Here is a 53,469-nt window from a genome sequence, read left to right on the forward strand (position 1 = left end):
CCCCCTATCTAAGCCCCGATGCCCGCCCAACCGCCCCCTCCCGACGACGACGCGCCGATCTGCGACGGGATCGCACACGCTTGGCGGATCCTACCGGGCAACTGGCAAGAGCAGTACGCCGTGGCGCGCTGCTGCGGCATCCGCGCCATTTCGCGCTTCAACGGACCCTGGGCGCTGGTCGAGGAAGACGATCCGCCCGCGTCAGCCGGTTAGCATCGCGCCCCAGGCGTCGAAGATCTCGCGCCGGCGGCCGAGCTGCTGCGATCGGTTGTACGCGCCCTCAACCTTGGCCGCTGAACCGTCCTCGGCCTTCAGCGTGTGGCCGAGCGCCTGGTCGATGCCGCCGCGCTCGAGCGGCATGGTCTCGTTCATGATCGTCGAGAAAGTGGCCCGCCAGCCGTGCGGGACGTGGCGGCCGGCGAACGATGTCCGCGCGTAGAGCGCGCCGATCGCCGCCTCACCGAGTGGTATGGCCCCGCTGGCACCCGGAAAGATCAGGTCGTTACATTCTGTGCCACGAGATGAGGCGCCGCGCAGCACCGCCACGGCAGCCGGCGACAACGGCACGACATGGTCGTGCGCGGCGTCGTTCTTCTTCGCCGCAGCGAGCTTCATCCGCGCGGCCGGCACGCGCCAGATCGGCGTCGCCCCGTCCAGATCCTTGATCTCGCTCCACCGCGCGCCGCGCGCCGCCGCCCATCGCATGGCGGTGAGCGCCAGGAACCGTGACGCAAGCTTCGCTGCCGGCGATGCCTCGAGCTGGTCGACTTCGGCCATCAGCGCGCGGGCGTCGCCCGTCGTCATCAGCGCGGCATGGTGACGGACGGCGGCCGGCTTCTTCAGCCCCTGCGCAACCTTCTCGGCTGGATCATTCTCGCACCAGCCTTCACCGATCGCCAGCTCGAACACGGCCGAGATACGCTGCCGCAGTCGCCGCGCCGTCTCTCGGGCGCCACGACGCTCTACCGCGCGCAGCAGTTCGAGCACGCCGGCCGGCGCGATCGCGCTGAGCGGTTGCGCGCCAATCGCCGGGAACACGTCGCGCTCGAGGCTGACTAGGACGTCGGCCGCATGAACCGGCGTCCAGCCCTCGAGCTGGACGGCGTGCCAGGCACGCGCGGCCGCCTCGAAGGTCTCGACGCGCGCCGACCGGGTGCGCGGATCCTCGCCGCGGGCGAGTTGCTCGCGCGCCGCGTCGGCACGAGCCCGGGCCGCGATCAAGTCGACCTCAGGATAGCTGCCAAGCGTCAGCAGCTGCTCCTTGCCGACGTAGCGGAAGCGCCAACGAAAGCTCTTAAGGCCGGTCGGAGCGACGTAGAGGTGCAGCCCGGCGCCGTCGGCGAGCTTATAGGCGGCCGCTCGCGGCCGCGCGGCCTTGACCGCGGCGTTTTTGAGCATCGATATGTCCCCGGGGGTGAGAATGGAGTCGCTTGAGGTCAGCCGGGAAGCGGCAGAAAGAGCGCGGCGCGATCTGCAGCCTCTGCTGAACACCTGGATTGGCAGGCTGAACGAATATCCTGGCTTTGGCGCATGGAAACGCGAGGCGCTTGGCGCGTCTTTAGATCGACTAGATATCGGAGTGGAAAGTTCAGTCCCTCACGGCGACTTTTACTTCGATGCCGAAACGGAGCGGCAGCACCGCATCGTAAGCTCGTACTATGCCTTGTGGGCGGCTCAGAACGACATACGGGACTCTGGTTACTACTTCCGACGATTCCCATTCAGCGGCCTGCCGGTCACCAAGGCGTCACACCTCCGCATGTGCTGCGAGCTCTATTTCAACCGTATCCATCACTTTCGGGAGCGTTGGAGAGCATTTCTGAAGGTGATGAAGCGCAGCGGAAGAATGAAAGCGCTGCAAGAGGAGCATTTTATTGAGGCGTTGGCAGACCGGTTCTCCAACGAAATCGCGGCGCGCAACCGTGTGCATCACGAGGCTGCCTTTGACGATCCCGATATCTCAGCACTTACCATCGCAGGAATGCTAGCGAGGGATAATGACGAAAAGGGATGGGGTTTGGCAGGATCTTGGACCTACCGCCGCGCCTGTAAGGTATGGGTGAGGCGAGTTGAAGCGGCGGCAATGGATGCTGACTTGTTTATTGGCGTTGCGGCGACCCTCATGCTGGCATCTGCTGATTTTCTTAAAGTTGATTGAGAGCCACGGCGGAGAACCCCTCCGCCGCGGTCACGCTTTTCTGCCTTTTGTCGTAGCTGTCGTACCCGCATCCATCGAGGCGATACCCACCCGCGAATGTCCGCTATTGGGAGGTAAGCGGACATAAACTTAAGCGAATTCATCCCGCTTCTGCTTCGGCCGTAGCCGCCGCACTCTTCCGGCGGCGGCGTGCCAAAGCCGAGTTTCGAACCGCTTGCGTTCTTGCATTGCTTCGCCGTCACCCGCTTTGGCTCCTAGGCCAAGCCAGTGCCGGTAGCCGGTCATGTCGTCTTGATTAAAGCAGCTCAACGCCATGTGCTGGGCTGCGCGAATGTCGCCTCTTTTGTGTGCCCGCCGATATAGTCCAGCCGCGCTAAAGGCGTCCGCGGGCTTTCCAAACGGAGCAGCGCCTCTATCGTTGGAGAACCAATCGGCAAGCTCGATCATTGCCCCTGCGTGCCCACGTAGAGCGAGGTGCCACATAATCGGCAGCCACTTACCAAGGTGACGCTCATATCGGATCGCCAAGCCCTTCAGGTAGAGCCGATCCGTAGGCGTGTCGTCGTTTATGCGTTCCACGGCGCGACCTTCGCACATGGTTTTGCTGTCCGCTATTGGGCGTTTGCTGCCGGTCCGCTTTCGGCGGCCGCCGACACGAGCGTGGAAGGCTAGATTGGCGTAGAGACAGCCGCTTAAGGTGATAGCGGTGCTTGCCGAAGCCGCTCAGAATAGCCCTTTAGTTGAAGTGCCTTACGCGGAGACAGCGACCGTCCTACAGTCGCGATTATCGCGTGGCCCTCTTTCAATCGGCCTTGCAAGAAAAGACACCGAGCCTGTTCAACCAGAGCGCGTTCGCGAACAGGCAAGTTACCGTAAGGATCGAAGAACGAGTCTACTCGCGAGCCATCCTCCACACCTGTCCAGCCAAAGCGGACTTCTGCTGGCGTCTGTGCCGCCAACTTGCGGTAGCGCTGCGTTGCCTCGGCAAGGGTGATCCTTCCTGCGAGCAGTTCGAAGCGGGTGCGTAACAACGAGCTTGCCGGCCCAGGCGCGCCGGCTTCAAGGCGATCGAGAACCGAGCCGAGCCATGCCACATTGATGTTGCCGGTTTCAGCCTGAACTCCCAAGATGTTGAAAGCCGCGATCGCCGCCAGATGCGTTAACGTCGTTGCCGCATTCACTTCAGCTACTGTCGGTCGAGGGTTTTCCGAAGCGCGCACCAGCTCGATCGTCGGATCCAGCGAAAGGATCGCCTCAAGATCGGGCTTATGGAAATAGCCGATCACGACCAGCACGGTCTTGCCCGGCCTAGCCGCAGCAGCGGCACGGATCCGCTGTGCCTGCATGAAAGTGCGATAGAGGTATAGCCTGCGCGGCAGATCCTGATCTGCGCGAGGCGACGGTTTGGCGGCCCAGGCGGTGACCTTTGATGTCTCCGTGGCGTCTTCGGCCGCGAAGAAGTCGCGTTTCAACGCACTCGGATCTGGGAAGCTAAGGAAACCCTGAAATCCGGATGCTCGGCGCACCTCCAAAGGTGTATCCAGATCGAGGCCGAAGCCGAGTATCTGATCCTCGACCGATGGCATCCAGTCGATGGGACACAGCGCCGTGTGAGATGTCTCGGCATAGGGAAGAATAATCCCCTGAACCTCGTAGGTATACTCGTAGTAGCTACCACGCGCCGCTTGCTCTGGCGGTCGCTCGATACAGATCGCATCGGGCCGGGTCTGCTGCAGGTAAGCGGCGAGAAAACCGGGCTGGTCCGATTGAGAGACGAGTTGCGCCCCATGATCTACCCCAAGAATTATCACACGTGTTCGTGGAGCTTGTTCAGCATGCGCAACTTGGGAAACCAAGCCTGACAGCAGCAAAAGACACACAGCCACAAACCGCATCAATCTCGATCCTTGATAGTTCTAGGATCGGCTTATGTGTCAGCGAACCAGCGGCTTGTCACCCGCCGCTGCGAACCGGACTTGCCGGAGGGTGTGGTGGTGATGACGATGAAGATACTAGTCCTCACCGGCCATGTTTTCGCGGCATTCTGATGCCGTTTTCCCACCAATGACCGAGCCAATACCCATGGTAAATGTCCGAGATTGGGCAGCGCCCCGAGTGGTTCTGAACGTCCGCTATTGGGCGTAAGCGGCCAGTCCGCTCCCGCGGCGAACACGACGGAGATACCCTCCCCGTTGGCCACGCATTTCTGGCCGATATAAATCGCTATTGTACCCAGCCTGATCAAAGCAGTACCCGCGACCCTCCGTCGGCCTAGCTATGCCGAGCGCGAGGCACTTTTGGTCAATGAGGCCTACTAGGCCTGTCCGAACGGCCTAGGACATCAATCGCTTGCTGGACATAAGCGGCGGACAGGATTTCGTCTTCAAGATCTAGCTTTTTCAGCACCAATCTTAGAAGATCGAAACTGCTTAGTCCGGTTGCTTCGTTCATGAGCGTTTCACCTTAAGTAGTGAAGCGCCCCAAGGCTTCCTTCGCTGCGGAGCCTCGCATCATGCAACGATAGCGCCGTGGCGATATCATCCCAGCTCATTCAATGAAAGCGGTAGATACGAACGGGATCAGCCGGACAGCAAAGCTTCCATCTTTGCATCGGCGTCATCCGTGAGGCGAAGGAAATCGCCCTTAACCACGACGACTGCGTCTTGCTCAAGGACCTTGATCCAACGCTCCAGTACCTCTGTTCGGACGCGCAACGTCTTGCCCACGGAGGCCGGATCGGTCTCGCCCCCGTTCCGGGCAGCGAGAAACAGGTAAAGTAGCAAGTCCCAGGCGTGCTCATCAAAAAGTTGAGCAGGAAAGTATTCTGACCGACGGTCACGCACAGAAAGAACCTGTTGGGCTCGCGCCACCGCCTTGTCGGACATGCAATGCTCCTTCGAAGCGTTAACTATTCAAGAGCTCATTCGTTCAACGAATAGACACCGCCGATAACGTAAAAGGATCAGGGCCGCGGACCTGCCACATCGAACCCGTGTGAGAAGGCGTAAGCGGTTTGATGTCCAGCGTGCACGGCGGAGACATCCTCCGCTACGGCCGTCCAAACGCTTGAGGTAAGGTATTAGAATAGGCATTATAATGCCCAACTTATACCCGCATGCGCCCAAGCGCCACTTTTAGCCGATGGTTTCGCCTGTCGTAATGTTATGGATGCGAAAGCTATATCCTGCGCCGAAGCATTTTAGAAAGTCGGTCAGGTCATTCGTGACGATCACCAAGTCTGGTCTAAAAGTGCAGTGTGCGGTAATCTGGTCGGCCATTTGCATAAGGTATGCATCGACATAGTCTATCTTGTGCTTTGACATCCATGCGACGTCCGCTCCTAAATAGCGGTGTACCGCCGCCTCAGGTGAGCCGTGAGGCGCTGGAAGAAGGCGGACCCCAGTACCGGGGGTGAGCAACCAACGGAGCAGCCATTCTGCACGGTCGTGACGCTTTTGTTTGCCGATGAGAAGGCTACAGGCCTCAGCGATCACTGGCGGCGCGACGGCCAGATGGAAGTCCTCCTGCTCCTCAAGGAAATACTGAGCGTAATCGTGCAGGTCGTCGTTTGGGTCAGCGAAAGCTACAAGTATGTTTGTGTCGACAAGCGCGAGGTTACGTGGGAGGTCTAGCTCCGCACCGTCGAGCACAAACAAGGGCATTTCAGATGATCAGATCTATGCCTGCGGCCTGCGCCGTACTTATGATAAGTGCGTCGATTTCCATCCCGACTGGCTCCGCGATCTCTCCTGTATCCCCCAAATCTAGTCTCTGCCGCGCGAGATCTGCAAGCTCCTGTATGACATCCGGATTGTCGAGCACCGCCGTTAAAACCGGCAGACTGCTAAGCACTCCTGGCTCAAACTTGAAGAAATCGCCACGAAAGGTTGGAGCCTGTTGTTCAGCAAAGCGGCTGATTACGGGGCTGTTCAAGTAAGCTAGCAGCGGCAACGTGAGATCTGGATCCGCCGGCACGACCGCGGTTCCGCCGACGAGAAAGGTTGTTCCTGCCACATCGGCTGCAAAAGCAGTTGCAGGCGCCAAGTCGCGTATTAGAAGCTTCGGGCGCCGCAACCATTTTTCGTCACGTGGGCGAATGAGCTGGTAGTGCTCGGCACCAGTCCCACTAAGGCTGGAGCGCGCGGCGAGAATGTCGCGATATGCCCACAGGTACTCTTGGGTGCGTGGGTACCGCTCTCGAAGTTCAAGCTCGGAAATAGCTCGGTTGCCCCGATACGGGTACAGCAGCCTGCGTACAGGGTTGACCTCCGTGAAGCGGGCAAGCTCAGAGCCGAACACCACCGGCTCAAGCAGATCTGTTTCGATGAACCACTGTTCACCCAGGCCGTTTGTCACTCGCGCTAATGACGACCCATCATCTTCCAGCACTTCCAGAACGAAGATGTCGTTAGCTCCTGTTCGGATGCCTTGCTTGACCGTTGCAATGTCTCCGAGGCGGATTGAGGCGTCGTCAAGGAGGACACGGACCCGCTGTTCACGCACCGATAGCAGCTGCCAAGGTCTAGCCCCTGGATGCCGAGCATCATACGAAACTAGCTGACTCTCGTGGTTTCCGACGTCACCGGCCTCGGCTTCGAGGAGCTCCGAAGTCATAAAGTCGGCATCTAGCGAGCGAACGGTAATAGCCCGGACCGGCAGATGACTCCTTTGGTCTTCGGTCTTTCGAGCTACGATGCACCCAACGTATGCGTCGGCATCGAAGAGCTTTGTGGACCCGAAATCGACAATAACGTCCATGTGACACTGAGACGTCAAAACGTGCCTGAGCGGTTCTGCACTTTTGTTGATGAAAAGCCGGTTCGGGATCACAAGGCCAAGCACGCCCTCCGGGTTGAGGATCTGGATCGCTCGTTCAACGAAGAGTGAGGAAAAGTCGTACCGACCTCGTGCTGTCGCGTACGTAGCTTCGAGCTGCTCTCGGTTGGTCACAAGAGTGGTCGCGAGAAAAGGCGGGTTACCGAGCACTACATCGTACTCGCCCTGGAGATCGCCCCATGTTTCGGAGTTCAGGCCATCAGCCTGTCGGACGAACTGAGACAGGTTCGGCAACGGCAGGGCGTCAGGTTCCTCAATGAGCCTCTGCCACAGGTGGAGACGAGCTGCGGTAACTGCCTTTGCGTCGACATCGATCCCAACTATGTGACCACCTTCGACGATTTCACGTCCCCAAGCTCTATTCGGGTTCTGTCGTTTCAGATGGATGAGCAGCTGATCGACGGCTGCGACAAGGAACGATCCTGAGCCACAAGCGAAATCGATGACGCGTGGTATCGTCCCTTCCTGTTGATGCTCGAAGGCCCTGTTCAGGCAAGTCGTCGCCAAATATGTCGTGAGGAAGCGTGGGGTGTAATACGCGCCTGCTGATTTTCGGATGCTAAGCCGCTCGACACCGCGTTGTGGCTGAGCAAAAAGCTCGCTTTGCGCTGGCAGTGGAGCGGGCTGCATGACTGTCGACAAGTACTTCTCGTATGCCGACCCAAGCACATCAGCACTGATCCACGAAAAATCGTAGCGAACGTCACGGCCGGGTACGCGCGCCGGAAAATAGAGGTCGCGTATGACGCCGCTTAGAATGAAAGGCTCGATCGCTTCGGCGGCGTCGTCAGCAAATAAGTCACTGCCGATGTGTCGTTGAGCGCGACAGAAAATTTGTGTCCATAAATCTCGATCAAACGAGTCAGGAGAGGTTGCCGTGTCGAGGACGCTAGGCATTGACCGGTCGAGCCCACGGTCTTCGACAGTTCGTAGCACAAACAACTGCGCATAGAGCGTCTGCAGTTGCGCATCTATCCGAGAGACAGTTCCTCGAGAGTAGCGCACGGCTTTTTCACGCCACGCGTCCAGCCGCTCGACTAGCGCCTCGTCCACGGGTTTGAGGAACGCGGTCGGCCGCTCGTAGTCGAGTAGACGCCGAGCTGGCTCGCCTTGGCGTACGGCTTCTGGGAAGAAGGCATCAAGCAGCCTGCCTTCTCGAGCGAATGTCGAGCCGTTGATTGGCGGTAGGCGGTACCAACGCTCGTCCCGAAGCCAGCGAGCGCTAAGAACATGGATGCCAGCGCTGTCCGCTACCATCCCCCAATGAGAAGAGGCATGGTAGCCGTACAAAGATACGGCGTCGAGCTCCTCTCGGGTGGCTTGTCCTTCGAAATGGGAAAAGACGATCGCACTTTCGCCGTCGAGGTGCGCGTTCTGGATCGAGATCGGGCGGCCCGACGCCCCGGTGATCTCGCGACTAATCAGCTGGTCGCCTGACCACCCCATTGCGGCGGCCAAGTGCTCCGGCGCTTCTATCTGAAATTGCCTAAATTGCACGCCACGGTCCCATTCAACTGAGGTGCTGCCCTATCACCTAGTCGGCAGCTTAGAAACGTAGCACGACGGTCATCAACAAGATGCCTTTGGACAATAGATTGGCGGAGGTGCCCTCCGCCCCGGTCACCAAAGGAGCGCCAGAACCGGGTCGACGTCCGCTCATGGGCGCGATTTCGGTGCAATTACCCGAGGCATGTGCTATCTAGCTGGCACCGCACGGCACGTCCTGAGCGATGTGCGGCTGAGAGCCCGCTGCTCCCGCTCTGATAGGGAGGCGAGTCGTGGATCTCAACTATTTGCTCGGCCGCGAACAGCAAGCTTTGTACATGGCGGCCACGTCACTTTCGTCGAGCGCTCGTATGGCGCATCGGGCGTTTGCGAAAGCTTATGGGGTGATAATTGCGGACAGTGGCTTTCCCCACCGGAACAACAGCGCTCAACGTGACCCAGTAGCTCCGCAATCATCTGCGGCGGAGAACCAAGACCGAATTGATGATTGGGAAAGCGAAGGCGGCAGCGTCAGACCCAAGCCGACGACGCATGTCGGGTCAGTCGTTCAGCAACAAGCAAAACGTGCTGAGGAACCCAAATCATGAGCATCTTGCCTCGGATTGGCCGATCGCACCTCGACGCAGCTGCAGAAGAAGGTCGCAATGCCGCCCAGGAGCCATCCGCCGACGAAGATGCTTGCCCCTACCTCAGTAACGATCAACCGATGACACGCCACGCTTGGCTACGGGGCTTTCGAGAAGCCTGGAGCGCCCGCTTAAAACGATAACTAGGTGACGTCGCTTCGGCTGAAATTGGCGCCATCGCTCTGGCTACGGTAAAACGACGTAACTGCAGGCTTTCAACGCTGCACCGCCGGCTGATCGACGGCAGGATGCGAGGGCTTGTGCGTGTCACCGGCCATGCGCCGAACAAGCAAGAGAAGTGCGTCACGAGCGGGTTGGTCGAGGCGAGTGGCGAGGTCGAGCAGCTCTGCCGCCCAGCCTTCCACGGCGAGTTCCTGGCGGACCCCGGTGAGGATATAAGCGGCATCGACGCCGTTGACCGCTAGACGCTGCAGGTAGGCAGAGTCAGGCGAGCGCGTCGCTTGCTCATAGGTATATTGGGTGTTGCGAGACACGCCGCCCAAAGCTGCAAATTCGGCCTGGTTAAGACCGCGCAGCTCGCGCGTGCGTCGCAGACGAGCAGCTAATTCACCGTCCACGATACATCCGCATTGACTCTGCCTCGTTCGCGATGCACAAATGCCTCATCAGTATCCACAACGAGGCATGACAGATGCCGCACGATTCGCAATCGCCGGAAAGCAGCGGCAGCGCCGCGCCTGCGCAGGTTCGCCGTGCGGCGGTGCACGCCGACATGCGCAGCCGCGGGCAGACGATCGCGAGCTGGGCGGACGAACACGGCTACTCCCGCCGCACCGTCTATCACGTGCTCTCGGGTCGTCTGCAGGGCCACTTCGGCATCAGCCACAACATCGCCATCCGCCTTGGCCTCAAGGCCGGCGAGCTCGACCCCGCTGCCGAGCCGGGCGCTTGCATCGGAGACGCGGTGTGATGAACATACTCACCCCCGATCAGCAAGCATTTCACCCCACTACGGCGCAGCGGCGGCTTGATCGCTATCGGGCGTTGCAGGCTGGGCTTGATGCAACTGCGGTTCGCGGCATCGCCACAGGCGCCAGCCTGGACTTCGACCGTGCCGACTACGCCCTTGAACGGCTCGTAAAGGCCCAAATCGAATTTGCTGAGGCGCAGCTTCGTGCGACCGAGAGGCACACAGCCGAAGAGGCAATCGACCCGCATGAGGCGCCGACCCGTTCTCATCTGAGCCTGAACGAGGCGCGAGAAGCGTCGGCGCGAAGCGGAAACGAAGCGGAAGATACTTCGGGCGATCTCGATGCACGCAGCGTTCGAATTGCATGCCTCCGCTTCGCGACTGAGCACGCGCGCGGTGATGCCGCGATCGCGACGGCCGAGCGGATGGCGCGGTTCGTGCTGGAAGGTCAGGTTGTATGAGTGGCGCGTCAGCTTTCGCCGGCGTCGGCCGCCTCGGTGCCCACACCGGTCGTGACGAAGGCGAGATAATGCTCGTACGTCGCTTGCACCGCCAGACGAGGGTTGTTCATTCGAGCGATCAGCTTCTGCAGCTTTGTGTCCGCGCCCCCGTTCGCCGCCGCGCGAAGCGCCACTTCCGCCTGCGTCAACGTCGCGGCCACAATCGCGGCTGCATCGCCCTGAACCTTGTGCATGGAATTGCCCTTCGTGCTGGAGTCGATAACCGCACGATAGCCGGAAGGGGTCGGGCGTCCAGCCCGGCCCCGGAAGGCGCGCACCCCTCATCCTCTTTCGGCCGTTGGCAGACCGGCCGGAACCCGCGTTGGGCGACGCGGGACGTGTGTCTGTCGCATTGCATAGTGCTCCCCAGGGAGGGCGGCGCCGGTGCTTTAGCCGCGCCGGCGCCGTCTTTTCCCGCGAGTGCTTGCAAATGTCCCTCGGAAACGAGACATCCGTTTCTCATCGTGCCGCACCGGTGACGCACGCCCGCGCTCCCGGCTCGATCGAACAGGCACTCGACCGGATCGCCGGCGACCCGCTCGTCGGCGGCTGGGCTGCAATGGCGACGATCGTCGAGCGCGGCGAAAGCACGGTGCGCAACTGGGCCAATCCGACCACGCCCGAGTCGATCCCGCTCGATCTGGCGCTGCGCCTCGACCTCGCCTGGCAGAAGGCCGGCCTGGTCGGTGCCCCGATCCGAGACGCGTACAACGGCCTCGCCGATCAGCTGCGCGAAGCCGAGTTCGGCTGTCAGATGGAGCTGCTGCGCGCCGCCGCGGTCTTCGCCCGTGAAAATGGCGAGGCCGAGGAATGGGCGATGCTGGCGGCGCTGCCCGAGGCGACCGTGGCCGACATCGACAAGGCAGTGCAGGAAACCAGCCACGCGGTAGCGCACGGTCAGGGCCTGCTGAGCATCTATCGCCGGCTGCGCCGTTCGCGCTCCCGCGGCCCGCCCTGATCTAACCGGGCCGGCTCGGCCGCAGCGCCCGTCACTGCCGAGTTTTTCCCCTTTCCGCACCTGCCGCCCGCGTCGCCTTCTCGCGCTTCGCGGAGCGGCTTTGTGCTGCCTGGACGCTGCCGATGCCGACGATCGCTGAAGCCCGCACCACCTGGACCGCAACGGTCAGGTTCACGCCGGGTTCGTACCTGAAGACGCGCCGCACGGCGCAGCTGCTCAGCGTGCATGACGTGGCGGCGCGCATCGCGACGCACCCGCACCTGCCCGAGCACGACCTGGTGGCGTGGCTTGAGCGGATCGAGGCGGATGTGGTGCCGGCGTCCATCCACACGATTGACGCGCTGCGCAGCGTCTACCGCTTCGATCGCTCGGTGCTCGACAGCCTGGCCGCGATCGCGCGCGGCGAGCGCGATCCGATCCACACGCCGCGGATCTGCCGCATCTGCGCCTGCAGCTGGCGCTGCTCGTGCAGGCGCGACGGCGAGGAATGTGGCTGGGTCGCTGGGCAGGATCTCTGCACCGCGTGCGAGCAGCGCGCCGTGCCCTCGACGGGGGCAGCAGCGGAGTGACGAAGGTCCGCCTCCGGGTCCGGGTCGCGCTGGTGATGATCGCCTTTGCGCTCGGCGTCGCAATCGCCGCGCGAGCCGGACGCGACCGCGGCGACGTGCCTGCCCTCTTTCTGATCGTCGCGATGCTCGCCGCCGCGACGGCCGACTTCATCATCCACAAACGGGAGCGCCGCTCATGAGCCTGCACCGCCAGCTGGATCTCGCCCAGCCATTTCTTCCCGACCTTCACTCGATCGCGTGCGACTGCGCCAGCTGCGAGGCGGAGCGCGACGAACCGACCTTGCTCCGCTCGCTCGGCGAGAGCGTCGTGCTCGGTGCCGGCGCCGTCATCCTCGGCCAGGTCGTCGGCCACCTGCTCGACGCCGCCGGCATCCTCGCGCTGATGGGGATCGGCTGATGGCCGAGGAACGCTGCACAAGTGTGAACGCCGCTGCGTCTGTCGCAGATGCGATTGCCACGTTGGACGCGCTGAGCCGTACGCGTGCGCTCACCCACGACGAGTCGCTGCGGCTGGAGCGCCTGCTCAACCGTCAGAACGCGTCGGCACCGGCGAAACGGCGACCGCGTATAGGTCGCCGACCACGGCCAGTGCCGCCGTCCATCGAGGAGCGCGTCCGTACCACATTGGCCTCTATGCGCGCCGACTTTATGGCGCCTCGCGCGATCTATCTTGCCCCCGACGACCTGGTCGCGGCCACGGAGCTGGGTTTCCGCGAAGCGATAGACGGCGTGCCGATCAGACCGACGCGCGGTCGCGCCCGATCGTGCATCTACTCGAAGCAGGGCGTCGCACGCTCCCTGGGACAGCGCGGCGCTGGCGCCGTCCCCTACCCCTTCATCGCCAGCTCGTCGCCGACCGGCGCCAAGAGGATCATCCCATGAACGCCGATCGCGGCCGCTTCTTGCGGGCAAATGACGTCATCCGAGAAACCGGATTGAGCCGCACCACGATCTACCGGCGCGAGCGCGAGGGCAACTTCCCGAAGCGCGTGCGCCTGAGCACCAACGCGATGGGCTGGTGGTCGGTCGATATCGACAGGTGGAAAGAGGAGCGGCTCGGCGTCGAGTTGCACTGACCTCAACCCGATGAAGGTTGGGGGTATTTCAGGGGGTATCGCTCAACCGACAATTCTCAAATTCCCCCTGCTATCAGCAGGATGTATCAGATGCGCGCGATCCTACTCAGGGAGCCAGCGGGGCCTGATCCCCGCGCGCATTACGCCAGCGACGATCCACTTCCCCACGCAACGGTTACCCTTCAGGCCGTCACCCTGAACTCGTTTCAGGGTCCACGTCCCCGCACGCGACGACGCTGCTGGCGGCCCGATGGCTGCTGAACCAGGCGCAGCATGGCGTACGCCACCGATCGCTAACACCAACGAAAAAGGGGCAGGCCGTCAGGCCCACCCCTCTTGCGTGCATAAGCGTCAGGAAGGCTTAGGCAGCGTCGAAGCGCCGACCGGCCTCTTCCCAATTCACCAGATCCCACCATGCCTTCAGATAGCCGGGGCGATCGTTCTTGTAGGTGAGGTAATAGGCGTGCTCCCACACGTCGTTGCCCAGGATCGGCGTGCCCTTGTCCTTGGCATCGTCCATCAGCGGATTGTCCTGGTTCGGCGTCGACGTCACCTTCAGCGCGCCCGACGAATCCTTGATTACCCACGCCCAGCCCGAGCCGAACTGGCCCGCGCCCTTGCCGTTAAAATCTTCCTTCAGCTTGTCGAGGCCACCGTAGGCGTCGATCGCGTCCTTCAGCGCGCCGGTCGGCTGGCCGCTCTTCGACGGGCTGGTCATGATCTTCCAGAAGAAGTCATGGTTCCAATAGCCACCGCCATTGTTGCGGATCAGCGGCGGTAGCGAGGACATCATACCCATGATCTCTTCGATCGACTTGCCCGCGAGCTTCGAATCGGCCTCGACGCCTTCGTTCAGCTTGTTGGTGTACGCCGCATGATGCTTGTCATGGTGAAAGGTCATCGTCTCCTTGGAGATGACCGGCTCCAGCGCGTCGTAATCGTACGGCAGCGGCGGAAGTTCGAAAGCCATGGTGGTTTCCTCCTGTGTTGGGGGTTTGCGCAAGGGAACGCGACGCCGTCCAAATGGCTCCACCGCACTCGTTACGCAACCGCTCCGATCAGATCGTGGCGACGCAAGGCATGGCGCAACTGATCATAGCTGAGACCCAAGGCATCGGCGGTTGCACGCTGATTGTAGCGATTGTCCGCAAGCGCACGGGTCAGCAGCTCCTTTTCGAACAATGCCACCCGGCTCTTGAAATCGGACGGGCCAACGTCGCACGCCGCCACTTCGTCACCCTCACTGGTCGCCGCAGGCTGGCTCGGCTGCGGGGCTGCGGCAGAGGGCGCGGGCGCAGGCTGCACCGGCGCGCTGTTGCTGCCGGGGCGATAGGGCGATTGGAACGGGTCGAACTCGATCTGCTCGATCGCCCCATCGCGCTCCCAGCGATACACCGATCGCTCCACCACGTTGCGCAGCTCGCGCACATTGCCCGGCCAGCGATAATCGCGCAGCGCCTCCTGCATCGGCGGCGAAAAGCCGTGCCAGCGATCCCAGCCCATCTCCGCTGCCATGCGCCGCCCGAAATGGTCCGCCAGGATCAGGATGTCGCTCTTGCGCGCGCGCAGCGGCGGCAGCGTCACCACTTCGAACGACAGTCGGTCGAGCAAGTCGGCGCGAAACTCGTGCCGGTCCACCTTGTCCGGCAGATGCTCGTTGGTCGCCGCCACGATGCGCACGTCGACGCGGATCGGGCGCGAGGCACCGATCCGCGTCACCTCGCCATATTCCACCGCGCGCAAGAGCCGCTCCTGCGCGCCCATCGATAGCGTGCCCAGCTCGTCGAGAAACAACGTGCCCCGGTCGGCTTCCTCGAACCGCCCGGCCCGCGCCTTGGTCGCGCCGGTGAACGCACCCGCCTCGTGCCCGAACAGCTCGGCCTCGATCAGCGTCTCGGGCAGCGCGGCGCAGTTCATCACCACCAGCGGCTGGTCCCAGCGCGGGCTCAGACGATGGAGCCGCTCGGCGACCAGTTCCTTGCCCGTTCCGCGCTCACCGATCACCAGCACGGGCCGGTCGAGCGCGGCCGCGCGGCTCGCGCGTTCCAGCGCATCGAGGAACGCCCCCGACTGACCGATTACCTGGCTCGTGCGCTCCGCCATCGCCTTCCAACCCCGTTCGCCCAAGCCTTGGCGCATCTTACCAATGCTTGGCAAGACGTGTCTGAGTCTGGCAAATCACATCGTGGCCGCCACCCTGCACGCGTGACGCCGGATAGACGTTTGAAAACGCGGCATTCCTTGTTTTTCTACGGGTCGACGCCGCTGCCACGGGCCGGAAAAATCAAAATTGGCACGCCCCCTGCAAAGCATCGGGCACAACCGCAAAACGCGGTGAAATCTACCAGGTTCAGACAAAGGAGACCCGCCATGACCCAGTTCGCCACCATCGGCCGCAACCTCGCCGCCATCGCCTTCGCCGTCGTCTTCAGCGCCACCATGGTGCTCGGCGCGGTCGGCCCGGCGGGGGGCGCCGCCCCCATCGTTCACGCGGTCGCGTGAACGGCGCCGCCGGGGCGGGTCTTCCCTCGCTTCGCCCCGGCGGCAAGCCTATAAAAGGGCATCACCAGGAGTTTCGTTGATGGGCATCTTTTCCCGCACCCGCGACATTGTCGCCGCCAACATGGCGGAGCTGATCGAGAAGGCCGAAGATCCTGCCAAGATGATCCGCATGATCATCCTGGAGATGGAAGAGACGCTGGTCGAGGTGCGCGCCTCCGCTGCACGGACGATCGCCGACATCAAGGAGATGCGGCGCCACATGGCCAAGCTTTCCGAGATCGAGGCGAACTGGACCGAAAAGGCCGAGCTCGCTCTTTCCAAGGATCGCGAGGATCTCGCCAAGGCAGCACTGATGGAGCGGCAGAAGGCGACCGACATGGTCGAGCAGCTGCGCGCCGAAGTCGCCGTCCTGGATGATACGCTGCATTCGTCCGAGGAAGACATCGCCAAGCTGCAGAACAAGCTGCGCGAGGCGCGCACCCGGCAGAACAACATCGCCACGCGGCTGGAGAGCGCCAACAACCGCTCCCGCCTACGCGAGATGTGGAATGGCCCGCGCACCCACGATGCCTTCAGCCGCTTCGAGATGCTGGAACGCAAGGTGGACGAAGCCGAAGGCCGCGCCGACGCCATGGGCCTGGGCGCGCTGCCCAAGAGCCTCGACGAGGAAATCGCCGAGCTCAAGGCCGCCGACCGAGTGGATGCCGAACTGGCCGCGCTGAAGGCGCGCCTGAAGAAGGATAACTGAGATGGAGGACATCTTCGTCCCGCTAATCGCCATCACCTCGATCTTCATCGGGCTGCCGTGGCTGATCATGCACTATGTCACCAAGTGGAAGCAGGCACCCGGGTCGATGACGACCGAGGATGAGGCGCTGCTCGACGAGTTGCACTTGCTCGCCAAGCGGCTGGAGGATCGGGTGAACACGGTTGAGCGCATCGTCGCCGCCGACAACCCCGATTTCCGCCCGGGCCTCGCCGATTACCGTTCGGCACCCGACTACCGCCTCGAAGACCGTATCCAGGGGAGGAACTGATGGCCGACAATCGCCGCACCAAATTCTACCTCAACCGCCAGGATCGCAAGTGGAAGGGCGTGTGCGCCGGCATCGCGGATTACACCGGGATCGAGGTGCTCTGGGTTCGGATCGGCATGATCCTTCTCACCCTCGCCGGCGGCTTTCCGTGGACGCTGGTTGCCTATCTGCTGATCGGCTGGATGGCCGAGGATAAGCCCGCGAACCTCTACGGCTCGCCCGAAGACGCCAAATTCTGGCAGGGCGTGCGCACCAATCCCAAGCGCACCACGGCCGAAGTCCGCTCCAAGTTCCGCGAGCTGGACCGGCGCCTTGCCGACATCGAAACCCATTACACCAGCCGCAACACGCAACTGGCTGACGAGATCGAGCGCCTGCGCTGAGCGCCAGGTGCGGGAGAGGAGACACGCGATGATGTTCGGTGGACCGTTCTTCGTGCTGGCGATCGTGATGATCGCCACCGGGGCCTGGCTGATCAACAACTGGATCCGCGCCAAGCACGGCTATTCAATCAGTGACGATTGGGGCCGCAACATCGGCAAGGACACGCCGGAGGCAACCCGCAAGGTCGAACTGCTGACGGGTGAGAACGAACGCCTTACCGGCATGGTCACCCGGCTGGAGGAGCGCATCGCCGTTCTCGAACGCATCGCCACCGATCCCGCCACCCGCACCGCGCATGAGATCGATCAGCTGCGCACCCGCTGACCAAAGGGAGGACCGCTATGACTGCCGCCGAAAAGATCCAGTTGTTCTCCGCTTTTGCCCCGGTGATTGCCACCGTCGGCATCGCCGGAATGCTGGGATGGGTCGCCACCACCTGGATGCGCATCCGCAACGGCTATCCGCTGGATGGTCAGTGGGGCCAGGCACTCTATCCCAAGCGCGACGACGAGACGATCGAGCGAGTAAAGCTGCTGACGACGGAAAACGGCCAGCTGCGCGCCGAACTCGGCGCGATCAAGGACCGGCTCCAGAACGTCGAGCGCATCGTCACCGACAGCGGCCACATGGTCGCGCAGGAAATCGAGCAATTGCGCAACCGCGCGAACTGACCCGAACCCACGAGAAAAAAGAGGATCCGAAATGCCCTGGTCTATCGTCTTCATGGTGCTCGGGATCGTGCTGATCACCTCGCTGGCGCGCGTGTCCAAGGAAAAGTACCGCGCCATGGGGCGCGTCGGCGAGGGCGAGGCACTGCCGCACGATGTGGTCGCCGCCCGCGAGGAAGTCCGCCAGCTGCGCGAGCGGATCGCGGTGCTCGAACGCGTCATCACCGACAATCACGGCAGCGCCGATCTGAGCCGTCAGATCGAAGAGCTGCGCGACCGCTAACCGCCTTTGAACAAGGGAGCAGGCATCATGTCCGACCCGAGCTTCTACCTCATCATGGCCAGCGCCGCCCTTGCCGGGCTGGCGATGCTGATCTCCGCCGGGCTTGCCGGCTGGCGCGGCTGGCTCCGGCTGAAGGAGCAGGAATTGCGCCAGGACGTCGACGCCCGCACGCCGGTGCCGGCCAGCACCAGCGCCCGGATCGAGATCGCGGATCTGCGCGAACGGATCCGCAAGCTGGAGGCGATCGCCGCCGGGGTGGACCTCTGATCCACCCTCTGGTTGCCGCGCCGCGGGCAAGGGGCTAGGCGCAAACGCGATGTCAGAGACCGCACCAGACCTCGCCGATCTTCGCGACGAATATGAGTTTCTCGACCCCGACGATCGCTATCGCCTCCTGATCGATCTCGGCCGCGCGCTGGAGCCGATGCCCGACGCGCTGAAGACCGATGCCACGCTGGTGCGCGGCTGCTCCGCCTCCGTCTGGGTCTATCCGACGCGCAGCGACGACGGCACGCTCCACTTCCTAGCCGACAGCAATGCCGCGATCACCAAGGGGATCATCGCGCTGGTGCTAAAGACGGTGCAGGACCGCGCGCCCGCGGAAATTGCCGCCGCCGACATCGAAAACGCGCTCGCCCCGTTCGACCTCAAGAACCAGCTCAGCTCGAACCGGACGCAGGGCATCCCCAACATGATCGCCCTGATCCGCGAAACCGCCGCCCGTTACCTTTAGAGTTTGATTGAGGCGTTTGGGCACGCTTCCCCGGCGCAGGCCGGCGCCGGTGCGCTACTGCCCCGCCTCCTTCTGCAACCGCCGCGCCAGCGCGCGCTCTGACGACGCCGCATAGGCCCGGCACGCGCTTGGGCGCGTCAGAAACCGCTCGGTCGCGCCATCCTGATCGGCGTGCGCGGTAATCAGAATATCGCATGGCATCGCCCGCATCGCCGCATGGCTGCGCCGAAAGGCCGCCACCACTTTCTGCCCGGCCGGCGAGGTGAAGCGATACCCCTCCGCCGACACCGGATTGAGGCTGGAGGCGAACACCAGAGTCTTGCACGCCGCGCCCTCGCACGACTGCCAGCTCCAGCTCATGCTACCTGCGGTATGCCCCGGCGTCGCCCGCGCGGTGATCGCCGTGCGCCCCAGCCGCAGCACCTCGCCGTCGCGCATCGCCCGCATCTTCGCCAGCCCCGGCGCGACCGCGGGAAAGCTGTGGTCATAGGCACGCTGCGGATCGTCGGCGGCCAGCCGCCCGCTGCGCAGACCCTCGGCCCCGCGCGCACTCGCCACCACCGTCGCGCCCGTATCACGCGCCAGCGCCGCAATCCCGCCGGCATGGTCGAAATGCGGCTCGGTGCTCAGGATATAGCGGATGTCCTTCGGGTCGAAGCCGAGCGTGCGCACGTTCGCAAGGATCGCCGGCACGCCCTGCGGCATGGCGCCGTCGATCAGAATCAGCCCCGCGCCCGTGTCGATGAGCGCCACGCTCAGCCCGCCGAAGCCCACAAGATAAGTATTGCCAAATACCTGCTCCGGCGCGCGCGGTGCCAGCCAGCTCGCCGCGCGCTCGCTTGCGATCGGCCGCAGCAGCGGATCGTCCTTCGGCGCCGCCGCCGCCGTGCCGGCGAGTGCCACCGCCATTATCACTGCGCGTCCCGATACCATGCCCCGATCTCCTTCGCCGCGATTATGGGTCGCAGCGCGGGCGCGGACAAACGGTCTTACCTCGACACAGCCATGAGAAAATCTGATGGGTCGCGCATGGACCGCGCCCAACTGCCGCTCAACGCCCTGCGCGCCTTCGATGCCGCCGCGCGCCACCTCGCCTTTACCCGCGCCGCGATCGAGCTGTGCGTTACGCCAAGCGCGGTCAGCCATCAGGTCAGCCAGCTCGAACGCCGCCTCGGCACCCGCCTGTTCGATCGCCTGCCCCGCGGCCTCGCCCTCACCGACGACGGCCTGGCGCTCGTCCCAGTAGTCGCCGAGGCATTCGACACGGTCGCCGCAACGCTCGATCGGTTCGCCGACGGCCGCTTTCGCCAGGCGCTGAACATCGGGGTGGTCGGCACCTTTGCCACCGGCTGGCTGCTCCCGCGGCTCGATCGGTTCGCCGCGGTGCATCCGCACATCGACCTGCGCGTCTCGATCAACAACAACCGCGTCGATCTCGCCGGCGAGGCGCTGCACTTCGCGATCCGCTTCGGCGATGGCGCGTGGCACGGCACCCATGCCGAGCCGCTGCTCCCCGCCCCGCTCGCGCCGCTTTGCACACCCGCAATTGCCCGCCGCCTGCACGACCCTGCCGATCTCGCCCGCGAGACCCTGCTGCGCTCCTACCGCGCCAACGAATGGGGTGGCTGGTTCGCCGCCGCCGACACGCCAGCGCTCCCGGCGCGCGGTGCCATGTTCGACAGCTCGGCCGTCATGGTCGCCGCGGCTGCTGCCGGGCTCGGCGTGGCGCTCGCGCCACCCGCCATGTTCACGCACGAGCTTGCGACCGAGCGCCTCGTTCAGCCCTTCCCGATCACCGTCCACGCCGGCCGCTACTGGCTGACGCACCTCCTGTCACGCAAGCCGGACCCGGCCATGCAGGCCTTCCGCACATGGCTGCTGGCCGAGGCCGCCGCTTAAGCCTCCACGCCTAAGAGAGGCGCGTCGCCAGCGCCTCCACATCCGCGCCCGCCGGCACCACCAGCCACTCCGCCGGCCGGCGCGTATCCACCACCGTCACCGCATTCTTCGGGCACAGGCCGAGGCATTTCACCTCCACCACGCCCACTGCCGCCTTGCGCCCCTTGCCGAAGCCCGGCGCGCGCCGCAGCACCTTGGCCAGCCGCTCGCCGCCCTTCGGCCCGAACCCGCCGTCCACCTTCTTGGAGCATTTCGCGCACACCAGCACCGCGCCGCGCCACTGCGCCTTGGCCGCCTTCACGCCGGCTTCCAGGTTCGCCGCTCCTCGGCGGTGCGAAGCACCTCATACGCCGCCTGGATCGCCTGAAATCGCTTGGCCGCATCCTTGTCGCCCGGCCGCACATCGGGGTGGTTGCTCTTGGCCATGCGCCGCCACGCCAGCCTTATGTCGTCGAACGTCGCGTCCGTCTCCAGCTCCAGCACCTCCAGCGCGCGCATCTCGTCGCGCGAGCGGCTGCCATCGCCCGATCCCGCCCAGCTCTGGTAGCGCGATTGCTCATACCCCGACGCATCGCGCCGCTCCGCCTGCTCGCGCGCCGCCGCCTCTTCGGCGTCCAGCCCTTCGAAGTAATTCCAGCCGCGATTATATTCGGCGGCATGCGTCTGGCAGAAATACCAGCGTTCGGGGCTGTTGGGAGACTTGGGCGCCGGGCAGTTCCCCGGCTCCTCGCAGCCATGCCGGTCGCACAGCCGCACCTGTGTCGCCTCGCGCGACGCGCCATATTCGCGCCAGCGGGGGAAGCCCCAGTCGTTTGATCGGGAAGAACGCGCCATCGCCTGCCATTTAGCGATTGAGCGGCCAAGGTTAAAGGCAAACACCAGAGGGCCTGTAAGCCGGGTTCTGTCCACCCTTTACGGGATAGGCGACCATTCCTCTTGGCGCGCCGTTGCCGACGCGCTCCAGCAACCAACCCGGGCAGCAGGTGGGAACACACCCCGAGGCTCAAGGCCCCATGCCGCCCCTATTCGGTCTTGCTCCCGGTGGGGTTTGCCATGCCGCCGCCGTTACCGGCCGCGCGGTGCGCTTTTACCGCACCCTTTCACCCTTGCCCGGCCGAAGCCTTCATCCTTGCGGATTGGGCGGTCTGCTCTCTGTGGCACTTTCCCTGGGGTCACCCCCGGCGGGCGTTACCCGCCACCGTTGTTCCATGGAGCCCGGACTTTCCTCGGCGTGGATGATCCACGACGCGGCCGCCCAGCCCTCTGATGTGCCGGCGGCTGTAGCGCGGCGCCGGCGGAATGCAAACCGTCTCCGGTCGAGCGGTTGTTGTTGAAGAGGGGAGCCGACGTTGAAGACTCTCGCAGTCAACGACATGTTCGCGTCGAACGGGAGCTGCGGTTAAGGAGCCTCCACCAAGGCGAGAACGATGTTCTCGCATACGTTCAAGCTAAACGTGATCTTCCTAGGGCCTCCTTCCGTGTCAGGCTCAACGGTTGTCAGCTCAAGACCGTCAAACCGGCACTTCCCTCGCCAATAGGTGTTCTTGGAATAAAAGTTGGCTTCGGTGAAAGAGTTATTCGCTCTCTCATTGAAGTTCATGAACTCATAATTATTACCGTCCCGGCCGATTGTTTTCTTGACACGGCGATCATAGACGAACTCCGTCAAACGTCGAGGAGAAGTTTTCGGGTCGCGGACACTAACGATCACGCGACGGGAACAATTGACGAGCAAAACAACGCCGCTTTCGTTGTTCTTGTTCTTGGCAGGTAGCGCCAACAGGCTGAACTTGTCTCCCGCCACCGCGGCAAGCTTCTGTCTGCAGACTGTGTTTCGTATTCCCTCTGTCGACGTTGCAGCCCCGCCCGAGACGATCGCAGACGCTAAGATAACGGCGAGTCCTGCAAGCATTCGCAAAGCCTGCCACTTCTTCGGTATGGCCGCAACCGAGCGTAATCACACGCCCATGCGCCATCACATCACTGATCGAAGTCGCCCCGATCCGTGCCATGCAATTGCGCCCACAACCGCTGCGTGCCGGCTTCCTGCGCGCGGTTGATGAACTGCGACGCCACCAACCATCCCTTGATCGGTCGCAGCGGCAGCAGCGTGCCGAGCACCATGATCGGCGTCGACGTCAGCAGGTGAACCCACCATGGCGGCGAAAAGGCCACCTCCACCCACACGACGATCGCGATCAGCGGAAGCGCGGCGATGCAGAGCGAGAAAAACGCCGGCCCGTCATCCGGCGATGCGAAGCGATAATCCAGCCCGCAGCATTCGCACCGGTCGGTGATCTTCAGCCACGATTGAAACATCCGCCCCTCACCGCAGCGCGGGCACAGACCTTTCCAGCCACTCCTCATGATCCAGCCGAATGCTTCGCCCTCGGCCAGCGTCGCCGACTTGTGGATCTTCTTGTCAGACATTGCCGGCTCCATCGCGATGCACCTGCCAAACGGCAGCATCCACGCGCCGACATAGTGCTCAGCCTATTGAGCAACGATTGGACGGATTGTCTCACATCGGCGAGCAGCCGGTGGCTAATCGTCTCCCTGCGGCCGCGGCAGCAGCAACGCGAGCAGGATCATGCGGCACTCCGCATCGATCTCGCCGTCGATCAGCTCGGGGCGGAAGCGGCGCTGGAACGCGACGATCGCCGCCATCTTGTCGGTCACGTCATAGCCGAAGCGTTCCAGCGCCAGCAGGAAGGCGGCCTCGCCCCACATCGGATCCATCAGGTTCTTCGTCGGACGGGGCAGCGCCAGCCGCAGCCGCGCCAGTTTGTGCCACGGAAACAGCTCGCCCGGATCGCGCTTGCGCGCCGGCGCGATGTCCGAATGCGCGACGATATTGCCGCGCGTGATCTCGTACCGGTCCTTGATCTGGTGGACCAAGCGGATCACCGCATCGACCTGCGCGTCCGTAAATGGACGATAGCCGAATTCATGCCCCGGATTGACGATCTCGATGCCGATCGAGGCGGAATTGACGTCCTCGATCTCGCGCCAATGCGATTTGCCGGCGTGCCAGGCGCGCTTCTCCTCGGGCACCAGACGGGTGATCGCGCCGTCTTCCTCCACCAGATAATGCGCCGAGACCTGCGCCTCGGGATCACGCAACCGCGCCAGCGCCGATGCCGCATCCTGCATGCCGGTATAATGAAGCACGATCATCGTGATCGGCAGTTTACGCTCGTCGAAATTCGGCGATGGCGCCTCGATTGGCGTCATGAACACTCCTGCAGCCCCGCGGTCGGTTCGCGGGCCTTAGCATTGCAGGGCGACGCCCCGCTATGGCTATGCGGCAGGCTTGGGCGCGACCAGTTCGTACAGCCCGCGAAACCGCTTGCTCGGCGCGAACCGGTCGGACTGGCCGATCACCGTCTCCCCCGCACCCAGCATCAGCAGCCCGCCCGGCCGCAGGCTGTCCGCGATCGCATCCAGCACGCGCGGCCTCAGGTCCGGCGCGAGATAGAACAGGACGTTGCGGCACAGCACGCCATCGAAAATGCGCCCTGGCGGCGTATCGAGCACCACGTTGCTGCGCCGGAAGTTGATGCCGCGCACCAGCGCCGGCCGCGCGATCCAGTCCGATCCGTCCTGGTCGAACCAGCGCAGCATCCGCATGGTCGCAAGCCCGCGCTGGATCTCGAACTGCGAATAGCGCCCGGCGCGTGCGCGATTGATCGCGTGGCCCGACACGTCGGTGGCGATCAGCTCGTGCTCCACCTCCCGCTCGGTCAGCGCCATGCTGAGCGACAGCGGCTCCTGCCCCGTCGAGCAGCCCGCGCACCAGATCCGCGGCCGACCCGTGGCAACGGTGGCAATCGCCTCCGCCGCCGTCTCGATCGCACCGGCATCGCGGAAGAACGAGGTTTCCTGGTTCAGCAGCGCGTCGACGATCTGGTCGGCCAGCGCCGCATTGCCGCCGCCGCGCACCTCGGCCACCAGCGCGTCGATCGAGGCCATGCCCCGCTCGGTGGCGATCGGCTTCAGTGCCGTGTCGATCCGCCACGCCCGGTTTGCCGCGATCCGCTGCCCGGTGCGCTGTTCCAGCAGCGCGGCGAGCGCCGACATGGTGAGCGCGCTCGCCTCGCCCGCGTGCATCTGCCGCTGAGCGATCATGCGAACACCCGCGCGCCGTCGATGATGAAGCTGCCGATCGCCTCGGGCGGCAGCACCGCCTGCGCCAGCCCCTCGGCCGCCACCGCGCCCGGCATGCCCCACACCACGCTGCTCGCCTGGTCCTGCACCACCACCGTCCCGCCGGCCGCGCGCACCCGCCGCGCGCCCGCCAGCCCGTCGCGTCCCATCCCGCTCAGCACCACCGCCAGCAGGCGCTTGCCGAAACACGCGGCAAAGCTTTCGAACATCGGATCGACCGATGGCATGTTGCCGTTCGCCACCGGCGCGCGGCTAAGCCGGATGCCGATCACACCCCCCGCCATTCGGGTTGCCATGAGATGCGCGTCACCCGGCGCCACCGCGATCATGTCGTCGCGCAGCAGCATGCCGTCGGTCGCCAGAACGCAAGATCGCCCCGTTGCGGCGCCTAGCTGCTCGGCGAAAAAGGGCACGAATGCTGCCGGCAGATGCTGCGTGATCACGATCGGGCGGCGAAACGCCGGCGGCAGCGCGGTCAGCAAGGTGTTGATCGCGTGGATGCCGCCCGTCGAGGCGCCGATCGCCACCGCGTCCACCTCGTGCAGCGTATCTGAGGGCGCCGCCAAGGTACGAATCGCCGGCTCGGATCGCTCGCCAAGCCGTACCAGCTTTTCCGCCAGCGCCGCCGCAAAGCTGCCGCTCGACAGGCAATTGCCCGGCTTCACCAGCGTATCCGCCGCGCCCAGCGCCAGCGCCTCCACCGTCGCCGCCGCGCCATCAGCCGCCGCGGAGGAGACCACCAGCACCCGTGCGCCGGCGCCCGCCGCCAGGATATCGGGCAGCCCCGCCAGCCCGTGGATCCCCGGCATCTCCAGGTCGAGCAGGATCACGTCCACGCTTTCGCAGGCGAGAAACTGCAGCGCGCCTGCGATGTTCGTCGCGGCATGCGCGACCGTGCACGCCGCCCCCTCCGCCATGCGCGTCAGCACCGCGCGCGCGACCGCCGAATCGTCGACGATCAGCACGCGAGGGCGCGCGCCCACGGGCGCCGCGATGGAGGCGGAGGCCGGCGCCATGAAGGTCAGGCGACGCCGACGATCTGGAGCTTGCTGGCCAGCGTTTCGCGGTCGAACGGCTTCATGACATATTCGTCGGCACCCGCGTCGATCGCCGCGCGGATATGCGCCACGCCGTTTTCCGTGGTGCAGAACACCACTTTGGGCCGCGGCGCGGCATCGGTGGTGCGCAGCGCGCGCAGGAAATCCATGCCGCTCATCACCGGCATGTTCCAGTCGAGCAGGATCACGTCGGGCATCTTCGAGCGGCAGGCGTCCAGTGCCTCCTGCCCGTCACCCGCCTCGGACACGGTAAAATCGAGCCCTTCCAGAATATGCCGGGCGACCTTCCGGATCACCTTGGAATCGTCGACGACGAGACACGATTTCATCAACTACAACCCCACTTATGGTACGCTCTAATGTGTAGAACGGCCGTTGTTCGAATAACTTAACCCGCAGCGACGATTGTTTCGACCAGCCGCGCGATGTCGATCACCAGCACCGGCTCGCCATCGCGATCGGCCGATCCCGTCGCCACCGCCGCCCAGCGCCAGCCGAGCGACAGCCCCGGCGGCAGCGGTTGCACGTCGAGCGGCGCGACATCCTCCAGCGTATCGACCAGCACCGCATGATGATGCCCGTCGACCACCGTGATGATCGCGCGGCAGGATTCGTCGTCGGGCGCCGGCAGGTCGAGCAGCCGCCAGGTATCCACCACCGTCACCACCCGGCTGCGCAGCGTGGCAAGCCCGCGCACCGCCGGATGCGCGCGCGGCGCGCGCACCACTTTGGTGATGTCCACCACCGATTCCACCGCATCGGCCGGCACCGCAATCGCACGCCCGCCGACATGCGCCAGGAGGTGCAACACCGCGCTCATCGCCCCGCCTTCATGTTCAGCACGCTGGCAAGCGCATCGGTGTCGAGCAGCGGGCGGCCCGTGTCCGGATCGCGCGGCAGGCGCACCACCTGCCCGTCGGCGGCGGCATCGTCCCCCACCGCCAGTGTCACCGCCGCCTGCTCGCCTGCGCCAAGCGTGCGGGCGACGCGATAGCCGGCGGCCGTGATCAGCGGCGTCAGCATTGCCTCCATCCACGCGGTGTCCTCACCCTGCAACAGGCAGATCGGCGCCGCCGCCTCGCCTGCGCGTTCATCGCCCAGCCGCGCCGGATCGATCACCTCGATCGGCTCGCCCTCGAGCACCAGGATGCCGCGCACCGCCGGATCCTGCGACGGCAGCAACTCGTCATGGTACGTCACGATGTCGAGCGCGCGGCGCACCAGATAGCCGGTCGGCGTGTCCGCGCCCGGCAACATCAGCGCCGCCGCCTCGCCCTCGCGCGGCGGCACGCCGTCGCGCACGATCAAGGCCAGCACGCCCTCGCGTGCCGTGCCCCACCAGCGCCCGCCCGCCTGCCGGATCGACGCCGCCACCACCGCCTCGATCCGCTCGACCGCCGCCAGCGGAATCATCCGCCGCTGCCCGTCGAGCGCCTCGAACATCAGCGCCGGCGTGCCTTCCGCCACCGGCTCCTCCACCTCTGGCTCGGCGACCACCACGCGCTCGAACGAGACGCCCGCCGCCGCCGCCACCCCGGCGCAATCGAGCAGCAGCAGCGGCACGCCCGTGTCGGGCAGCATCTGCCCGGCATACAGCCCCGCCGCCATCACGGCGGGCGCCACCGGCTTCACCACCAGTTCCTGCGTATCCTCGACGCTCTCGACACCCAATGCGAAGCTGCCGCCCGGCAGGTTCACGATCATCAGCATGTCGCCCAAGGCATCGCTGGTGCCCAGCACCGCGCCCAGCTGCACCACCGGCAGCCGCCGCCCGCGCACCGTGGCGAGCAGCGCATCGCCCACCGTGTCGATCCGTACCGCGCTGGACCGCGCCGCCACGATCTCCTCCACCGCCTGGCGCGGCACGGCATAGCGATCGTCACCCGCGCTGATGATCACCGCCGACAGGATCGCCAGCGTCAGCGGCACTTCGATGGTCGTTGTCAGGCCCTTGCCGGGCACGTTGCGCAGCTTGATCGTGCCGCCGATCTGCTCGACGTTGGTACGCACCACGTCCATGCCGACACCGCGCCCCGACGTCGCCGTCACCGTGTCGCGCGTCGACAACCCGGGCTCGAACACAAGGTCAAGCCGCGCGCGCTCGGAAAGCGCGTTCAGTTCGGCGGCCCGCGCCGGCTCCTGCTCGATCCGCTTGCTCACCAGCCGCGCGGTGTCGATGCCGCGCCCGTCGTCGGCGATTTCCACGATGATGCGGTTGCCCGATTGCCGCGCCGCGATCGCCAGCCGCCCCGCCTCGGGCTTGCCCGCGCGCCGGCGCTCCTCGGGCGTCTCGATGCCATGATCGATCGCGTTGCGCACGATATGCACCATCGGATCGCGCAGCAGCTCGATCATCTCGCGATCGAGCTCCACGTCCGCGCCGTCGATCGCCAGCGATACCTTCTTGTCCAGCACGCCCGCCGTGTCGCGCACAAGGCGCGGCAAGGCCGAGAACAGCGAATCGATCGCCTGCATGCGCGTGCGCGTCACCGTGTCGCGCAGCTCGGATACGGTCAGCGACAGCCGGTCGATCGCGTTTTCCAGCGTCGGATCGGCGCTGTCGCGCAGGCGCCGCGCCAGCTCGTTGCGCGCCAGCACCATTTCCGACACGCCGTTCATCATCCGGTCGAGCAGGTCCACCGACAGGCGGATGCTGCGCGCCGGGGCACGCGGGGCGGCCACGCCCGGCGCATGCTCCGCCGCGACCAGCATCAGCGGCGCGGCCTCCACCTTCTCGGTCAGCGCGGCGAGCAACAGGTCCTCGCCGCTGTCGTCCAGCGGTGCGCCCGCATCGATCGCTTCGACGATCTCGCCGATCCGGTCGATGATCGCCAGCACCGCGGTCACCAGCCGCGCATCGGGCGCGCGCTCGCCGGCACGCACCGCCTGCAGCACGTCCTCCGCCGCATGGCTCAGCCGCGCGAGCCGCGGCAGATCCAGAAAGCCGCAGCTACCCTTGACGGTGTGGACGAAGCGAAAGATCGCATCCAGCCGACCGCGATCGGCCGGATCGGCTTCCCAGGCGACGATTTCGCCCGACAAAGCGGCCAGCGTCTCGCGGGTTTCCGCGATGAATTCCTGCAGCAGATCGTCCATTGCGCCCCTGCCATGGCGCAGCGCAGGTAAATTCCTGGTTTACCGTGGACGCCCTGATTTACCGTGGACGCCCTTACTTAGCGTGGACGCATCGTTGCGCCGAACAGCAGCACGTTATCCGCCGGCGCGCTCACCATCACGCGCCCGTTTGCCGATTTCACCATCTGGTGCACCAGGAATGCCGCCGCTGCGCGTGGCGTGATCGCCTCCGCCGCTCGGCCGTCCACCAGCGTCCCGCGCAATTCCTCGTCGAGCAGCGTGCGCGGCCCCTCGGCCTTCAGCACGATTTCGATCCCCGCCTCGTTCGTCTCGCTGCCGATATCCAGCGTGCCGCCGCGCACCAGCGAATCGCCCGCGATCATCGCCAGGTTCAGCAGCACCTTGATCGCCGTCTTGGGCAGCTGCGGCTCCTCGACCAGCCAGTTGATCGTCAGCCGCTTGGTCTCGCCGAACAGCCCCTCGATCGCCTGCTGCGCCTCGCGCGTGTCGACTGCCTCGCCAAAGCCACCTGCCGCGCCAAAGGCGAGCCGGAAGAACTTCAGCTTCGCCGCCGAGGTCCGCGCGCTCTCCGCCATCAGTTCCATGCACCGCTCGCGCATCGCCGGATCGGTCTCGTCGGCGAGCAGCTCCAGCCCGTTGTTCAGCGCCCCGATCGGCGACAGCAGATCGTGGCACAGGCGCGAGCACAGGAGGCTAGCGAACTCAACGGGATCGATGGTCATAGCCGCTCCATGACGCACCCGAGTCTAGGGTGCAATGGCGAGCGATACCGGATCAAAGCGGCCATGAACCGCTCCATCGCGCATTGCCCGCCACGCGGTGAGATCGTCGCCCGCAGCGATCAGCCAATAGGCGCCATCGGGCGCCGCCTGCACTGCATCGGTCGGCGACGGCGCGGCGAGGCCGGACGGGTGCGAATGGTAATAACCAATCACCTGCGGCCCACCCGCTCGCGACGCGCGCAACGCACGGAACAAGGGCGCCGGATCAAGCTCGAAGTGGGTGGCCGGGGTGGCGTGCACATTGGCGCATGGCTCGATCGCTTCCACCACGTTATCGCGCCCCAGCAGAAGCCCGCAGATCTCGTCGGAAAAACGCATCGTTTCCGAAACGATTTGGGCCGCCAGCAATCTTGAAATGTGGAGCGTCATATCCATCTAGTACACCTAATGGACCGGGGGGTTTCCATCATTCAAGCGACCATCGCTCCAGCCGCCGACGGCTGGCGCCTGGATCGCGCGCTGGCCGACGCGGTGCCCACCCTGTCGCGCGAGCGGCTGAAGGTGCTGATCAACGCCGGGCATGTCGAGCGTGACGGCGTGCTCGTCCGCGATCCGGCGAAGCGCGCCGCCGCTGGCGACGTCTTCGCGGTCGCCGTTCCTGCCCCGACCCCCGCGCATAATGAGGCCCAGGATATCCCGCTCGTCGTCGCGTTCGAGGACGATCACCTGATCGTGATCGACAAGCCCGCCGGGCTCGTCGTTCACCCGGCCGCCGGCAATCTCGACGGCACATTGGTCAACGCGCTGCTGCACCATTGCGGCGGCTCGCTGTCGGGCATCGGCGGCGTGGCGCGGCCGGGGATCGTCCACAGGATCGACAAGGACACGTCCGGGCTGATGGTGGCGGCCAAGACCGATCGTGCGCACGAGGGGCTCGCCAAGCAATTCGCCGCGCACACGATCGACCGGCGCTACAAGGCGATCGTCAACGGCCGCCCCATGCCGCCGGAGGGCAAGGTGGACGCGCCGCTCGCCCGCTCGCCGCAGAACCGCAAAAAGGTCGCGATCGTCGCCAATGGCAAACGCGCGGTGACGCACTATCGCACCGTGCACCCGCTGCGCGAGGCGTCGCTGGTGGAATGCCGCCTCGAAACCGGCCGCACCCACCAGGTCCGCGTCCACATGGCCTCGATCGGCCACGCCTTGCTGGGCGACCCCGTTTATGGTAGAACAAAACAAGCTCATAAGCGTCAACTTGATGAACTTTCGTTCCGTCGCCAGGCGCTGCACGCCGCCCGGCTGGGGTTCATTCATCCGATAACAAGTGTCGCTTTGTCGTTTGAAAGCGTGATGCCTGCAGACATGCAGGAACTGTTCAGTCAACTCGACGTATAAGGTGAAAGCGCGTCGCCGCCTTGCGGCGCGCGTTTCTCCGGAAAGGGAGACAAGGTAATCATGGCCAGCGGCAACGTCCCTGCGACGATCCCCGCACTCGGCGGCGAGCAGAGCCTCAACCGCTATCTCGCCGAGATCAAGAAATTCCCCATCCTGGCGCCCGAGCAGGAATATATGCTCGCCAAGCGTTTTCAGGAGCATGGCGATCCTGAGGCGGCAGCCCAGCTCGTCACCAGCCACCTGCGTCTCGTCGCGAAGATCGCGATGGGCTATCGCGGATATGGCCTGCCCGTGTCCGAGCTGATCAGCGAGGGCAATATCGGCCTGATGCAGGGCGTGAAGAAGTTCGAGCCCGATCGCGGCTTCCGACTCGCCACTTATGCGATGTGGTGGATCCGCGCCTCGATCCAGGAATTTATCCTGCGCTCGTGGAGCCTCGTGAAGATGGGCACCACCGCCGCGCAGAAGAAGCTGTTCTTCAACCTGCGCCGGATGAAGGCGCGCCTCGACGCCTTCGAGGATGGCGATCTCACGCCCGAAAACGTGCAGAAGATTGCGACCGATCTCGGCGTGACCGAGGCCGACGTGGTCAGCATGAACCGCCGCATGGCGATGGGCGGCGACACCTCGCTCAACGTCTCGATGCGCGAGGATGGCGAGGGCCAGTGGCAGGATTGGCTGCAGGACGATGCGCCGCTGCAGGATCATGTCGTCGCCGAGGCGCAGGAAGCCGACGTGCGCCACGGCATGCTCGTCAACGCGATGGACAGCCTGAACGATCGCGAGAAGCACATCCTCACCGAGCGTCGCCTCACCGACGATCCCAAGACGCTGGAGGAGCTGAGCCAGGTCTATGGCGTCAGCCGCGAACGCGTCCGCCAGATCGAGGTGCGCGCGTTCGAAAAGCTGCAAAAGGCGATGATGAAGATCGCCGGCGAAAAGCGCCTGCTCACCGCCTGATCGGATGGAGCCGGTGCGTCTTCAGGCGCACCGGCTTCCACGGCGATCTTGCTCGCATCGTCACTGCGCGCGTTCTACAGTCGGCCGATGTGGCGCGACGTGAAGCAGCTCTATGCCGATAGCGCGGCCTTCGCGCTGGCGCTGCCGGTCCTCTTCTCCATCCCCGTCCTGCTCGAATTCGCGCAGCATGTGGTGGAGATCGACCTTGGCCTCTACCGGCACGGCCTCGCCGCCGCCGCTGCCTTTGATCAGCGCCGCCTGATCCTCGGCTTCGCCAAGGTGCTGTCGCTTCTGCTGCCCGGCTATTGGTTCACCCGCTACATGGCCTGGAACCGCGATGCAAACCGCGCCAAGCGGATCGAGCGCCCGGCAGCGACGCTCTTCGGCATCCAGTTCGCGTTCAAGGCCGGGTGGCAGTGGTTCGCCCTCTTCGGCCCGCCGCTCGGCGTCATGCTCGGCCTCGCGCCGCGCGCCTCGTCCTACGCCGGGCTGGTCGCGATGATCGCGGCCAGCGTCGTCTCGATCTATCTCACCGCCTGGTTCGTCGCCTGGCCGCTCGGCAATGCGCGGATCGGCCCGTTCCGCTCGGTCGCGATCATGGCCGGCAGCTTCGCCCGAGCCTTCTTCTACGTCGCAGCCGGCACCCTGCCGCTGATGATCGTACATTACGCCCTCGGCTACGGCGCGATCGGTCGGCCCGAATGGCTCGTCTGGATCATGATGGCGGTCGACGCTCTCGTGGTCGGCTTCCTGGCGCTCACCGGCGCCGGCGCCCTCTTCCTCGGTGCGCGATATGCCGCCGGGCGCAAGAACATCGCGATGGACGGCGCCGCGTTGAACGCCGGCTAGCAAGCTGCCATTGGGTCACGGAGCAAGGGAGAGCATCAAACGTGGCGTTCGGCGATATCGCGCAAGGCAATCTGGAGCGTTTCCTCGACGCCAATCGCTTCGCCGACGAATTGTGCATCTTCATCCACATCCCGAAGACCGCCGGCTCCTCGCTTTCGGCCGAGCTCAACCGGATGCGCCCGCCCTATCACAACATCCATCGCCGCTATTTCCACGGCGAGACCGTCACCTTCTCGCGCATCGAGGACGAGATCGCAGCGGTGATCGACAGCGGCGCGCTGGGCGACGCCCGCTCCTGCTCGGGCCATTTCTCCTGGGACCAGGCCGCCCCGCTACGCGCCGCCCGGCCAGACGCCCGCGCCTTCACCTTTCTGCGCGACCCGGTGAAGCGCGTCATCTCCGACTATCGCTACTCGCGCACGCCGACCCACCCGACCTACAAGGAAACGATCGAGCGCTTTCCGACGGTCGAGAGCTACATCGAGGCGAACGAAACGCAGGACAAGATGGCGCGCTTCATGCTCCCCAACGGCGTCCGCACGCCCGATCAGATCGACGCGTTCATCAGCACAAACTACGCCTTCATCGGCCTGCTCGAAATGTATCCGTTGTCCTTCAACATTCTCTCCTTGCTGCTCGGCCACGACCGCATGCCGTCCGAGCACAAGCGCAAGACCGAGGATACGGCCGACAACGCGGTGGAGGAAACACCCGCGCTGCGCGAGATGATCGCCGCCACCAACCAGCGCGACTCGGCGCTGTACGAGCTGGTCAGACTGAAGCTGCTGTCCGTGCGTGAGGACTGGCGCGCCTTTCGCCAGACGGTGCAGCCCGCCGCCTGAGCCCTTCCCTGCCGCGACGCGCGGCGGTATCGCTAACCCGCGAGCCGCACCGGAGCCCGCGCCGACGAGTTGATCATGGGCCTCATTCGTTTCGATCCGTCGTCCGATTACGTCATCTTCTTCGCCACCGTGCTGGTGCTGGCGATCATCGCGATCATCGCGCTCGACCGTGCCTCGCCGCAGCGCAAGCGCGGGCGCCGCCACGTTCGGCGCGGCCATGGCGACCAGAGCGGCGAGCTGATCGACTGAGCACGCCCACCATCGCCGCTCCGCCGCGCGCGCCTGACGAGAGCGGCACGCCGACCAGCGACGCCCGCCGCCTCGTGCAGATCGATGCGGTGCGCGGCGTTGCCGTCATGGGCATCCTGCTGCTCAACATCGTCTCCTTCGCCCTGCCCCGCGCGGCGTACGGCGACCCCACCGTCTATGGCGGCGCGACTGGCGCGAACTGGTGGGCCTGGGCCATCACCTTCGTCGTGGCCGACGGCAAAATGCGCGGCCTCTTCACCATGTTGTTCGGCGCCTCGACCATCCTCATCGCCGATCGCGCGCTGGTGCAGCGGCAATCGCCTGCGCGCCGCCACTACGCCCGAATGGCCAGCCTGCTCGCGATCGGCATGGTGCACGCTTATCTGATCTGGTCGGGCGACATCTTGGTGCTCTACGCGCTGGCAGGCATGATCGTCTTCCTGGCGTGGCGCTGGGAGCCGCCGCGGCTTCTCGCGGTGGCCGTGCTGCTGCTGGCCACGCAGCTCGTCACCGGCGCGCTGGACCATGCCGCCGCCCGCGCGTTCGAGGCGCGCGCTACCGCCACCGCCGCCCCGCCAGCACTCCGCGAGCAATGGGCCGACTACCGCCACAGCCTGGACCAGCTGCGCCGAGATGCGGCGACGGAGGTGCAGACGTTTCGCGGCGGTTGGGCAGAAATTCTGCCGGCACGCATCGCGATCACCGCCGAGACGCAGCGGTTCGGCATTCCCCAGAACATGCCCGACACGATCGCGCTCATGCTGCTCGGCATGGCGCTATACCGCAGCGGCTTCTTCAGCGGCGCATGGGCACCACGCCATTACCGCACCGCGATGATCGTCGGCTACGGCATCTGCCTGCCGCTCTACATTCCCCTCGTCCTGTGGATCGACCGCAGCCACTTCGATCCGATCACGCTGTTGCTGACCGATCGCCTGCACCTCGCGCTGCTTCGCCCATTCGTCACGCTGGCACACGCAGCGCTCATCATCACGCTGGTCGCGCGCGCGCCGGGCGCTCGGTGGCCCGCCCGCCTCGCCGCGGTCGGCCGCGTGGCCTTCAGCAACTATCTCGGCGCCAGCCTCGTCGGCACGTTCCTGTTCTACGGCTACGGCCTCGGCTGGTTCGGCCATCTGTCACGGTGGCAGCTATACCCGGTCGTGCTCGCGCTCTGGGCCGTGATGCTGCTCTGGTCGCCCTGGTGGCTGCGGCGATTCGCCTACGGCCCGCTGGAATGGCTCTGGCGCTCGCTGTCGCGCGGCCACCGGCAACGGATCCGTCGCGCGCCATCCTGAGCCGTCCTGCTGTTGCGAACGACACGCAAATCTACTTGCGAACTCCTCTCACTAGCGCTAACCGTGGTGCGACAAAGAGGAGTGGTTCATGGTCGTGTGCGTGTGCAACGCCATTCGTGAATGTCAGGTCCGCGAAGCCGCGCGCGCTGGATCCACCACCGCGTGCCAGGCGTATCGCTCGCTCGGACGCCAGCCCAAATGCGGGCAGTGCACCCCGTTCGCGCGAGCGATTATCGATGACGAGCGTGCTGCTGCGTAACAGTCGCAGCTTCTGAAAACCGCAGAAATCCGCCATTTTTCGATTGCCGCCCTTGGCTTCGGCACGGTAGAGGCTGGCCAACACGGAGGCATATCACATGAAGGGCGACGCACGCGTCATCGAGTTTCTCAACGAGACGCTGAAGAACGAACTCACCGCGATCAATCAATATTGGTTGCACTATCGGCTGCTTGAGCATTGGGGCGTCAAGAAGCTTGCCGAATACGAGCGGCACGAATCCATCGACGAGATGAAGCACGCCGATTGGCTGGCGGAGCGCATCCTGTTCCTCGATGGCCTGCCCAATTTCCAGCTGCTCGGCCGTCTGCGCATCGGCGAAACCGTCGAGGAAGTGCTGAAGGCCGATCTCGCGATGGAGATCGAGGCAGTGGCGCAGCTCAAGGCGGCGATCACCTATTGCGAGGAAGTGAAGGATTTCGTCAGCCGCGATCTTTTCACGCGCATCCTCATCAGCGAGGAAGAGCATGTCGACACGCTCGAGCGTCAGTTCGAGATGATCGAGCGGATGGGCCTGCCCAATTACATTCAGCTCAACGCAGAGGCGGACAAGCCGCACGGCTGATCCCGCCTGCCGTCGCGTGCCTCGTCGCGCGACGGCCTAGCGCCGCGGCGGCTCAGGCGCGGCCGAAGCCGCCACCCGGCGTCGCCCGCCGCCCGAAGCCAAGCACCGGGCGGCGGTCACGCAACCCCGCGCCCTCGCGCGCTGGGTTCGCTTCGCGCTCCAGCAGCGCCAGTGATTGCGTGAACAACGGCCGCAGTGCGACCACGTCTTCCAATATCGTCTCCGGCGTGTCGCGGCTTTCCATCAGGTCACGCGCCATGAACTCGATCTTTTCCGCCAGATCGGCGAGCGGCAGCGCACCGAACTGACGCGCCTCGCCCTTCAGCGTATGCGCCGGGATCACCAGGCCAGCGGTGTTCAGCGCGCGCTGCGCTTCCTCGATCGCGGTGACGGATTTGACCCCGTCCTCGCGGAAATAGCCAAGAATGCGCGGCATGTCGGCACCAAGCTCACCCTTCGCCTTCGCGAACGATGGCCAATCCACAAGCGTGCTACCTTCGAATGACACCGATGCCGTCCCTTTGCCCTGGCCTGAAACGTCGACGCGCTTCTCGACCGCAAACTACTACCGCAGAGGTAAAGAGAAGGTGATCTTCAATTGCCGAACGGGTTCTTTGGAGCACGTAGCGTCAGGCGGATCGGAACGGCGCCGAAGCCCAGGTCCTTGCGCGCCGAATTAACCAGATATCGCTCGTAACTGGCGGGCAGCTGATCGACGCGCGTGCCGAAAATCACGAAGCTCGGCGGGCGCGACTTCACCTGCGTCACGTAGCGCATCTTGATCCGCTTGCCGCCCGGCGCCGGCGGCGGATTGGCCTCGATCGCCCGCTCGAACCAGCGGTTCAGCTCGCCCGTCGGCACGCGCCGCGACCACGCCTCGCGCGTCTCGAACGCAGCCGAGATAAGCTGGTCGATACCGCGCCCGGTCATCGCGGACACCGTAATCAGCGGCACGCCCTTCACCTGGCTGAGGCCATCGCCCAGCGCCGCCTTCACGCCGTTGAACAAAGACGACGGGTCCTGCGCCACATCCCATTTGTTCAGCGCGATGATCAGCGCGCGGCCTTCTTCCAGAACGCGATCGGCAATACGCAAATCCTGTGATTCGAGGCCAAGCGTCGCGTCGAGCAGCAATACGACCACTTCGGCGAAATCCACCGCATGCAGCGCATCGGCGACCGACAGCTTTTCCAGCTTGTCCTGCACCTTGGCGCGCTTGCGCATGCCCGCGGTGTCGATCAGTCGTACGGGGCGGCCCAGCCACTCCCAATCGATCGCGATCGAATCGCGCGTGATGCCGGCTTCCGGCCCGGTGATCATGCGATCTTCGCCGAGCATCCGGTTCACCAGCGTCGACTTGCCCGCATTCGGCCGGCCGACGATCGCGAGCTTCAGCGGTGCGGCGGGATCTTCCTCGTCCTCCGCCGACAGGTCCTCGTCCTCGTCGCGCTCCAGATGCGGCAGCAGCGCCTCGAACAGGTCGCCCATGCCCTCGCCATGCTCGGCCGAAAGCTGCACCGGATCGCCAAAGCCAAGCGCCAGCGCCTCAAGGATCCCCTGCTCGCCCGCGCGCCCTTCGGCCTTGTTCGCCACCAGCACGATCGGCGTGGTCGATCCGCGCAGCCAGCGCGCGATCTCTTCGTCCAGCGGCACGATGCCCGCGCGCGCATCGACCATGAACAGCGCCACGTCGGCGCCAGCCACCGCCGCCTCGGTCTGCAAACGCATCCGTCCCGGCAGCGACTGCGCGTCGTGATCCTCGTAGCCGGCCGTATCGACGATGCGGAAATCGAGCCCAAGCAGGCTCGCGTCGCCCTCGCGGCGATCGCGCGTCACGCCCGGCCGATCGTCGACCAAGGCGAGTTTCTTGCCGACGAGGCGATTGAACAGCGTCGACTTGCCGACATTGGGTCGGCCCACGATTGCGACGGAAGGGAGACGTTTCATCGCCCGCCCCTACAACTCCCGCCGCGGGAGCGAAAGCAGGATCGCCTTACGCGGCGCCGCGACGAGAGGCGCCGCGTCACCGCAGCGCCTCCCTTGTCTCAGCGATAGGCCGAAAGCTTGCCGTCCTGATCGAGCACGAACATCGTCTGGTTGGCGATCACCGGCGGCTGCGTGAACGATTTCGCCGCATCGATCGTCACCTGCACGCTGCCATCCGCCGGCGACGCGCCGACGATCTCGCCGCGCGAATTGGTCAGCCACAGCCGGTCACCCGCCAGCACCGGGCCATACCAGGTGTAGGGGTTCTTGCGCTTCTCGACGTTGCGATACGCCTGAAGCTGCCCGATCCACCGAACCTTGCCGTTGGCGCGCGACAGGCAGACCAGCCGCGCATCGTCGGTGATGATGAACAGCCACTCGCCCGCGAGCCACGGTTCGGAGATGCTGGCGAAATTCTGCTCCCACAGACGCTGGCCGGTCGCGATCTCGATCGCCACCATGCGCCCGCCCTGCCCCACGGCATAGACGCGCCCGTCCTCGATCACCGGATCGGCATCGATGTCCGCCAGGCTCGAAACGGAGGTCGAGATGCTCGTGCGCGACAGCGCGTCCTGCCACAAGGTCCGCCCGTTCTCGTAGCGGTAGGCGTTCAGCTCGCCCGACGAGAAGCCCGCCACGATCGTGCCCGCCGCGGCGGCCGGTGCGGCGACACCGAACACGCCCTGCGTCTCGACGCTGGCGGTTCCGGTCCACACCACCTTGCCGTCGGTCTGGTTGAGCGCGAACAGCTGATTGTCCTGGCTCAGCACATAGACCTGGCCGTTGGCGATCGTCGGTGCGCCGCGCAGCGGACCGCCCGGCTTCACCCGCCACGCCACCGTGCCGTCCGCCGCGCTCAGCGCCACCACGTCGCCCAGCCCGTCGGTCGCATAGACGCGCCCGCCGTCATAGCTCACGCCGCCGCCGAACAACGCGGCCTGATTCTCCTTGGTGGTAGACAGGTCCGCCGTCCACTGCGACGCGCCCGTATCCGCCGAAAAGGCGTGGAGCTGCGCATTGACGTCGACCACGAAGACCTTGCCCTCGGCCACCACCGGCGCCGCGCCCAGCCGCTGGCGGTTCGATCCGCCATCGATGCTGGCGGTCCAGATGCGCGCGGGCGATCCGCCAAGCGCCAGATGCCCCATCGACTTCGCGGCATTGCCGCCCGGCTGCGACCATTCAGCGTTCACCGTTGCCGGCGGCAGCAGCACCTGCACGCCGGACAGCGACGGATCGACCTCGGCCGCATTCTCCGCCGTCAGGATGGGCACGCGATTGCCGACCGTCGGCGTCTTCTTTGGATCGGATTTGAACACCCCGCAGGCGCTCAGCCCGATAAGAGCCGCGAGCGCGACGGGCGTGGCAATCGACTTCTTCATTGCTTGGTCACGTCCTCTTTCGTGCCTGCGTCCGCCGGCACGGCATCGACGCCCAGTACGCCTGCCATCTGAACCGCGCGTTGACGGATCGAGGGCGGCACCTGCTCCGACTGTGCGATCTGCCCGAACAAGCGCCCCGCCAGATCGCGCCGCCCCTGCTTCAGATAGGCCAGCGCGACGAGCTCGCCCGCGCTGCCGAAATAGGCGTTTTCGGGCACCGCCACGCCGCGCAGCCGGCTGACGACCGCATCGGGCTTGATCGTGTCGAACTCCGCCATCGTCTGCCGCACCAGCGCCAGCTGACGGAACGGCTCGGCCAGCGTGTCATCCGCCGCGATCGCGCCGAACTTGGCCGCTGCGCCCTTCAGATCGTCCTTCTGGAGCAGCACATCCGCCTCGGCGAACAGCGCCACCGCGCGATAGCCGTCCGAATCCGATTTGCTCAGCTCGGCCAGCTGCGGCGCGGCCTTGGCGTTCTGGTCGGCGGACAGATTGTCCCACGCAAGCTGCAATTGCTCGCCCTCGCGCCCCGCCGCCTCGCGCTCGCGATGCTGCCAGAACAGATAGCCGGCAAAGATCAGCAGCCCCAGCACCACCGCAGCCGCGATCGCCAGGCCCCAGCGCCGCCAGATGGCCGCCGCCTGCTCCTTGCGCAGTTCCTCGTCGACTTCGCGCAGGAACGCTTCGTTATTTTGCGGCGTGAGCGCCACGGCTTACTCCAGATTTGACGGGAAGGCGGCGGACCTTAGTCGCGCCCGCCGGAAAACAAAAGCGGCTCAGCCCTTGGGGGCGTAGGTCTGCGCGTCGGTCGGGAACGCGCGACTGCGCACCTCCTCGGCATAGCTGGCGGCATGCTCGCCGATGAAGCCGGCCATGTCGCCATAGCGCTTCACGAAGCGCGGCACGCGCTCGAACATGCCCAGCATATCTTCGGTCACCAGCACCTGGCCATCGCATTTCGCGGAGGCACCGATGCCGATCGTCGGCACGTCGATCGCGCGCGTGATCTCCACCGCGATCGGCTCCACCACGCCCTCGATCACCACCGAGAACGCGCCAGCCTCCGCCACCGCCTTTGCATCGCCGACGATCTTCTGCGCTTCCGCCTCCGATCGCCCGCGCGCGCCATAGCCGCCCAGCGCATTCACCGCCTGCGGGGTAAGGCCGACATGCCCCATCACCGGAATGCCGCGCTCGGAAAGGAACGCGACGGTCGGCGCCATCGCCGTCCCGCCTTCCAGCTTCACCGCCGCCGCGCCAGTCTGCTTCAGCAGCCACGCCGCGCTTTCGAACGCCTTTTTGGGGCTCGCCTCATAGCTGCCGAACGGCATGTCGACGACCACCATCGCGTGATAGCTGCCGCGCACCACCGCCGCGCCATGCGCCGCCATCATTTCCAGCGTCACCGGCACCGTCGATGGCAGCCCGTAGATCACCTGCCCCAAACTGTCGCCGACCAGCAGCATGTCGCAATGCGGATCGAGGATCTGCGCCGTCCGCACCGTATAGGCGGTCAGCATCACCAGCGGCTCCTTGCCCTTGCGCTGGCGCACGGCCGGCACGGTCACCCGCTTCATCGGCGCCGCGACCGGCGTCGCCCGACTGGTGGAGCTGTCGATGGTAAAGGTCGTGGACATAAGCTCGCGCTTAGCCGGTTCGGCGCACGCGATCCAGCCGCACGCCGCACATGCATCTCGCGACCGTTACGGATGAGCGAAAGAGCCCGACCTAGCGCCACCCTCCGGCAAGAACTTGATGTAGGTTACTGCAATTGTTAGAAAAACAGCAACCTGCCGGAAAACTAACCGCTGCCTCGCTGGTTCTTGTGACCATCCCAACGCAAAGGAGCCGGCAGCCGTGACCAATAAAGACGTGATGCGCGAATTGTTCGTCGTCGGGCTCAAAAATGCCCATGCCGTGGAGAAGCAGGCGCTGTCGATCATGACCCCGCAGGTCAGCCGGATCGAAAACTATCCGGAGGTCGCCGATCGTCTGCGCCTGCATATCGACGAGACCAACGGCCAGATTGCCCGCCTCGACGAACTGCTCGCCAGCTTCGAGACCAGCGGCTCGGCGCTGAAGGACATGGGGCTCAGCATGTCGGGCAGCATGGCGGCGCTCGCCCATAGCGTTGCCGGCGACGAGATCATCAAGAACAGCTTCGCGAATTACGCCTTCGAGCATTTCGAGATCGCGTCGTACAAGTCGCTGCTCGTCATCGCGGACGACGGCGGCTTTTCGAACGCCACCGCCGCGCTGAAGCAATCGCTCGGCGAGGAAGAAAGCATGGCGCAGTGGATCGACGACAATCTCGCGGCCGTCACCCGCAAATACGCCTCGCTCTATGCGGCGGGTGGCTCGTCGGAAGCCAAGGTCTGATCGACGCAGCCTCCACAAGAAAAAAGGACCGGGCGACGCGATCGCCCGGTCCTTTCTTGCATCCGCCTACAGAATAGCGAGCGTCACACCCGCATCGGCATCAGCACGTACAGCGCGGGCGCCTTGTCGTTCTCGCGGATCAGCGTCGGCGCCGCTGCATCGGCGAGATGCACTTCCACCACATCGCCGTCGATCTGGCCAAGAATGTCCATCAGATAGCGGCTGTTGAAGCCGATCTCGAATGGCGCCGCGACATATTCGCCGGGGACTTCCTCGGCCGCCGTGCCATTCTCCGGGCTCGTCACCGACAGGATGATCTTGTCGCGGTCGAGCGCCATCTTCACCGCACGGGTCTTCTCCGTCGCAATGGTCGACACGCGATCGACGCCTTCCATGAACGCCGACGGGTCGAGCTTCAGGATCTTGTCGTTGCCGGTCGGAATGACGCGGCTGTAATCGGGAAAGGTGCCGTCGATCAGCTTGGAGGTGAGGATCGCCTTGCCCAGGTCGAAGCGGATCTTGGTGCCGCTCAGCGATACGCCCACCGAACCGTCCACCTCGTCGAGCAGCTTGCGCAATTCCGCCACGCACTTCCGCGGCACGATCACGTCGGGCATGTTCTCCGCGCCGTCGGGCCGCGGCAGCGTCACGCGCGCCAGCCGATGGCCGTCGGTCGCCGCGGCCTTCAGCACCGGCTGCGATCCGCCCTCGTCCGACACGTGCAGGAAGATGCCGTTGAGATAATAGCGCGTTTCCTCGGTCGAGATCGCGAAGCGCGTCTTGTCGATGATCTGCTTCAGCGCCTCGGCCGGCATCTCGAACTGCGTCGGCAGCTCGCCCTCGGCGATCACCGGAAAATCATCGCGCGGCAGCGTGCCGAGCGAGAAGCGCGCGCGCCCCGCCACGATCGTCATCCGCCCCTCGGCGGCGCTCAGCGAGACCTGCGCCCCCTCGGGCAGCTTGCGCGCAATGTCGAACAACGTGTGCGCCGACACGGTGGTCGCGCCCGGCTGGTCCACTGCCGCCGCGACGTTCTCGTTGATCTGCAGATCAAGGTCGGTCGCCATCAGCCGCAGCGATCCTTCCGCCGTCGCCTCGATCAGCACGTTCGACAGGATCGGAATGGTGTTCCGGCGTTCCACCACGGACTGCACATGGCTCAGCCCCTTCAGGAGCGTTGCACGTTCGATCGTCGCCTTCATCAAGTCTTCCCCCGGCCCGCCGGATTCGACCAGGGGCAACTCGCCCGTTTCCTAGCCAAACAGAAAGGGCCGGAGCAAGCGCCCCGGCCCTCTTTTCGGTGGATTGTTCGCATCCACCATCTGTCGGGCGCGGCAAATGCCGCGCCCGCTCGCATCAGAAGCGGAAACCGACGCCTGCCGCCACTTGGTGACGGTCGGTATCGACACCGAAGGTGCCGGTGCTGGCGCCGTTCGGGTACTTCAGCTTGGCATCGCTATAGTTGGAATAGCGGTACTCGAGCTTCGCGTAGGTGTTCGGCGTCAGCGACTGCTCGACACCCGCGCCGACGCGGAAGCCGTCGAGGTTGAAGTTGCGGCCGGTCACAGTCGTCGTGTCGTCACGCGTCAGGTCGAGGCGGGCGTTGGTGTAGCCCACCTTGCCGTAGATCAGCGTGGTCGGTGCGGCGATGAAGCCGATGCGGCCGCCGACATACAGATCGCGGCCCGCCTTCACGCGGCCAAAGCCGAAGTCGTTGGGGTCGCGCGGATCGTTGGTCACCTTGCCGGTCGAGCCGGTGATCTCGGCCTCGGCACCGACAACCAGGTTGTTGAACGCCACGTCATAGCCGATGTCGCCACCGTACAGGAAACCGTCGCTGCCCTGATCGCCGCGGATCATCGAATCCTGCGTGTCGCCGGGGCGCAGCGCATCGTAACCAAGGATCACGCCGGCGCGCGGGCCGGTGAACGGACCGGCGTCCTGCGCGGCGGCCGGAACGGCAACGGCGGCGGTGGTGGCGGCAAGCGACGCAAGGATGAGCTTACGCATAAAACACTCCATCTACATATTTCCGCCGACCCAAGTCAGCGGGTAGAGGCCAAATGGGTGATCCGCCGGCTCGTTGCATGAACCTCAGATAAACAAGGTTTTCCGTTGTTTTTGCGCCACAGGGCTTGAACTTTGCTCTGCCAATTCCTCTCGCGCGGGCGCCCTCGCACGCCCGATATCGATGTCGAAATTGTCGCAAGCTGCGCCTGCTGAAAGGCTGTGTTTCCGTTTGCTTGCAACCGACCGGCGCCACGCGATACGGATCGCAGGTGCAAAAGCCGTTGCGTTCGCCATCGCCGCGCTTGATGACGGGGGCATGACGACCGATCCTCACGAACGTCGCGGCCGCGATTTCATCGCCCGGCATGGCGAAACCGTCTTCAACGCCGCGCGCCGGCTGCAGGGCGATGCGCCCCACACCCCACTCACCCGCGCCGGCTTCGCGCAGGCGGAGGAGATGGGTCGCGCGCTGCGCGACTTCCTTGGTCCCCGACCGAAACTCACCATGTACGCCTCCGCCACCGGCCGCGCGCTTCAGACGCTGGCGATCATCGCCGAGCATCTGGAGCTCGACTGGCACGACGCGCACCACGACAATCGCCTGACCGAGATCGGCATGGGTGCCTGGGGCGGTCGCTATTACGCCGATGTGGTCGGCGAGTTCGGCCCCGTGGTGGACGAACGCGGCCTCCTGCGCTGCGCCCCCGACGGCGAGCGGTACGAGGCGATCGCGGCGCGCGTATCCAGCTGGCTCGACGACACCGCCCAGGACGACGGCGATCGGCTGGTCATCATGCACGGCATCTCAAGCCGCGTGATGCGCGGCGTCATGACCGGCGCGCCGGTCGATCCGTGCGGCGCACCCGTGCTGCCCGGCCATCCGCAGGGCACGGTGACGATGATCGAGCGCGGACGCGAAACGGTGGTGCACCTCGGCACCGGCTACGCACCGGCCTGATCCTTGTCGCTCGTGCTGGCATTTACGGCGCTGCTCGCCGGCGAGCGCGCCTCGGTCGGGATCTTTGACGCCTGGGGCGCCTTTCGCGAGGGCGATCCACCGCGCTGCTATGCGATCAGCGCGCCGGTGCGCATCCGGTCGCCCGGCTTCGCCAGCGTCGCCGCGCGCTTCGGACGCTCGGCCCGCACGGCGCTTTACATCCGCCTGTCGCAATCGGCGAACGAGGCCGCGCCCGTGACGCTGGCGATCGGCGAGCGCCGCTTCACCCTCTCGGGCAACGGCCGCGCCGCCTGGTCCCCCGACGCTGCCACCGACCGCGCGATCGTCGCCGCCATGCGCGGCGGCCGCAGCATGAGCGTCTCCGCCGTCAGCGCGCGCGGCCGTCCGTTCGCCGACAGCTACGCGCTCACCGGCGCCGCCACCGCCATCGACGCCGCCATTCTCGCCTGCCGGCCGGCCGCGCCGCGATAACGGCCGAAGCGCGGCCGGAACCAGGCCGATCTTCTCCGGAGGCAGGCCACGCCCCCGCTGGAAAAGGCCGCGATTTTTCGCTATATAGGGTCCATGCAAACAGTGTCGGCCGCGCCCATGCCCATCCCGGGGCACATCGATCCCGTGCCCGTAACCCGCGCCATCACCCCGCGCGCGGACGGCCGCGTCGACCTCGTCGGCCTGTCGAAGGCCGAGCTGCGCGAGGCGCTCGCCACCGCCGGCCTGGAGCCAAAGCAGGCCAAATTGCGCGCCAAGCAGATCTGGCACTGGATCTACAATCGCGGCGCCACCGAGTTTTCGGTGATGACCGACATCGCCAAGGCACAGCACCCCTGGCTCACCGAACGCTTCGTCATCGGCCGCCCGCAGGTGGTCGAGGCGCAGGTCTCCGCGGACGGCACGCGCAAATGGCTGCTCCGCTCGGATGACGGCCAAGACTTTGAAATGGTGTTCATTCCGGACGCTGACCGCGGCACCCTGTGCGTGTCGAGCCAGGTCGGCTGCACGCTCAACTGCACCTTCTGCCACACCGGCACGATGCGGCTGGTGCGCAACCTGACGGCGGGCGAAATCGTCGGCCAGGTCATGCTGGCACGCGATGGCCTCGGCGAATGGCCAAGCCAGCCCGAAGGCCGCATGCTCACCAACATCGTGATGATGGGCATGGGCGAGCCGTTGTACAATTTCGACAACGTCCGCGACGCACTCTCGGTTGTGATGGACGGCGACGGCCTCGCACTGTCGAAGCGTCGCATCACCCTCTCCACCTCCGGCGTGGTGCCGATGATGGAGCGCGCCGGTGCTGAAATCGGCGTCAATCTCGCCGTATCGCTGCACGCCGTAACCAAGGAAGTGCGCGACGAAATCGTCCCGCTCAACCGCAAATACGGCATCGAGGAACTGCTCCAGGCGTGCGCCGATTATCCCGGCGCCAACAACGCCCGCCGCATCACGTTCGAATATGTGATGCTCAAGGACAAGAACGATTCGGACGAGGACGCGCGCGAGCTCGTCCGGCTCCTCCGGCACTACAAGCTGCCGGCCAAGGTGAACCTCATTCCCTTCAATCCCTGGCCGGGCGCCGCCTACGAATGCTCGACGCCGGAACGCATCCGCTCCTTTTCGAACATCATCTTTGAAGGCGGCATCTCGGCCCCGGTCCGCACCCCGCGCGGCCGTGACATTGACGCGGCCTGCGGCCAGCTGAAAACCGCCGCCGAGCGCAAGAGCCGCGCCGAGATGGACCGCGAGGCCGAGGCCAAGATGGCAGCGCTCGGCTAACAGCTAGCCGGCGCCCGGGCACCTCAGTTCGGACGTGATGACAGGGGAGAGCCGACGCTCTCCCCTTTTTGTTGTTCATCCACCCTTCTGCGCGTCACGCGGTGTCAGCTGACCCGGCGAGATGAAGCCGATCGGCTGGATCGAGGCTGCATCCTGCTTCAGCTTGGCCGCGATCTGCTTGTAATCACGCTCCATCTCGTCGGTCACGCTCGCGCGCGATTCCTCCAGCGCCGCCTCGAAATGCGCCATCGTCACCTCCTGCGCACCCAGCGACTTGCGCAGCGCGATCAGGCCGGCCCGCCGCACCACATCGCCCAGATCGGCGCCGGTGAACCGCTCGGTCCGCCGCGCCACCAGATCCAGATCGACATCGTCGGCCAGCGGCATCTTCGCCGTCTGAATGCCAAGGATCCGCCGTCGTCCCGGCTCATCCGGCACGCCGACATAGATCAGCTCGTCGAACCGCCCCGGCCGCAGCAGCGCCGGATCGATCAGGTTCGGCCGGTTGGTCGCCCCGATCACGACGACGGATTGCAATTCCTCCAACCCGTCCATCTCGGCGAGAATGGTGTTCACCACACGCTCGGTCACCTGCGGCTCGCCCAGACCGCCGCCACGCGCCGGCACCAGCGAATCGAGCTCGTCGATGAAGATCACCGTCGGCGCGACTTGCCGCGCGCGGGCGAACAGCCGGGTAATCTGCTGCTCGCTTTCACCATACCATTTGCTGAGCAGATCGCTTGACTTGGTGGCGATGAAATTCGCCTCCGCCTCGCGTGCCACGGCCTTCGCCAGCAGCGTCTTGCCGGTGCCCGGCGGACCATAGAGCAGGAAGCCCTTGGCCGGCCGGATCCCTATGCGGCGAAAGGCATCCGGGTCCTTCAGCGGCAGCTCGACGCCTTCCTTCAGGCGCATCTGCGCATCGTCCAACCCGCCGACATCCTCCCAGCGGACGGTCGGCGCCTGCACCATCACTTCGCGCATCGCGCTCGGCTGGACGCGCTTCAGCGCCTCCATGAAGTCCTCGCGCGTCACCGCCAGCGTGTCGAGCACCTCGGGCGGAATCGTCCGCTCCTCCAGGTTCAGCCGCGGCATGATCCGCCGCACCGCCTCGATCGCCGCTTCGCGGGTCAGCGCCGCAAGGTCCGCACCGACGAAGCCGAAGGTGGTGCGCGCCAGCTCGTTCAGGTCGACCTTGTCGCCCAGCGGCATGCCGCGCGTGTGAATGCCCAGGATTTCGCGCCGCCCGCGCTCGTCCGGCACGCCGACCACGATCTCGCGGTCGAACCGGCCCGGCCGCCGCAGCGCTTCGTCGATCGCTTCCGGTCGGTTGGTGGCGGCGATGACGACCAGGTTCGCCCGCGCCTCCAGCCCGTCCATCAGCGTCAAGAGCTGCGCGACGACACGCTTCTCCGCCTCGCCCGAAACTTGTCCGCGCTTTGGCGCGATGGAGTCGATCTCGTCGATGAAGACGATGGAGGGCGCGGATTTGGACGCTTCCTCGAACACCTGCCGCAGCCGGCCTTCACTCTCGCCATAGGCCGACCCCATGATCTCGGGGCCGTTAATGAGGAAGAATTGCGCGTCGCTCTCGTTGGCGACGGCGCGCGCCAGCCGGGTCTTGCCAGTGCCGGGCGGGCCGTGGAGCAGCACGCCCTTGGGCGGATCGACGCCCAGCCGCTGGAACAATTCGGGGTAGCGCAGCGGCAGCTCCACCATCTCACGCAGCTGGTCGATCGTCGTCGCCATACCGCCGATATCGTCATAGGTGACGTCGGCCCGCCGCGCCTCGCTCGGCTCCTCATATTCGGGCCGCAGCTCAACCTCGGTATTCTCGTCGATGTGGACGATGCCCTTGGGCGCCGCGGACACGACGACCAGACGGATCTCCTGCAGCGCATAGGCCGGTGCATTGACGAACTGCTGCATCCCCGGCGGCATGTTCGCCACCCGCTGATGCCCCGCGGTCGCTACCACGTCGCCTTGCGCCAGCGGCCGGCCGATAAAGGTGCGCTTCAGCGCAACCGTCGATCCTTGCAAGCGCAGGTTCTGCGCGGCCGGGGCGAAGACCACGCGCGTCGCCGGCTTCGATTCCGCCCGCCGCACCTCGACGAAGTCGCCCGAGCCGACCCCGGCATTGGCGCGCTGCAGGCCATCGATGCGCACCAGCGCGAGCCCCTCGTCCTCGGAATACGGGCCGACCGCGCGCGCCGGCGTCGACTTCTTCCCCACGATTTCGATCACGTCGCCTTCGGTCACGCCCAGCGATGCCATGAACGCCCGCGGCAAATGCGCAATGCCGCGCCCGCTATCCTCGGGCCTTGCGTTGGCAACCTGTAATTTGGTCGCCGGTGTATCGCTATCGGCCAACACGCTTCTCCTTCGGTATTCGCATCCGCTAAGATAGATACGCACGACGGCGATTTGAGTGGCCGACGGCTCAGCAGTATTTCGGCACGGGAAAGGAAAGGGTGCAATGCTGTCCGCACAGGAGGTCCGGGCCGGCTGGCAGGCGTTCCTCGGCCGCCTTCCCAATGACGAGATGCTCCACGGGCACATGCAATGCGAAAACCGCGCGCAGCTCGTCGCGCGGCTCAGCCGGTCGGACGAGTTCCAGAAGCGCGTGTCGTTGGGGTATACGTCCCTGCTCGATGCGGTTGTCGGCTTCGATCGCGTCACCGCGCGGGGAGAGGCGATACATGCATTCACCGTCCCCACCGCCCTTTCGCGAAGCCCCGATCCGATCCGTCGCTGCCTGATCGTCGGCGCCTGCCTGCTGCAAGCCTGGCCCGACGAGATCGCGCTGGACGACGGGCTCGCCCAGGTCGATTTCGTTCTTATCTCGCACGGTGGCGAGATCGCCCGTCAGGCACCGCTGCCGCTCGACCGCTACGATTGCGCGATCCTCCAGGTGCCCTTGCGAATGGTGCTCCACGATCGCGAGCTGTTCGCGTGCAGCTATGCGGACCTCGCAAGCTATGACGAAGCGTTCGCTCGGTGCGTCGACCGGATGCAGACCGCGCTAACGTTGCAGTTGGAGCAGCTTGCCGGCCGACCGGTCTTTGTCCTGAACTACATGGCGCCGATGCAGTCCACGCTGGGGCGCCTTCTGCCGCGGTACGATCTGCGCAATCCCACCTTCTTTATCGAGGAACTCAACCGGGCGCTTGCCGGCATGATCGCGCAGCACGACAACGTTCATCTGCTCGACATCGATCACCTGTCCGCCACGATCGGCCGCCGCCTGATCCAGGACGATCCGTTCGCGATCACCACCCATGGCTCGCTCGTCGGTGATTACGATTTCGGCGTTGATCGCAACCGGCTGGAACCCAGCGTGCCGCATGCGGGCAAAAACTCTCTCAGCGCACGGCTGGAGGAGACACCGCGGAACAATCCATGCCGGTCGGTCTTTGCAGACGCCGGCTGGCAATCTGCCGGCACCGTCTGGCATTCCCGCGGCCCGATGATGAGCCCAGACCATGTTGCGTTGACGCTGGCGCCCTCGGCACCGGCCAGGCTGAACGCATAAAAAAAGGGCCGGCCCGAAGGCCAGCCCATGAAAGTTTTTAGGAGAGGATGCCTGAAAGGCCCGCTCTATGTGTCTCGCTCGCGCTTATTGTGCAAGTGCGAAGAAATACGTAGTGAGTGCAAAACTTGCATGCGTGCTTGCCGGAAAGTGCCGCTGCCCGCATGATGGCGTTTGATCTCGAACGATGGATTGACGATGCGCAGGCTCCCCCCGCTTACCGCGATCGAGGCGTTTGTCGCCGTCGCGCGCATGGGGTCGGTGAAGCTGGCGGCAGAGGAGCTCGCCCTGTCCGCACCGGCGCTCAGCCGGCGCCTGCAAACGCTGGAGCGTTTCCTCGGGCGATCATTGTTCGACCGCCGCCACCAGGCCATGGTGCTGAATGGCGACGGCGACCGTCTCCTGACGCAGATCGCGCCACTGCTCGATCAACTGTCCGATGTGGTGGAATCGATGACGAGCGCGGCGGAGGTACTGCGCCTGCGCTTGGGCGTCCTGCCGCTGTTCGCCTCTCAGCGACTGTTTCCGCGGCTGGCGCAATTGCGCGGCGCGCATCCTGAACTGCACCTCGATATCGATACCGGCGCACATGGCGTTGCACGTCTCGGCGAAGGGCTGGATGCCGTGATCGCGCTCGCCCGCGACATTGATCCGAGCCTCTACGCGCACCGGCTCGATCGCAATCGCGTCTACGTCATCGGCGCGCGGTCCCTGGTGGAGCGCGCCGATCCGATCGTCCGCCCGGAACAGCTGGCGACCCTCACCGCACTGGTGCACCGCGAAATGCCCGATACGTTCAGCGCGTGGCGTACCGCGGCGGGCCTTCACGACATCGAGCCGCTGGCCATCGACCATTTCGATTCGGGCGCGTTGATGCTCGAGGCGGCGGCGCAGGGCCTCGGCGTCGCGTTCATGCACGAAAGCCATTTTCAGGACGCGGCCGACCCGCGGCTGGTGCGGCTGTTCGATATCGAGGTGGTCAGCCCGTACAGCTACTGGTTCGTCTGCCGTCCCCGCGCGCTTCAGATGCGGCAGGTCCGCATTTTCAAGGACTGGCTGATCAGGACGCTGGGCACCGAACCAGCCTGACAGCGGCAGCCAAGCCGGCAGCGGCGATCGGCACGATGCCGGATCGCCGCTGCCAGATTGGGCAATTCCGTCGTCGCGGCTCAGGAAGCGCGCATCTTGGTGATCTTGCCCGGCTCGCGCGGCGGCTCGCCCTTGGGCAGCGCGTCGATCAGGTCCATGCCGTCGGTCACTTCGCCCCACACGGTATACTGGCCGTCGAGGAAGCGTGCGTCGTCGAAGCAGATGAAGAACTGCGAATTAGCGCTGTTCGGATCGTTGGTCCGCGCCATCGAGCAGACGCCGCGCACGTGCGGCTCCTTGGAGAACTCCTGCTTCAGGTTCGGCTTGTCGGAGCCGTGCATGCCGGTGCCGGTCGGATCGCCGCCCTGCGCCATGAAGCCCGGGATAACACGGTGGAACACAACGCCGTCGTAGAAGCCGTCGTTGGCCAGCTCGGCAATGCGCTTCACGTGCTCGGGCGCCAGATCGGGGCGCAGCTTGATCGTGACGTCGCCGCCATCCAGCGTCATCACCAGCGTGCTATAAGTATCGGCCATACCAGGCTCCTTCCGGGGTCATCGGGAATGCGGCGCCCTACGCGCGCCACCGCATGAACGCAAATCGCCGCGGTTGGCACCGCCCCCCGGTGCCGCTAGAGGCGCGACACGAACAGGCAGCCGACCGGGAGGCGGGCGATGAGCGATACCGAACTCCGCGGCGACGATCGCATCGAGGATGGCGAGCGCCAGCTCGACGAGGACGACCGGCTGAAGCCCGAGTTCGTCGATGCGGTGCTGGAGGCGGTTGACGCTGGCGACACCGACGAGGCCAAGCGCCTCGTCGAGCCGCTCCATCCCGCCGACATTGCCGACCTGTTCGAACTGACGCCGGAGGACCGACGCGCGCCGCTCGCCGCTGCCGTCGCCGGCCTGCTCGACGGCGACGTGTTCGCCGAAATGAACGATTACGTCCGCGAACAGCTGATCGACGCGCTCGACGCGCGGCAGGTCGCGGACATCGCCTCCGAACTCGATACCGACGACGCCGTCGCGATCATCGAGGACATGGACGCCGAGGACCAGCGCGAGGTGCTCCGCGCGATGGAGCCCGACGATCGCGCCGCGATCGAGGAGGCGCTGAGCTACCCCGAGGAATCCGCCGGCCGCCTGATGCAGCGCGAGCTGATCGCGGTGCCCGAACATTGGACTGTCGGCGACACGATCGATTACCTGCGCGGTCATGAGGAACTGACCACCGATTTCTGGGAAGTGTTCGTGGTCGATCCCGCGCACCGCCCGGTCGGCACCTGCGCCCTTTCCTGGCTGCTGCGCACGCCGCGCGCCGTGTCGATGTCGGACGTCATGCAGCGCGAGCAGACGCTGATCCCGGTCGACATGGATCAGGAGGAAGTGTCGCTGCGCTTCCAGAAATACGCGCTCATCTCTGCCGCGGTGATCGACGGATCGGGCCGGCTGGTCGGCATGATCACCGTCGACGACATCGTGCACATCATTCAGGAAGAAGCCGGAGAGGACGCGCTGTTGCTCTCCGGCGCCGGCGAAGGCGATATCAACGAGCCGGTGCTGGACAGCTACAAGGCGCGCGTGCGCTGGCTGATCGCGAACCTCTTCACCGCGCTCCTCGCCTCCTTCATCATCTCGCGATTCGAAGGCACGATCCAGCGCATGGTCGCGCTCGCCACGCTGATGCCGATCGTCGCCGGGGTCGGCGGCAATGCCGGCACGCAGACGCTCGCCGTCACCGTGCGCGCCATGGCGACGAACCAGCTGACGCAGTCGAACACGGCGCGTGCGATCCGGCGTGAGATCCACGTCGCCTTGTTGAACGGCATGACGATTGCGCTGGTCATCGGCACCGGCGTCGGTTTCATCTTCGCCAATCCCATGCTCGGCGGTGTGATCGCGGCGGCGATGATGACCAACATCCTGGTCGCGGGTCTCGCCGGCGTGCTCGTGCCAGTGGTGCTGGAACGATTGAAGGCGGATCCGGCCGTATCGTCATCGGTGTTCGTCACGATGACGACCGATTCGATCGGCTTTCTCGCCTTCCTCGGTCTTGCGACCGCCTCTGGCCTCGTCGGCTGAGGCTCCCCACATGGCGGCGTACATGCCGCCTGAAACCGATCCCCTCCACATCACCAAGGTCGCCTTTGGGCACACCAACGTCGAACATCTCGCGCAGCGTCTGCGCGAGCGCGGCGAGGAAGGGCCACTGTTCCTGAC

General features: G+C 65.3%; 69 protein-coding genes and 1 other RNA gene (1 of these 70 only partly in view). 38 read left to right on the forward strand and 32 right to left on the reverse strand.

The window, feature by feature from the left end; genetic code table 11:
• Window positions 1-18: 18 nt before the first annotated feature.
• Window positions 19-213, forward strand: a complete 195-nt coding sequence (locus tag SPDO_RS14745; protein WP_088368290.1) for a hypothetical protein — start codon at window positions 19-21, stop codon at window positions 211-213.
• Here the strand turns inward: SPDO_RS14745 and SPDO_RS14750 are convergent.
• Window positions 202-1,398, reverse strand: a complete 1,197-nt coding sequence (locus tag SPDO_RS14750; protein ID WP_088368291.1) for a tyrosine-type recombinase/integrase — start codon at window positions 1,396-1,398, stop codon at window positions 202-204. The two genes, SPDO_RS14745 and SPDO_RS14750, sit on opposite strands and share 12 nt — an antisense overlap.
• Window positions 1,399-1,420: 22 nt before the next feature.
• Here SPDO_RS14750 and SPDO_RS14755 point away from each other — a divergent pair, with 22 nt between their 5' ends.
• Entirely contained in the window at window positions 1,421-2,158 is a 738-nt protein-coding gene (locus tag SPDO_RS14755) for a hypothetical protein (protein ID WP_143559667.1), read from the forward strand.
• A 692-nt stretch (window positions 2,159-2,850) separates the two neighbouring features.
• Here SPDO_RS14755 and SPDO_RS14765 read toward each other — a convergent pair.
• The 4 genes from SPDO_RS14765 to SPDO_RS14780 all read right to left on the reverse strand — a co-directional run bounded on the left by SPDO_RS14765 (window position 2,851) and on the right by SPDO_RS14780 (window position 8,491).
• A complete protein-coding gene (locus SPDO_RS14765; protein WP_088368294.1) occupies window positions 2,851-4,053 on the reverse strand; it encodes a hypothetical protein in 1,203 nt (400 codons plus the stop codon).
• Window positions 4,054-4,737: 684 nt separating this feature from the next.
• On the reverse strand, window positions 4,738-5,043 hold the full coding sequence (locus SPDO_RS14770) for a hypothetical protein (protein WP_088368295.1): 306 nt from the start codon (window positions 5,041-5,043) through the stop codon (window positions 4,738-4,740).
• 249 nt (window positions 5,044-5,292) lie between these two features.
• Entirely contained in the window at window positions 5,293-5,808 is a 516-nt protein-coding gene (locus tag SPDO_RS14775) for a type II toxin-antitoxin system VapC family toxin (protein WP_245829557.1), read from the reverse strand.
• A 13-nt stretch (window positions 5,809-5,821) separates the two neighbouring features.
• Window positions 5,822-8,491: an Eco57I restriction-modification methylase domain-containing protein gene (locus tag SPDO_RS14780; protein WP_088368297.1), complete on the reverse strand. Its 2,670-nt coding sequence runs from the start codon at window positions 8,489-8,491 to the stop codon at window positions 5,822-5,824.
• A gap of 281 nt (window positions 8,492-8,772) precedes the next feature.
• Between SPDO_RS14780 and SPDO_RS16740 the strand changes: the two genes are divergently transcribed.
• On the forward strand, window positions 8,773-9,087 hold the full coding sequence (locus SPDO_RS16740; RefSeq protein WP_143559668.1) for a hypothetical protein: 315 nt from the start codon (window positions 8,773-8,775) through the stop codon (window positions 9,085-9,087).
• On the forward strand, window positions 9,084-9,269 hold the full coding sequence (locus tag SPDO_RS17390) for a ribosome modulation factor (RefSeq protein WP_425441961.1): 186 nt from the start codon (window positions 9,084-9,086) through the stop codon (window positions 9,267-9,269). The genes SPDO_RS16740 and SPDO_RS17390 overlap by 4 nt, the downstream gene beginning before the upstream one ends.
• 72 nt (window positions 9,270-9,341) lie before the next feature.
• Here the strand turns inward: SPDO_RS17390 and SPDO_RS14785 are convergent, their stop codons facing one another.
• Window positions 9,342-9,704 carry a helix-turn-helix domain-containing protein gene (locus SPDO_RS14785; RefSeq protein WP_158212210.1) on the reverse strand — a complete coding sequence of 121 codons (363 nt, stop codon included), beginning with the start codon at window positions 9,702-9,704 and terminating at the stop codon, window positions 9,342-9,344.
• 74 nt (window positions 9,705-9,778) lie between these two features.
• Here SPDO_RS14785 and SPDO_RS14790 point away from each other — a divergent pair, with 74 nt between their 5' ends.
• Complete coding sequence (locus tag SPDO_RS14790) at window positions 9,779-10,057, forward strand: DNA-binding protein (RefSeq protein ID WP_245829544.1); 279 nt, start codon at window positions 9,779-9,781, stop codon at window positions 10,055-10,057.
• Window positions 10,057-10,518, forward strand: a complete 462-nt coding sequence (locus SPDO_RS14795; protein ID WP_088368299.1) for a hypothetical protein — start codon at window positions 10,057-10,059, stop codon at window positions 10,516-10,518. Before SPDO_RS14790 ends, SPDO_RS14795 begins: the two co-directional genes overlap by 1 nt.
• A gap of 8 nt (window positions 10,519-10,526) precedes the next feature.
• Here the strand turns inward: SPDO_RS14795 and SPDO_RS14800 are convergent, their stop codons facing one another.
• Window positions 10,527-10,751 (reverse strand): hypothetical protein, encoded by a 225-nt coding sequence (locus tag SPDO_RS14800; RefSeq protein ID WP_088368300.1) that lies wholly within the window; start codon window positions 10,749-10,751, stop codon window positions 10,527-10,529.
• 281 nt (window positions 10,752-11,032) lie between these two features.
• Here SPDO_RS14800 and SPDO_RS14805 point away from each other — a divergent pair, with 281 nt between their 5' ends.
• From SPDO_RS14805 to SPDO_RS14830, 6 genes are all read left to right on the forward strand, one after another.
• Entirely contained in the window at window positions 11,033-11,515 is a 483-nt protein-coding gene (locus SPDO_RS14805; protein ID WP_088368301.1) for a hypothetical protein, read from the forward strand.
• 122 nt (window positions 11,516-11,637) lie between these two features.
• Window positions 11,638-12,084, forward strand: a complete 447-nt coding sequence (locus SPDO_RS14810; protein ID WP_088368302.1) for a helix-turn-helix domain-containing protein — start codon at window positions 11,638-11,640, stop codon at window positions 12,082-12,084.
• Complete coding sequence (locus SPDO_RS14815; RefSeq protein ID WP_088368303.1) at window positions 12,081-12,263, forward strand: hypothetical protein; 183 nt, start codon at window positions 12,081-12,083, stop codon at window positions 12,261-12,263. Before SPDO_RS14810 ends, SPDO_RS14815 begins: the two co-directional genes overlap by 4 nt.
• The gene (locus SPDO_RS14820; RefSeq protein WP_088368304.1) at window positions 12,260-12,481 is read left to right on the forward strand and encodes a hypothetical protein; all 222 of its coding nucleotides are present in this window, start codon (window positions 12,260-12,262) and stop codon (window positions 12,479-12,481) included. The genes SPDO_RS14815 and SPDO_RS14820 overlap by 4 nt, the downstream gene beginning before the upstream one ends.
• The gene (locus SPDO_RS14825; protein ID WP_088368305.1) at window positions 12,481-12,966 is read left to right on the forward strand and encodes a hypothetical protein; all 486 of its coding nucleotides are present in this window, start codon (window positions 12,481-12,483) and stop codon (window positions 12,964-12,966) included. The genes SPDO_RS14820 and SPDO_RS14825 overlap by 1 nt, the downstream gene beginning before the upstream one ends.
• Entirely contained in the window at window positions 12,963-13,160 is a 198-nt protein-coding gene (locus tag SPDO_RS14830) for a helix-turn-helix transcriptional regulator (protein ID WP_088368306.1), read from the forward strand. The genes SPDO_RS14825 and SPDO_RS14830 overlap by 4 nt, the downstream gene beginning before the upstream one ends.
• Before the next feature lie 361 nt (window positions 13,161-13,521).
• Here the strand turns inward: SPDO_RS14830 and SPDO_RS14835 are convergent, their stop codons facing one another.
• Window positions 13,522-14,130, reverse strand: coding sequence for a superoxide dismutase (locus tag SPDO_RS14835; protein ID WP_088368307.1), 609 nt, complete (start codon window positions 14,128-14,130; stop codon window positions 13,522-13,524).
• A 71-nt stretch (window positions 14,131-14,201) separates the two neighbouring features.
• Complete coding sequence (gene pspF / locus SPDO_RS14840) at window positions 14,202-15,299, reverse strand: phage shock protein operon transcriptional activator (RefSeq protein ID WP_245829546.1); 1,098 nt, start codon at window positions 15,297-15,299, stop codon at window positions 14,202-14,204.
• 231 nt (window positions 15,300-15,530) lie between these two features.
• Between pspF and SPDO_RS17275 the strand changes: the two genes are divergently transcribed.
• The 9 genes from SPDO_RS17275 to SPDO_RS14880 all read left to right on the forward strand — a co-directional run bounded on the left by SPDO_RS17275 (window position 15,531) and on the right by SPDO_RS14880 (window position 18,767).
• A complete protein-coding gene (locus SPDO_RS17275) occupies window positions 15,531-15,662 on the forward strand; it encodes a hypothetical protein (protein ID WP_281252605.1) in 132 nt (43 codons plus the stop codon).
• 79 nt (window positions 15,663-15,741) lie between these two features.
• Entirely contained in the window at window positions 15,742-16,410 is a 669-nt protein-coding gene (pspA, locus tag SPDO_RS14845) for a phage shock protein PspA (protein ID WP_088368308.1), read from the forward strand.
• A gap of 1 nt (window position 16,411) precedes the next feature.
• Entirely contained in the window at window positions 16,412-16,699 is a 288-nt protein-coding gene (pspB, locus tag SPDO_RS14850; protein ID WP_088368309.1) for an envelope stress response membrane protein PspB, read from the forward strand.
• Complete coding sequence (gene pspC / locus SPDO_RS14855; protein WP_088368310.1) at window positions 16,699-17,082, forward strand: envelope stress response membrane protein PspC; 384 nt, start codon at window positions 16,699-16,701, stop codon at window positions 17,080-17,082. Before pspB ends, pspC begins: the two co-directional genes overlap by 1 nt.
• 28 nt (window positions 17,083-17,110) lie before the next feature.
• On the forward strand, window positions 17,111-17,407 hold the full coding sequence (locus SPDO_RS14860; protein WP_088368311.1) for a hypothetical protein: 297 nt from the start codon (window positions 17,111-17,113) through the stop codon (window positions 17,405-17,407).
• Between the two features lie 17 nt (window positions 17,408-17,424).
• A complete protein-coding gene (locus tag SPDO_RS14865) occupies window positions 17,425-17,754 on the forward strand; it encodes a hypothetical protein (RefSeq protein ID WP_088368312.1) in 330 nt (109 codons plus the stop codon).
• A gap of 31 nt (window positions 17,755-17,785) precedes the next feature.
• On the forward strand, window positions 17,786-18,034 hold the full coding sequence (locus tag SPDO_RS14870; protein WP_245829548.1) for a hypothetical protein: 249 nt from the start codon (window positions 17,786-17,788) through the stop codon (window positions 18,032-18,034).
• A gap of 27 nt (window positions 18,035-18,061) precedes the next feature.
• Window positions 18,062-18,301: a hypothetical protein gene (locus SPDO_RS14875; RefSeq protein WP_088368313.1), complete on the forward strand. Its 240-nt coding sequence runs from the start codon at window positions 18,062-18,064 to the stop codon at window positions 18,299-18,301.
• Window positions 18,302-18,350: 49 nt separating this feature from the next.
• A complete protein-coding gene (locus tag SPDO_RS14880) occupies window positions 18,351-18,767 on the forward strand; it encodes a SufE family protein (RefSeq protein WP_088368314.1) in 417 nt (138 codons plus the stop codon).
• A 54-nt stretch (window positions 18,768-18,821) separates the two neighbouring features.
• Here SPDO_RS14880 and bla read toward each other — a convergent pair whose 3' ends face one another.
• On the reverse strand, window positions 18,822-19,700 hold the full coding sequence (gene bla / locus SPDO_RS14885; protein ID WP_088368315.1) for a subclass B3 metallo-beta-lactamase: 879 nt from the start codon (window positions 19,698-19,700) through the stop codon (window positions 18,822-18,824).
• A gap of 96 nt (window positions 19,701-19,796) precedes the next feature.
• Here bla and SPDO_RS14890 point away from each other — a divergent pair, with 96 nt between their 5' ends.
• The gene (locus SPDO_RS14890; protein ID WP_088368316.1) at window positions 19,797-20,666 is read left to right on the forward strand and encodes a LysR family transcriptional regulator; all 870 of its coding nucleotides are present in this window, start codon (window positions 19,797-19,799) and stop codon (window positions 20,664-20,666) included.
• A 10-nt stretch (window positions 20,667-20,676) separates the two neighbouring features.
• Here the strand turns inward: SPDO_RS14890 and SPDO_RS14895 are convergent, their stop codons facing one another.
• The 13 genes from SPDO_RS14895 to SPDO_RS14955 form a co-directional block, all read right to left on the reverse strand.
• A complete protein-coding gene (locus SPDO_RS14895) occupies window positions 20,677-20,967 on the reverse strand; it encodes a (2Fe-2S) ferredoxin domain-containing protein (protein ID WP_211280101.1) in 291 nt (96 codons plus the stop codon).
• A complete protein-coding gene (locus SPDO_RS14900) occupies window positions 20,964-21,500 on the reverse strand; it encodes a J domain-containing protein (protein ID WP_088368318.1) in 537 nt (178 codons plus the stop codon). Before SPDO_RS14900 ends, SPDO_RS14895 begins: the two co-directional genes overlap by 4 nt.
• A 40-nt stretch (window positions 21,501-21,540) precedes the next feature.
• Window positions 21,541-21,933, reverse strand: an RNA gene (gene rnpB / locus SPDO_RS14905) — RNase P RNA component class A.
• A 132-nt stretch (window positions 21,934-22,065) separates the two neighbouring features.
• On the reverse strand, window positions 22,066-22,578 hold the full coding sequence (locus tag SPDO_RS14910) for a hypothetical protein (RefSeq protein ID WP_088368319.1): 513 nt from the start codon (window positions 22,576-22,578) through the stop codon (window positions 22,066-22,068).
• Between the two features lie 68 nt (window positions 22,579-22,646).
• Window positions 22,647-23,096, reverse strand: a complete 450-nt coding sequence (locus SPDO_RS14915; RefSeq protein ID WP_088368357.1) for a DUF983 domain-containing protein — start codon at window positions 23,094-23,096, stop codon at window positions 22,647-22,649.
• Between the two features lie 114 nt (window positions 23,097-23,210).
• Window positions 23,211-23,900, reverse strand: coding sequence for an N-acetylmuramoyl-L-alanine amidase (locus SPDO_RS14920; RefSeq protein ID WP_088368358.1), 690 nt, complete (start codon window positions 23,898-23,900; stop codon window positions 23,211-23,213).
• Between the two features lie 66 nt (window positions 23,901-23,966).
• Window positions 23,967-24,794 carry a CheR family methyltransferase gene (locus SPDO_RS14925; RefSeq protein ID WP_245829550.1) on the reverse strand — a complete coding sequence of 276 codons (828 nt, stop codon included), beginning with the start codon at window positions 24,792-24,794 and terminating at the stop codon, window positions 23,967-23,969.
• On the reverse strand, window positions 24,791-25,816 hold the full coding sequence (locus tag SPDO_RS14930) for a chemotaxis protein CheB (protein WP_245829551.1): 1,026 nt from the start codon (window positions 25,814-25,816) through the stop codon (window positions 24,791-24,793). Before SPDO_RS14930 ends, SPDO_RS14925 begins: the two co-directional genes overlap by 4 nt.
• A gap of 38 nt (window positions 25,817-25,854) precedes the next feature.
• Window positions 25,855-26,220: a response regulator gene (locus SPDO_RS14935; RefSeq protein ID WP_088368321.1), complete on the reverse strand. Its 366-nt coding sequence runs from the start codon at window positions 26,218-26,220 to the stop codon at window positions 25,855-25,857.
• Window positions 26,221-26,279: 59 nt separating this feature from the next.
• Window positions 26,280-26,711 (reverse strand): chemotaxis protein CheW, encoded by a 432-nt coding sequence (locus SPDO_RS14940; RefSeq protein ID WP_088368322.1) that lies wholly within the window; start codon window positions 26,709-26,711, stop codon window positions 26,280-26,282.
• On the reverse strand, window positions 26,708-28,987 hold the full coding sequence (locus SPDO_RS14945; RefSeq protein ID WP_088368323.1) for an Hpt domain-containing protein: 2,280 nt from the start codon (window positions 28,985-28,987) through the stop codon (window positions 26,708-26,710). The genes SPDO_RS14940 and SPDO_RS14945 overlap by 4 nt, the downstream gene beginning before the upstream one ends.
• Before the next feature lie 77 nt (window positions 28,988-29,064).
• Window positions 29,065-29,709 (reverse strand): histidine phosphotransferase family protein, encoded by a 645-nt coding sequence (locus tag SPDO_RS14950; protein ID WP_088368324.1) that lies wholly within the window; start codon window positions 29,707-29,709, stop codon window positions 29,065-29,067.
• Window positions 29,710-29,733: 24 nt separating this feature from the next.
• Complete coding sequence (locus tag SPDO_RS14955) at window positions 29,734-30,144, reverse strand: M67 family metallopeptidase (RefSeq protein WP_245829553.1); 411 nt, start codon at window positions 30,142-30,144, stop codon at window positions 29,734-29,736.
• Between the two features lie 12 nt (window positions 30,145-30,156).
• Between SPDO_RS14955 and SPDO_RS14960 the strand changes: the two genes are divergently transcribed.
• The 8 genes from SPDO_RS14960 (at window position 30,157) to bfr (ending at window position 36,141) form a co-directional block, all read left to right on the forward strand.
• A complete protein-coding gene (locus tag SPDO_RS14960) occupies window positions 30,157-31,104 on the forward strand; it encodes an RluA family pseudouridine synthase (protein ID WP_088368325.1) in 948 nt (315 codons plus the stop codon).
• Between the two features lie 60 nt (window positions 31,105-31,164).
• Entirely contained in the window at window positions 31,165-32,064 is a 900-nt protein-coding gene (gene rpoH, locus SPDO_RS14965) for an RNA polymerase sigma factor RpoH (protein ID WP_211280102.1), read from the forward strand.
• Window positions 32,065-32,112: 48 nt separating this feature from the next.
• The gene (locus SPDO_RS16860) at window positions 32,113-32,913 is read left to right on the forward strand and encodes a hypothetical protein (protein ID WP_158212211.1); all 801 of its coding nucleotides are present in this window, start codon (window positions 32,113-32,115) and stop codon (window positions 32,911-32,913) included.
• 41 nt (window positions 32,914-32,954) lie between these two features.
• Entirely contained in the window at window positions 32,955-33,755 is an 801-nt protein-coding gene (locus SPDO_RS14970; RefSeq protein WP_158212212.1) for a sulfotransferase family 2 domain-containing protein, read from the forward strand.
• 75 nt (window positions 33,756-33,830) lie between these two features.
• A complete protein-coding gene (locus SPDO_RS16865; protein ID WP_158212213.1) occupies window positions 33,831-34,004 on the forward strand; it encodes a hypothetical protein in 174 nt (57 codons plus the stop codon).
• A gap of 74 nt (window positions 34,005-34,078) precedes the next feature.
• Window positions 34,079-35,299, forward strand: coding sequence for a DUF418 domain-containing protein (locus SPDO_RS14975; RefSeq protein WP_088368328.1), 1,221 nt, complete (start codon window positions 34,079-34,081; stop codon window positions 35,297-35,299).
• An 88-nt stretch (window positions 35,300-35,387) separates the two neighbouring features.
• The gene (locus SPDO_RS14980; protein ID WP_088368329.1) at window positions 35,388-35,558 is read left to right on the forward strand and encodes a (2Fe-2S)-binding protein; all 171 of its coding nucleotides are present in this window, start codon (window positions 35,388-35,390) and stop codon (window positions 35,556-35,558) included.
• Window positions 35,559-35,655: 97 nt separating this feature from the next.
• Complete coding sequence (gene bfr, locus SPDO_RS14985) at window positions 35,656-36,141, forward strand: bacterioferritin (protein WP_088368330.1); 486 nt, start codon at window positions 35,656-35,658, stop codon at window positions 36,139-36,141.
• A gap of 52 nt (window positions 36,142-36,193) precedes the next feature.
• Here bfr and SPDO_RS14990 read toward each other — a convergent pair whose 3' ends face one another.
• The 5 genes from SPDO_RS14990 to panB form a co-directional block, all read right to left on the reverse strand.
• Window positions 36,194-36,649 (reverse strand): Hpt domain-containing protein, encoded by a 456-nt coding sequence (locus tag SPDO_RS14990; protein WP_088368331.1) that lies wholly within the window; start codon window positions 36,647-36,649, stop codon window positions 36,194-36,196.
• An 86-nt stretch (window positions 36,650-36,735) separates the two neighbouring features.
• Window positions 36,736-38,088 carry a ribosome biogenesis GTPase Der gene (gene der, locus SPDO_RS14995; protein WP_088368332.1) on the reverse strand — a complete coding sequence of 451 codons (1,353 nt, stop codon included), beginning with the start codon at window positions 38,086-38,088 and terminating at the stop codon, window positions 36,736-36,738.
• A gap of 98 nt (window positions 38,089-38,186) precedes the next feature.
• Window positions 38,187-39,509 carry a PQQ-like beta-propeller repeat protein gene (locus tag SPDO_RS15000; protein WP_088368333.1) on the reverse strand — a complete coding sequence of 441 codons (1,323 nt, stop codon included), beginning with the start codon at window positions 39,507-39,509 and terminating at the stop codon, window positions 38,187-38,189.
• Complete coding sequence (locus tag SPDO_RS15005) at window positions 39,506-40,219, reverse strand: tetratricopeptide repeat protein (RefSeq protein ID WP_088368334.1); 714 nt, start codon at window positions 40,217-40,219, stop codon at window positions 39,506-39,508. The genes SPDO_RS15000 and SPDO_RS15005 overlap by 4 nt, the downstream gene beginning before the upstream one ends.
• A gap of 66 nt (window positions 40,220-40,285) precedes the next feature.
• Complete coding sequence (gene panB / locus SPDO_RS15010; protein WP_088368335.1) at window positions 40,286-41,146, reverse strand: 3-methyl-2-oxobutanoate hydroxymethyltransferase; 861 nt, start codon at window positions 41,144-41,146, stop codon at window positions 40,286-40,288.
• Between the two features lie 220 nt (window positions 41,147-41,366).
• On the opposite strand from panB, the gene SPDO_RS15015 reads away from it, so the two are divergent.
• On the forward strand, window positions 41,367-41,888 hold the full coding sequence (locus SPDO_RS15015) for a ferritin-like domain-containing protein (protein ID WP_245829555.1): 522 nt from the start codon (window positions 41,367-41,369) through the stop codon (window positions 41,886-41,888).
• Between the two features lie 83 nt (window positions 41,889-41,971).
• On the opposite strand, the gene dnaN is transcribed toward SPDO_RS15015, so the two are convergent.
• Window positions 41,972-43,090, reverse strand: coding sequence for a DNA polymerase III subunit beta (gene dnaN, locus SPDO_RS15020; protein WP_088368362.1), 1,119 nt, complete (start codon window positions 43,088-43,090; stop codon window positions 41,972-41,974).
• Between the two features lie 154 nt (window positions 43,091-43,244).
• On the reverse strand, window positions 43,245-43,898 hold the full coding sequence (locus SPDO_RS15025; RefSeq protein WP_088368336.1) for an outer membrane protein: 654 nt from the start codon (window positions 43,896-43,898) through the stop codon (window positions 43,245-43,247).
• 316 nt (window positions 43,899-44,214) lie between these two features.
• Between SPDO_RS15025 and SPDO_RS15030 the strand changes: the two genes are divergently transcribed.
• The 3 genes from SPDO_RS15030 (at window position 44,215) to rlmN (ending at window position 46,629) form a co-directional block, all read left to right on the forward strand.
• Window positions 44,215-44,856, forward strand: a complete 642-nt coding sequence (locus SPDO_RS15030; protein WP_088368363.1) for a histidine phosphatase family protein — start codon at window positions 44,215-44,217, stop codon at window positions 44,854-44,856.
• 12 nt (window positions 44,857-44,868) lie between these two features.
• On the forward strand, window positions 44,869-45,327 hold the full coding sequence (locus SPDO_RS15035) for an invasion associated locus B family protein (RefSeq protein ID WP_342746685.1): 459 nt from the start codon (window positions 44,869-44,871) through the stop codon (window positions 45,325-45,327).
• 117 nt (window positions 45,328-45,444) lie between these two features.
• Window positions 45,445-46,629 carry a dual-specificity RNA methyltransferase RlmN gene (gene rlmN / locus SPDO_RS15040; RefSeq protein ID WP_483881769.1) on the forward strand — a complete coding sequence of 395 codons (1,185 nt, stop codon included), beginning with the start codon at window positions 45,445-45,447 and terminating at the stop codon, window positions 46,627-46,629.
• A 75-nt stretch (window positions 46,630-46,704) separates the two neighbouring features.
• On the opposite strand, the gene SPDO_RS15045 is transcribed toward rlmN, so the two are convergent.
• Window positions 46,705-48,999 carry a CDC48 family AAA ATPase gene (locus tag SPDO_RS15045; RefSeq protein ID WP_088368339.1) on the reverse strand — a complete coding sequence of 765 codons (2,295 nt, stop codon included), beginning with the start codon at window positions 48,997-48,999 and terminating at the stop codon, window positions 46,705-46,707.
• A 106-nt stretch (window positions 49,000-49,105) separates the two neighbouring features.
• On the opposite strand from SPDO_RS15045, the gene SPDO_RS15050 reads away from it, so the two are divergent.
• Window positions 49,106-50,161, forward strand: coding sequence for a hypothetical protein (locus SPDO_RS15050; protein WP_088368340.1), 1,056 nt, complete (start codon window positions 49,106-49,108; stop codon window positions 50,159-50,161).
• A gap of 195 nt (window positions 50,162-50,356) precedes the next feature.
• On the forward strand, window positions 50,357-51,247 hold the full coding sequence (locus SPDO_RS15055) for a LysR substrate-binding domain-containing protein (RefSeq protein ID WP_088368364.1): 891 nt from the start codon (window positions 50,357-50,359) through the stop codon (window positions 51,245-51,247).
• An 80-nt stretch (window positions 51,248-51,327) separates the two neighbouring features.
• On the opposite strand, the gene SPDO_RS15060 is transcribed toward SPDO_RS15055, so the two are convergent.
• Window positions 51,328-51,783, reverse strand: coding sequence for a peptidylprolyl isomerase (locus SPDO_RS15060; protein ID WP_088368341.1), 456 nt, complete (start codon window positions 51,781-51,783; stop codon window positions 51,328-51,330).
• A 138-nt stretch (window positions 51,784-51,921) separates the two neighbouring features.
• Between SPDO_RS15060 and mgtE the strand changes: the two genes are divergently transcribed.
• Complete coding sequence (mgtE, locus tag SPDO_RS15065) at window positions 51,922-53,331, forward strand: magnesium transporter (RefSeq protein WP_088368342.1); 1,410 nt, start codon at window positions 51,922-51,924, stop codon at window positions 53,329-53,331.
• A gap of 22 nt (window positions 53,332-53,353) precedes the next feature.
• Window positions 53,354-53,469, forward strand: the 5' portion of a protein-coding gene (locus SPDO_RS15070) for a DUF1489 family protein (RefSeq protein WP_088368343.1). The gene runs 304 nt beyond the window's last position; 116 of the gene's 420 nt are visible here — the first part of the coding sequence; its start codon is at window positions 53,354-53,356; its stop codon lies beyond the right edge, outside the window.

The organism is Sphingomonas dokdonensis, assembly GCF_002197685.1.
GTDB lineage: Bacteria > Pseudomonadota > Alphaproteobacteria > Sphingomonadales > Sphingomonadaceae > Sphingomonas > Sphingomonas dokdonensis.

Excerpts from the sequence above, each read along its gene's own strand:
- SPDO_RS14800 (WP_088368300.1), bottom strand. The coding sequence starts at position 10,751 with ATGCACAAGGTTCAGGGCGATGCAGCCGCGATTGTGGCCGCGACGTTG.
- SPDO_RS14950 (WP_088368324.1), bottom strand. The coding sequence starts at position 29,709 with ATGACCATCGATCCCGTTGAGTTCGCTAGCCTCCTGTGCTCGCGCCTG.
- SPDO_RS14935 (WP_088368321.1), bottom strand. The coding sequence starts at position 26,220 with ATGAAATCGTGTCTCGTCGTCGACGATTCCAAGGTGATCCGGAAGGTC.
- SPDO_RS14945 (WP_088368323.1), bottom strand. The coding sequence starts at position 28,987 with ATGGACGATCTGCTGCAGGAATTCATCGCGGAAACCCGCGAGACGCTG.
- SPDO_RS14810 (WP_088368302.1), top strand. The coding sequence starts at position 11,638 with ATGCCGACGATCGCTGAAGCCCGCACCACCTGGACCGCAACGGTCAGG.
- SPDO_RS14745 (WP_088368290.1), top strand. The coding sequence starts at position 19 with ATGCCCGCCCAACCGCCCCCTCCCGACGACGACGCGCCGATCTGCGAC.
- SPDO_RS14890 (WP_088368316.1), top strand. The coding sequence starts at position 19,797 with ATGGACCGCGCCCAACTGCCGCTCAACGCCCTGCGCGCCTTCGATGCC.
- SPDO_RS14765 (WP_088368294.1), bottom strand. The coding sequence starts at position 4,053 with ATGCGGTTTGTGGCTGTGTGTCTTTTGCTGCTGTCAGGCTTGGTTTCC.
- SPDO_RS14755 (WP_143559667.1), top strand. The coding sequence starts at position 1,421 with ATGGAGTCGCTTGAGGTCAGCCGGGAAGCGGCAGAAAGAGCGCGGCGC.
- SPDO_RS14825 (WP_088368305.1), top strand. The coding sequence starts at position 12,481 with ATGGCCGAGGAACGCTGCACAAGTGTGAACGCCGCTGCGTCTGTCGCA.
- SPDO_RS17390 (WP_425441961.1), top strand. The coding sequence starts at position 9,084 with ATGAGCATCTTGCCTCGGATTGGCCGATCGCACCTCGACGCAGCTGCA.
- SPDO_RS14790 (WP_245829544.1), top strand. The coding sequence starts at position 9,779 with ATGCCGCACGATTCGCAATCGCCGGAAAGCAGCGGCAGCGCCGCGCCT.
- SPDO_RS15030 (WP_088368363.1), top strand. The coding sequence starts at position 44,215 with ATGACGACCGATCCTCACGAACGTCGCGGCCGCGATTTCATCGCCCGG.
- SPDO_RS16865 (WP_158212213.1), top strand. The coding sequence starts at position 33,831 with ATGGGCCTCATTCGTTTCGATCCGTCGTCCGATTACGTCATCTTCTTC.
- SPDO_RS14875 (WP_088368313.1), top strand. The coding sequence starts at position 18,062 with ATGTCCGACCCGAGCTTCTACCTCATCATGGCCAGCGCCGCCCTTGCC.
- SPDO_RS14770 (WP_088368295.1), bottom strand. The coding sequence starts at position 5,043 with ATGTCCGACAAGGCGGTGGCGCGAGCCCAACAGGTTCTTTCTGTGCGT.
- der (WP_088368332.1), bottom strand. The coding sequence starts at position 38,088 with ATGAAACGTCTCCCTTCCGTCGCAATCGTGGGCCGACCCAATGTCGGC.
- SPDO_RS14910 (WP_088368319.1), bottom strand. The coding sequence starts at position 22,578 with ATGCTTGCAGGACTCGCCGTTATCTTAGCGTCTGCGATCGTCTCGGGC.
- bla (WP_088368315.1), bottom strand. The coding sequence starts at position 19,700 with ATGGTATCGGGACGCGCAGTGATAATGGCGGTGGCACTCGCCGGCACG.
- pspA (WP_088368308.1), top strand. The coding sequence starts at position 15,742 with ATGGGCATCTTTTCCCGCACCCGCGACATTGTCGCCGCCAACATGGCG.
- pspB (WP_088368309.1), top strand. The coding sequence starts at position 16,412 with ATGGAGGACATCTTCGTCCCGCTAATCGCCATCACCTCGATCTTCATC.
- SPDO_RS14860 (WP_088368311.1), top strand. The coding sequence starts at position 17,111 with ATGATGTTCGGTGGACCGTTCTTCGTGCTGGCGATCGTGATGATCGCC.
- bfr (WP_088368330.1), top strand. The coding sequence starts at position 35,656 with ATGAAGGGCGACGCACGCGTCATCGAGTTTCTCAACGAGACGCTGAAG.
- SPDO_RS14955 (WP_245829553.1), bottom strand. The coding sequence starts at position 30,144 with ATGGATATGACGCTCCACATTTCAAGATTGCTGGCGGCCCAAATCGTT.
- SPDO_RS17275 (WP_281252605.1), top strand. The coding sequence starts at position 15,531 with ATGACCCAGTTCGCCACCATCGGCCGCAACCTCGCCGCCATCGCCTTC.
- dnaN (WP_088368362.1), bottom strand. The coding sequence starts at position 43,090 with ATGAAGGCGACGATCGAACGTGCAACGCTCCTGAAGGGGCTGAGCCAT.
- SPDO_RS14925 (WP_245829550.1), bottom strand. The coding sequence starts at position 24,794 with ATGATCGCTCAGCGGCAGATGCACGCGGGCGAGGCGAGCGCGCTCACC.
- SPDO_RS14920 (WP_088368358.1), bottom strand. The coding sequence starts at position 23,900 with ATGACGCCAATCGAGGCGCCATCGCCGAATTTCGACGAGCGTAAACTG.
- SPDO_RS14750 (WP_088368291.1), bottom strand. The coding sequence starts at position 1,398 with ATGCTCAAAAACGCCGCGGTCAAGGCCGCGCGGCCGCGAGCGGCCGCC.
- SPDO_RS14865 (WP_088368312.1), top strand. The coding sequence starts at position 17,425 with ATGACTGCCGCCGAAAAGATCCAGTTGTTCTCCGCTTTTGCCCCGGTG.
- SPDO_RS14960 (WP_088368325.1), top strand. The coding sequence starts at position 30,157 with ATGGACCGGGGGGTTTCCATCATTCAAGCGACCATCGCTCCAGCCGCC.
- SPDO_RS14820 (WP_088368304.1), top strand. The coding sequence starts at position 12,260 with ATGAGCCTGCACCGCCAGCTGGATCTCGCCCAGCCATTTCTTCCCGAC.
- rlmN (WP_483881769.1), top strand. The coding sequence starts at position 45,445 with ATGCCCATCCCGGGGCACATCGATCCCGTGCCCGTAACCCGCGCCATC.
- SPDO_RS14830 (WP_088368306.1), top strand. The coding sequence starts at position 12,963 with ATGAACGCCGATCGCGGCCGCTTCTTGCGGGCAAATGACGTCATCCGA.
- SPDO_RS15060 (WP_088368341.1), bottom strand. The coding sequence starts at position 51,783 with ATGGCCGATACTTATAGCACGCTGGTGATGACGCTGGATGGCGGCGAC.
- SPDO_RS15025 (WP_088368336.1), bottom strand. The coding sequence starts at position 43,898 with ATGCGTAAGCTCATCCTTGCGTCGCTTGCCGCCACCACCGCCGCCGTT.
- SPDO_RS14880 (WP_088368314.1), top strand. The coding sequence starts at position 18,351 with ATGTCAGAGACCGCACCAGACCTCGCCGATCTTCGCGACGAATATGAG.
- pspC (WP_088368310.1), top strand. The coding sequence starts at position 16,699 with ATGGCCGACAATCGCCGCACCAAATTCTACCTCAACCGCCAGGATCGC.
- pspF (WP_245829546.1), bottom strand. The coding sequence starts at position 15,299 with ATGCGCCAAGGCTTGGGCGAACGGGGTTGGAAGGCGATGGCGGAGCGC.
- SPDO_RS14870 (WP_245829548.1), top strand. The coding sequence starts at position 17,786 with ATGCCCTGGTCTATCGTCTTCATGGTGCTCGGGATCGTGCTGATCACC.
- panB (WP_088368335.1), bottom strand. The coding sequence starts at position 41,146 with ATGTCCACGACCTTTACCATCGACAGCTCCACCAGTCGGGCGACGCCG.
- SPDO_RS15000 (WP_088368333.1), bottom strand. The coding sequence starts at position 39,509 with ATGAAGAAGTCGATTGCCACGCCCGTCGCGCTCGCGGCTCTTATCGGG.
- SPDO_RS15055 (WP_088368364.1), top strand. The coding sequence starts at position 50,357 with ATGCGCAGGCTCCCCCCGCTTACCGCGATCGAGGCGTTTGTCGCCGTC.
- SPDO_RS14940 (WP_088368322.1), bottom strand. The coding sequence starts at position 26,711 with ATGAGCGCGGTGTTGCACCTCCTGGCGCATGTCGGCGGGCGTGCGATT.
- rpoH (WP_211280102.1), top strand. The coding sequence starts at position 31,165 with ATGGCCAGCGGCAACGTCCCTGCGACGATCCCCGCACTCGGCGGCGAG.
- SPDO_RS14915 (WP_088368357.1), bottom strand. The coding sequence starts at position 23,096 with ATGTCTGACAAGAAGATCCACAAGTCGGCGACGCTGGCCGAGGGCGAA.
- SPDO_RS15050 (WP_088368340.1), top strand. The coding sequence starts at position 49,106 with ATGCTGTCCGCACAGGAGGTCCGGGCCGGCTGGCAGGCGTTCCTCGGC.
- SPDO_RS14980 (WP_088368329.1), top strand. The coding sequence starts at position 35,388 with ATGGTCGTGTGCGTGTGCAACGCCATTCGTGAATGTCAGGTCCGCGAA.
- SPDO_RS14835 (WP_088368307.1), bottom strand. The coding sequence starts at position 14,130 with ATGGCTTTCGAACTTCCGCCGCTGCCGTACGATTACGACGCGCTGGAG.
- mgtE (WP_088368342.1), top strand. The coding sequence starts at position 51,922 with ATGAGCGATACCGAACTCCGCGGCGACGATCGCATCGAGGATGGCGAG.
- SPDO_RS14900 (WP_088368318.1), bottom strand. The coding sequence starts at position 21,500 with ATGGCGCGTTCTTCCCGATCAAACGACTGGGGCTTCCCCCGCTGGCGC.
- SPDO_RS14795 (WP_088368299.1), top strand. The coding sequence starts at position 10,057 with ATGAACATACTCACCCCCGATCAGCAAGCATTTCACCCCACTACGGCG.